Source organism: Thioclava sp. DLFJ5-1, assembly GCF_002020115.1.
Classification (GTDB): Bacteria; Pseudomonadota; Alphaproteobacteria; order Rhodobacterales; family Rhodobacteraceae; genus Thioclava; species Thioclava sediminum.
In genome coordinates this window covers 615,181-670,373 of sequence record NZ_MPZU01000001.1, presented here as the reverse complement: position 1 = coordinate 670,373, position 55,193 = coordinate 615,181, and the positions used below count along the sequence as shown (strand labels likewise).

Below are 55,193 nucleotides of genomic sequence, written 5' to 3'. Positions count from 1 at the left end.
CGCCAAGTGCCTTCACCTGATCCATAGCCGAGGCCATCCGCGCCTCGTAATCCTCGTTCGAGCAGGGCCAGGGCAGCGGCACCTCGATCAGCGGCAGGCCCACGGCCTTCGCCTGACGGCGCAGCAACTCATTGCGCGTGCCGTGCATCGCGACCCGGTCGAAAGCCTCGTTGGTCGTCGACAGCAGCGCCACGACATCCGCGTGACCTTCGGTCCGGCAGGCATGAAGCGCCATCGCGCAATCCTTGCCCGAGGACCACGACAGAACCGCCTTCGGTGCCATCAGGGTTTCCAGCCGAGGAAATTCGCGATCAGCCGCAGACCGGTGGCCTGAGATTTCTCCGGGTGGAACTGGGTGCCCACGATATTGTCGCGCCCCACGATCGCGGTGATCTCGGCGCCATATTCGGCATAGGCCAGACGGTGCTGCGGCTCGGCCACCTTGAAGTGGTAGCTATGCACGAAATAGGCGTGATCGCCGGTCGAAATCCCGTCGAGCACGGCGTGATCGTTGTCGATCACCAGATCGTTCCAGCCCATATGCGGGACCTTCATCGACGGATCGGCGGGCTCGATCTTCACCACCTCGCCGGGGATCCAGCCGAAACCCTCGGTCTCGCGGAACTCGAGCCCGCGCGTCGCCAGCATCTGCATGCCGATGCAGATCCCGAGGAAGGGGCGGCCTTTCACGATCACCGCCTCCTCGATTGCCTGCGCCAGCCCCTCGAAGCGATAGAGCGCCGCGCTGCAGGACGGAAACGCCCCGTCGCCCGGCAGCACGATCCGGTCGGCGCGCGCGACGACGTCGGGCTCCGAGGTCACGACGATCGTGCCGTGCCCGGTCTCGTTCGCCATGCGCTGAAACGCCTTCTCGGCCGAGTGCAGGTTGCCCGAATCGTAATCGACCAGTGCCGTGAGCATCAAAGCGCCCCTTTGGTCGAAGGCAGCACGCCACCCATGCGCGGATCGGTCTCGACCGCCATGCGCAGCGCGCGGGCGACCGATTTGAACGCGGCCTCGGCGATGTGGTGGCTGTTGAAGCCATGCACGCGGTCGATATGCAGCGTGATCCCGCCATGGGTGGCGAGCGCCTGGAAGAACTCGCGCACCAGTTCGGTGTCGAACGTGCCGATCTTGTCGGTGGGCATGTCGCAGTTCCACACGAAGAAGGGACGCGCGGACAGGTCCAGCGCGCATTGCACCTGCGTGTCATCCATCGCCAGTGCGAAATGGCCGTAACGGCGGATGCCGCGCTTGTCGCCAAGCGCCTGCACCAGCGCCTGACCCAGCGCGATGCCGGTATCCTCGACCGTGTGGTGATCGTCGATATGCAGATCGCCCTTCGCGCGCACGGTCATGTCGATCAGCGAATGCCGTGCGAGCTGATCGAGCATGTGGTCGAAGAAGCCCACGCCCGTCTTGTTGTCATACTGACCGGTGCCATCGAGATCGATCTTGACGCTGATCTCGGTCTCGGCGGTCTTGCGGCTGATCGTGGCTTTGCGCATTGGGCGCCTCCTTGAAACTCACCGCCTTATAGGCCGGGGCAGGGGGCGCGCTCAAGCGGGGGCATGTCGATTGACGGGCAGTGGGGCGGAAAAACAAAAGCCTCCCCGAAGGGAGGCTTTTTTGTATTGGAGCGGGCGAGGCGATTCGAACGCCCGACCCTAACCTTGGCAAGGTTATGCTCTACCCCTGAGCTACGCCCGCATCCTTGGGTATTTGACCGAACTGGAGCGGGCGAGGCGATTCGAACGCCCGACCCTAACCTTGGCAAGGTTATGCTCTACCCCTGAGCTACGCCCGCGCCGGTTCGGTGGAGGCGGATTTAGGGGATAGCGGCGTAGGCTGCAAGAGGAAATTTTGCGCAAAGGGGAAAATTCCTGCCTGACGTTTCGGCAGGCGGCGCCGAGCCGCGTTGCAAGCATCTGGTGAGGCAAGAGGAGAGCGAGCCGGCAGGCTCAGGATGCGCCAATCGAGGGGGCTCTGCCCCCGCTGGCTGCGCCAGCCCCCCGGGATATTTGAGCCAAGCCGAAAACGAAAAATGCCCGACTCGATCCGCAGAAGGGCGGGCGAGCCGGGCCGTTTCGTCTTGGGCGGTCATCGGCGTCCCCGCCTGTTCCGCGATTCCTTGTTAACGCAGCTGTCGTTAAGACTTCGTTGCGCGCCTTCGGCTTGGCGGAAATATCCCGGGGGGCGCGCGGAACGCGAGCGGGGGCAGAGCCCCCTCCACCCCTTAGGTCAGCTCAGCGCCCGCCAGCCGATATCGCGGCGACAGAAGCCTTCGGGCCAGTCGATCGCGTCGACCATTTCATAGGCGCGGTCGCGCGCTTCCTGCAGGCTCTCGCCGCGGGCTGTGACGTTGAGCACACGTCCGCCGCTCGCGACGACGTGGCCGTCTTTCTCGGAGGTGCCGGCGTGGAAGACCATGCGCGAGCCGTCTTCGGGCAGCGCGTCGAGCCCGCCGATCACCGAGCCTTTCTCATAAGCGCCGGGATAGCCCTGCGCGGCCATGACCACCGTCATCGCGTGATCGGGCGCCCATTGCGCCTGCACCTCGCCCAAGCGCCCTTCCGCGCAGGCGAGCAGCAGGTCGAGCGCCTGCGCGCCCAGCCGCAGCATCAGCACCTGACATTCGGGATCGCCGAAGCGCACGTTGTATTCCACGAGCCGCGGCTGGCCATCCTTGATCATCAGCCCGGCATAGAGCACGCCCTGGAACGGGGTGCCGCGCTTGGCCATCTCGGCCACGGTGGGGCGGACGATCTCGTCCATCGCCTTCGCCTCGATCTCGGGGCTCAGGATCGGGGCGGGGGAATAGGCGCCCATGCCGCCGGTGTTCGGGCCGGTATCGCCTTCGCCGACACGCTTGTGGTCCTGCGCGCCGCCCACGGCCAGCACGTTCTCGCCATCGCACAGCACGAAGAGCGAGGCTTCCTCGCCCTCCATGAATTCCTCGATCACGACTTCCGCGCCTGCGCTTCCGAAAGCGCCGCCGAAAATTTCGTCGATGCCGTTGAAGGCCTCGTCAAGCGTCATCGCGACGATCACGCCCTTTCCGGCGGCGAGACCGTCGGCCTTCACTACGATCGGCGCGCCCTGTTCGCGGACATAGCCCTTCGCGCCTTCCGCGCTTGTGAAGCGGGCATAGGCTGCAGTGGGCGCGTTGCAGGCGTCGCAAATCTCTTTCGTGAAGGCTTTCGAGGCTTCCAGCTTCGCGGCCTCCGCCGAGGGGCCGAAGGTCAGGATGTTCTGCGCGCGCAGCGCATCGGCCACGCCCGCTGCCAGCGGCGCTTCCGGCCCGATCACGACGAAATCGACCGCATTGGCCTCGCAGAGTTCCAGCACCGCCGCCGCATCGTTCGGATCGATCGCCGCGCAATCGGCGATCTGCGCGATCCCGGCATTGCCCGGGGCCACGATCAGCCGGTCGCATTTCGGATTTTGCTTGATCGCCCAAGCCAGCGCATGTTCGCGCCCGCCGCCGCCCAGAACCAGAATGTTCATCGCTCGCCCCCTTGGCCTTCGCTTTCCCGCCTTCTAAGCTGCGCGAAACTCTGAGGCAAGGCGCCCCGGACCAACGCTCAAGCAGGCAGGCATATGGACCTTCTCGACGACGAAAGCGGCTCGAACGCGCATGACTACACCGTCTCCGAGATATCGGGGGCGGTGAAGCGGGTGATCGAGGGGGAATTCGGCCGCGTCCGGGTGCGCGGCGAAGTTGGCCGTGTGTCGATGCCGCGCTCGGGGCATATGTATTTCGACCTCAAGGACGACCGCTCGGTGATCGCCGCCGTCAGCTGGAAGGGGCAGGTGGCGAAAATGCAGGTCCGCCCCGAGGAGGGGATGGAGGTCTTCGCCACGGGCCGGATGACGACCTTCGCGGGCCAGTCGAAATACCAACTGATCGTCGACAATGTCGAACCGGCGGGCGCGGGTGCGCTGATGGCGATGCTGGAGGCGCGCCGCAAGGCGCTGGCCGCCGAGGGGCTGTTCGACGCGGGCCGCAAGAAGCCCATTCCGTGGCTGCCGCAGGTGATCGGCGTGGTGACCTCGCCCTCGGGCGCGGTGATCCGCGACATCCTGCACAGGCTCGCCGACCGCTTCCCGCGCCATGTGCTGATCTGGCCGGTGGCGGTGCAGGGACAGGCCTGCGCTCCGGAAGTGGCGCGCGCGGTGCGGGGCTTCAATGCGCTGGCGCCGGGCGGGGAGATCCCGCGCCCCGATCTGATCATCGTCGCGCGCGGCGGCGGCTCGATCGAAGACCTATGGGGCTTCAACGAAGAAGCCGTGGTCCGCGCCGTCGCCGAAAGCGACATCCCGGTGATCTCGGCCGTGGGTCACGAGACCGATACGACGCTGGTCGATCACGCAGCCGACCGGCGCGCCCCCACGCCCACGGCGGCTGCGGAAATGGCGGTGCCGGTGCGCGCCGAACTGGCCGCTTGGCTGTCGGAGGCACAGACGCGGATGATGCGGGCGGCGCGTGGGCGGCTCGATCAGCGCGGCCAGCGGCTGCGCGATCTGGCGCGCGGGCTGGGCCGTCCCGAGGCGCTGACGCAACCGGCGCGGCAAAGCTTCGATCTCTGGGCCGAGCGGCTGGGCCCTGCGCTGCGCACGCTGGTCCTGCGCAAGAATACCCGCTTCGCGCCGCTGGCTGCGCAAATCTCGCCGAACCTGCTGCGGCGCTTCATCCGCGATCGCTCGCGCGAGATCGAGGGGCTCTCGGCGCGGTTGGCGCCGGCACCGGCGGCCCGGATGCGACGCGCGACCCAGGATCACACGCAGCTTGCGCGGCGGCTGGATGCGGCGCGGGTGCGGATGATCGGCGATGCGCAAAGGCGCAACCGCGATGGCGCCGAGCGGCTGGCGGGGCTGGAAGCCCGGCTTGAGCGCTCCTTGTCCGCGCGGCTCGAGGCACAGCGTGAACGGCTCGAGAGGCTCGACCGGATGCGCCAGACGCTGGGCTATACCGAGACGCTCAAGCGCGGCTATGCGGTGGTGCGCGGGCCTGACGGCGTGGTGACCTCGCAGGGTGTGGCAGAGAAGCAGCCCGGCCTCGAGATCGAGTTCGCCGACGGCAAGCTCGCGGTCATCCCGGGCGGGGGCGGCAGTGCGACCGCGCCGAAGCCGAAGAAGAAAAAGCCCGAACCGGGCCCGTCTCAGGGCAGTCTGTTCTGAGGCTTAGACGCCCACATCCGGTCCCTGACAGATCAGCGGGTCCTGGCTTTCCGACAGGCTCACCAGCGGTTCCTGCGAGGGATCGCCCTTGAACTGTGCGAGCAGCCCCTGCGCCGTATCGTAGAAGGTCCAGCATTGCAGCGGCGCATATTCGCCGTAATCGAAGCAGATATACTGCCCGTCCTGATACCAGTCGCCTTCCTTGCACTCGCTTTCGGTGAAGGCCCAGATCACCTTGTGGCCGGGCTTGTATTGCTCGGACCCGTAGGGTTGGCCGAAGACCGAATAGGTGATGGTGCGCCCGACGGTGCGCTGATCGAATTGCTCCGCATTGAGCGGTGGGCCGAGCGGGTCGGCCGCCGCCGCCAGCGTCGGTATCAGGGCCAAGGCCGCGAGGGACAATGTCAGGATCGGGATCGGGCGCATGGGGGCTCCGGCAAGGTCTTTCACCCAACCTGCCAGATCGCGGCCCGCTTGCCTAGCGCGCGCTGGGCGCGTCGGCGTCGAGGGGCTGCGCTTTGCCCAAGGCCTTCACGCGCTTGTCCATGACCCGACGCCACAGCGGCGGGAATAGCGCCAGCGCCGCCATCGCGGGCAGGCTACGCGGCAGAACGGGCCGCCGCGGCTCGGCCAGATCGCCAAGCCGCAGCGCCGGATATTCTCGGGCCGGATGTGCGTGGTGATCCGAATGGCGCGGCGCGTTGAGCATCCACAGCGAGGTGATCGGCGCGGGCGCGTCCCAGCTGTGATGCGCATCGACCGGATCGAAACTGCCATCACCCCTACGTTTGCGTGACAACCCGTAGTGCTGGACGTAATCGGCGAGCAGGATCTGCACCTGCGCATAGGCGCAGAGCATTAGGTAAGCCACCACGCCCTCGGCCCCGAAAAGCATCCCGAACAGCACCGCGAACCACAGCCCGCCCAGCAGATAGGACGGGTAGGGACCGAGCCGTGCGATCCTCGCCTTGATCCGCGCGCTCAGCGGCGCTTTCGGATCGATCGCAGGCAGACGGGCGAAGCGGTTGCGCTCCATCTCGTAGCCGCCGATGAAGCTGCCGATCCAGGCCCGCGGCGCAAACGACCAGAACCCCTCGCCAAGCTGCGCGGAATTCGGATCGTCCGGCGTCGCGACGAAGCGATGATGGACAAGCCGATGCGCCGAAGTGTGATGCCCGAAAAGCAGCGAGATATAGACCCATTTCCCCAGCAGAAACAGCCGCTTGTCCGAGCGGTGGATCAGCTCATGCGCGTTGGAATTCGACACCTGCCCGAAGAACAGCCCAAAGGCCAGCCAGACCGCGATCCAGCTCGGCCCCTCCAGCAACGTATGCCCCGACATCGCCGCCACGCCGAGCACGAGCAGCACGAAATGCACCACCGCCAGCGTCGTCGACAGCGCGTCCGCTGCGGGGAATTCCGAGCCTTCCGGCGCATCGGGAGAGGGATGCTTCAGCGCCTCATCCAGGATGAACATGCACAGCCCGATCCAGACCAGTGCCGCCCAGGCCGCGATCCCGCCGAAGACGCCCGCCACCAGCAGAAGCGGCACCGGCAGAAGCGTCACGACAGCGAAACTGTCGACCCTGGGGATCTCGCGCGACCGCCGCAGCAGATTGGCAATTGCTCCGCTCAGGCGGCGCTTGCGTGAAGGGTCGTTGCCTTGGGTCACGTGCTGCGGGTCCGCTTCGCTCACTCTCAATAGTGCAATGGTTTTGCGCTATTCTTTCGCCAATTTCGACCCTTTTATGACCCCGCTTGCGGCGGCCGGGCTTTTCTGCGCGAGATGTGGCCATGATGTCCGCAGCCCCGATCAGTCTCCTTATCGCCGCCGTCTTCGCGCTGATTTACCTCGCGCGTCATGCAGGCGCGGGGGAAAGCGGTGCGAAAACCCTTGTGAAGACCGCCTCCGTCGTGGCGCTGATTCCGATGGCGGCGGCCATGGGCGCGCCGCTTGCGATCCTCGCAGGTCTCGCGCTCGGGGCGGCGGGCGATTTCGCCCTGTCGCGCCCCGGTCAGCGGGCCTTCCTGATCGGCATGGCGGCCTTCGCGGCGGGGCATCTGGCCTATCTTCTGGGGTTCCTCGACATGGGCGCGCAGCCCACTGCCTGGACGATCCCGCTCATCGCCCTGGGACTCTCGGCGGAGTTCTGGCTGCTGCCGCGCACGGGCGGGCTGTGCTGGCCGGTGCGGATCTATATCTGGATCATCGTGGCGATGGCGGCGGTGGCGATGGGCCTGCCCGCGGGCTATCTGATGGTGATCGCGGGCAGCCTTGCCTTCGTCCTCTCCGACCTGATCCTCGCGCTGGAGATGTTCGTGCTGCGCGACGCAGGCCGCAAACAGCTGGCGGCGCGCGCGCTCTGGGTGCTCTACTGGGGCGGTCAGGCCTTGATCGGCTGGGGCGCGGGATCGGGTTTTGCCGGGGGATAAGCCTTCCATCCGGGCCTGCGATGAACTAGGTGGAGCGTAAGGAAAGGCCTGATCCATGTCGTTTTTCAAAAAGCTCAAATCGCGTCTGACGCGTTCCTCCTCAAAGCTCGAGCAGGGCCTCGAGGATATCGTCGCCGAGAATGCGGCCAGTGAAGACGAGGTCGCGGAGACGCCGGAGCCTTCCGCGCCCGCGACGCCGGCAGAGACCTCCCCCGAGGCCGCGCCGCAGACCCGCGTCCAACCCGCGCCGGAACCGGAGCCCGAGGCAGAGCCTGAGCCCGAACCCGAGCCGCAGCATAACGAGACGATCAACCTTCCCGATCCGACGCCGCCCGCGCCCGGCTACGTGCCCGCGCCGGTGACCGAACCGGTCGAGGAGGAACACGCGCAGATCGCCAAGGCGCCGCTCGACGTCGAGCCCGCGCCCGAACGTCCCAGCCCCGAGCCGAAGAAGCCCGGCCTTCTGGGGCGCATCTTCGGCGGCGGCGAGGCGAAACCCGCCGAGCCGCGCCGCGTCCTCGATGACGAGATGCTCGAAAGCCTCGAAGAGCTGCTGATCGCCTCCGACATGGGCGTGGACACCGCGCTGCGCGTCTCGGCAAACCTCGCCGAGGGGCGGATGGGCCGCAAGCTCTCGGTCTCCGAGATCAAGGGGCTGCTGGCCCAAGAGGTCGCCCGGATCATGGAGCCGGTCGCGAAACCGCTGCCGCTTTACCCGAAGAAGCCTCAGGTCGTTCTGGTGGTGGGCGTCAACGGCTCGGGCAAGACCACGACGATCGGCAAGCTCGCCTCGCAATTCCGCGCCGCCGGCAAACAGGTCGTGATCGCGGCGGGCGACACGTTCCGCGCAGCCGCAGTCGAACAGCTGCAGGTCTGGGGCAATCGCGCCGGCGTGCCGGTCCTGACCGCGCCCGAAGGCTCGGACCCGGCCTCGCTCGCCTATGATGCGATGAAGAAGGCCGAGGCCGAGGGCGCGGATCTTCTGATGATCGACACGGCAGGCCGCCTGCAGAACCGCGCCGATCTGATGGAGGAGCTGGCCAAGATCGTCCGCGTGATCCGCAAGGTCGATGAGAGCGCGCCGCATAACACGCTTCTCGTGCTCGATGCGACGACGGGGCAGAACGCGCTGCAGCAGGTCGATGTCTTCCGCAAGATCTCGAACGTTTCGGGGCTGGTGATGACCAAGCTCGACGGCACCGCGAAGGGCGGGGTTCTGGTGGCGCTGGCCGACAAGTTCGGCCTGCCGATCCACGCGATCGGGGTGGGCGAACAGCTCGACGATCTCGCGCCCTTCGACCCGGAGGAATTCGCGCAGGCCCTCGTCGGTCTCGAAGACTGACACCGCGGAGGGGGGCGCCGCCCCCCGCGCGTGCGCGCTCCCCCCGGGGATATTTGTGCAAGAGCGAAGAGAGGGATGCGCCTTTCCTCTTCCCCTTGGTCGAAATATCCCGGGGGTGAATGGCCCTAAGGCCAGAGGGGGCAGCGCCCCCCAGCCCCCGAGATCACGAAGGACTTCCCCTTGAGCGACTGGATCATCTCCGTTTCGGGCACCGAGACCGGCAAGCACCTCGCGCTGGGCCTCGCGCTGCTCGCGGCCTTTCTTCACGCGCTGTTCGGGGCGCTGCAGAAAGGACGTCACGATCCGTGGCTCAGCCGCGCCGCGATCGATGCGAGCTACGGGATCATCGCAGCCCCCTTCGCGCTTTTCGTCGTGCCGTGGCCCGAGCCTTTCATGTGGCCGATCTTCGTGGGCGTCTTCTTCATCCATGTCGCCTACAAGCTGCTGCAGGCGGCCTGCTACCAGCGCGGGGCCTATACGGTGGTCTATCCGGTGGTGCGCGGCACCGGGCCGCTTTTCGCGGTCATCGGGGCGGGGTTCATCTTCGGTGAGCATTTCACGATCGGCCAATGGGCCGGGGTGGCGACGCTTCTGGCAGGCATCTACGGGCTTGCGCTCTACAATCTGCGCAACGTGACGGTCGATCGCGAGACGATGGTGCCGGCCCTGATGCTGGCCGTGGCGACAGGGGCGTTCGTTGCGCTTTACACCACCTATGACGCCTATGGCATCCGCGCGACCGCCGATCCGTTCACCTTCCTTGCGTGGTTCTTCTTCATCGACGGCTGGTTCATGCCGATCTTCACCGCGCGGCGCTGGACGAAACTGCCGAGTTCGGAAATGGTGCCGCTCATCAAGAGGGGTGTTATCGGCGCGATTGTTGCTTATTTCTCCTTTGGCTCGATCATGTTGGCGACACGGCTCGACAAGGTGGGCGAGGCGGCGGTGCTGCGCGAGACGTCTACGGTCTTCGCAGCGCTCATCGGCTGGCTCGTGCTGGGCGAGAAAGTGGGGCCGCGGCGCACGGCTCTGATGGCGCTGATCGCGGCAGGGGCTGTGATCGTTGAGATAGCAGGCAGGTAAAGGCAGATGGCAGAGAAAAAGATTTCCCCCTGGGTGAAAGCGGCGCTCGACTGGGGGCCGCTCATCGTGTTCTTCGTCGCCTTCAACCGGCTGAAGGACGGCACCTACACGATCCTCGGCACCGACTATTCGGGCTTCGTCGTGGCCACCGCGCTGTTCATCCCGCTGATCGCGGCGACGACGCTGGTTCTGTGGCTGCTGACCGGCAAGCTCTCGGCGATGCAGATCGCGACGCTCGTGCTGGTGGCGATCTTCGGTGGGCTGTCGGTCTGGCTCAATGATCCGACCTTCTTCAAGATGAAGCCCACCATCATCTACCTGCTGTTCGCGGGCATCCTCGGAGCCGGATTGCTGCGCGGCAAGGCGTGGCTGCAACTGGTGATGAACGAGGCGATGCCGATGGCGCATGAGGGCTGGATGATCCTGACCAAGCGCTTCGTCTGGCTGTTTCTGGGCCTTGCCGTGGCCAATGAGATCGTCTGGCGCACGATGTCGGACGCGCATTGGGTCGATTTCAAGACCTTCGGTCTGCCGATCATCATGATCGCTTTCATCATGTCGCAAGCGAAGCTGTTCGAGCGTCACGGGATCGATACGGAGGAAAGCGAAGAGGGCTAACTCCGCCCTGTCCGCGCCCGCCGCGATCCGTTACACCTTTCGCGACTGCCAAACCCGGAGCCGCTCATGAAAATCGCCACCTTCAACATCAACGGCATCAAGGCGCGCCATCAGGCGCTGGTCGATTGGCTGAAGGAGGCCGAGCCCGACGTGGCTTTGCTGCAGGAGATCAAGTCGGTTGACGAGGGTTTCCCGCGCGAGCTCTTCGAAGAGCTGGGCTATTCCGTCGAGACGCATGGCCAGAAAAGCTTCAACGGCGTCGCGATCCTCTCGAAGCTGCCTTTGGAGGATGTGACGCGCGGCCTGCCCGGGGACGAGGGCGACGAACAGGCGCGCTGGATCGAGGCCACCGTGGTCGGCGACAAGGGCGCGGTGCGGCTCTGTGGGCTCTACCTGCCCAATGGCAACCCGGTGGAGCTGGACGATGCAGGCCAGCCCGTCGAGGGCGGCAAATACGCCTACAAGCTGTCATGGATGGAGCGGATGAAGGCGCGGGCGGAAGAACTGCTCGCGCTGGAAGAGCCCTTCGTGATGGCGGGTGATTACAACATCATCCCGCAGGACGAGGATGCCGCGAAACCCGATGCGTGGCGCGGTGATGCGCTGGCGCTGCCGCAAAGCCGCGAAGCCTTCCGCCGTATCCTCAATCTCGGCTTTACCGAGGCGTTCCGCGCCCGCGTGCAAGGGCCGGGACATTACTCGTTCTGGGACTATCAGGCGGGCGCCTGGCAGAAGAATAACGGCATCCGGATCGACCATCTGCTGTTGTCGCCGCAAGCGGCGGATCTGTTGCGCGATGTCGGCATCGACAAGGAAATCCGCGGCCGCGACAAGCCTTCGGATCACGTGCCGGTCTGGATCACGCTCGACCTCTGAGCGCGATTGCCGCAACGTCATTTCCTCGGCCCCGTCGCAGCTGTGCATAGTGGCGGCGGAGAAGAGGAGACCCCACATGCAAGACAAGATCAGCCGGCATCCGGTGCCGAAACTCGCAGATATGCCCGAGGATATCCGCACGCGGATCGAGGCGGTTCAGGAGAAGGCCGGGTTCATCCCGAACATCTTCCTCGCGCTGGCGCATCGGCCCGACGAGTGTCGCGCCTTCTTCGCCTATCATGACGCGCTGATGGAGAAGCCCGGCAACCTGACCATTGCCGAGCGCGAGATGATCGTGGTGGCGACCTCGGCGGCCAATGAGTGCCAATATTGCGTGATCGCGCACGGCGCGATCCTGCGTATCCGCGCCAAGAACCCGCTGATCGCCGATCAGGTCGCGGTGAATTACCGCAAGTCCGAGATCACGCCGCGCCAGCGCGCGATGCTCGATTTCGCAATGAAGGTGAGCCTGCGCGCGCAGGAGGTCGAGGAGGCCGATTACGAAGCGCTGCGCGCCCATGGCTTCACCGATGACGATATCTGGGATATCGGCGCAATCACCGCGTTTTTCGGCCTGTCGAACCGCTTGGTGAACATGGCCGCGATCCCGCCGAACCCCGAGTTCTACGCGATGGGGCGCTGAGCGCCTCTGGTCTTCGCCCATCCGCGCGGTCTAGGCTCTGGCGAAACCAGCCAGTAGGAGCGCGCGATGGGCGATATCTTGATCCGGTGCGCCGAGGTGATCGTCACGATGGACGGCACCCGGCGCGAGCTGAAGGGCGCGGATCTGCTGCTGCGCGACGGGCAGATCGCCGCCGTCGGGCCGGGGCTGGAAAGCACGGGCGAGGTGGTCGAGGCCAAGGGCTGTGTCGTCACGCCGGGGCTCGTGAATACCCATCACCATCTTTACCAGACGCTGACGCGCGCGGTGCCGGGGGGCCAAGATGCGCTGCTATTTGGCTGGCTGCAGACGCTCTATCCGATCTGGGCGAAGATGGGGCCCGAGGAAATCCGCGTCTCGGCGCAGGTGGGGCTCGCGGAGCTGGCGCTGACCGGCTGCACCACCAGTTCCGATCATCTGTATATGTATCCGAATGGCGCGCGGCTGGAGGACACGATCCACGCCGCCGCCGAGCTGGGCCTGCGCTTCCATCCCACGCGCGGCGCGATGAGCATCGGCGAGAGCGATGGCGGCCTGCCGCCCGATAGTCTGGTCGAGCGCGAGGACGCTATCCTGAACGACTGCATCCGGGTCGTCGATGCGTTCCACGATGCGGGCGAGGGCTCGATGTGCCGGGTGGGCATAGCGCCCTGTTCGCCGTTTTCGGTCTCGCGCGAACTGATGCGCGACGCGGCGCTGCTGGCGCGCGACAAGGGCGTGATGCTGCACACCCATCTGGCCGAGAATGACGAGGATATTTCCTACAGCTTGGAGCAGTTCGGCTGCCGTCCGGGGCAATATGCGGAAGATCTCGGCTGGACCGGCGAGGATGTCTGGCACGCGCATTGCGTGAAGCTGGATGCGGGCGAGATCGACCTGTTCGCGCGCACCAAGACGGGGGTTGCGCATTGCCCCTGCTCGAATTGCCGTCTGGGCTCGGGCATCGCGCCGGTGCGGCAGATGCGCGATGCGGGGGTTAAGGTCGCGCTTGGCGTCGATGGCTCGGCCTCGAACGATGCAGGGAGCCTCATCGGCGAGGCGCGCATGGCGATGCTGCTGCAGCGGGTGCAAAACGGCGCCGACGCGATGGCCGCGCGCGAGGCGCTGGAGATCGCGACTTTGGGCGGGGCGCAGGTGCTGGGCCGTCCCGATTGCGGCGTGCTCGCGCCCGGAAAGCGCGCGGATGTGGCGATCTGGGATGTCTCGGGGCTGGAGGCGGCGGGGGCTTGGGATCCGGTCGCGGCGTTGGTGCTGTGCGGGCCGCCGAAGGTGAAACATCTCTTCGTCGAGGGCCGTCAGGTGGTGCGCGACGGGCAGGTGGTCACGATCGACCTGCCGCGCGTGATCGAGACGCAGAACCGTCTCGCGGCACGGCTTATGGGCTGAACTTTTCGCGCCGCACGGCCCCGGCGGCGCTCGCGATCCGCAGCAGGCGGCGTCGGTCGCCTGCAAGGGCAGCCTCCATCAGCCCTGACAACCCGCCGCGCGCCTTCAGATGCGGCCCGAGGTCGGAATGGCCGAGATCGGGGAAGATCAGGTGGTCGACGTTTTCTGCGCGCGGGAATGGCATCGCCTGATCCAGATCGTCATGCGCGCCGTGGAACAGGATCGCCCAGCAGGGCGCGGGCGGGAGCGGCGTGGTCTCGCGGGCGAAATGGTCGATCCGAGAGGTCCACTCGCTCCAGCGCGTCTCGCCCGGCACGACGCCGGGTTTGACTGAAGCCTGCGGCGACAGCGCGAGCACCACATCGACCGGGATCACCTCAGCCGCGACCAGCGCCGAGACCGCGCCCATCGAAAGTCCAATGGCGGCGATGCGGGTGACGGGGCGGCGGCGCGTCACCTCTGCCAAGGCGGCGCGCAGGGCAGCGGCGAAACCCGGGTCATTCGCCCAACTGCGGCTTTCGTCGCTGATGAACAATGCCCGGCGTGGGAAGCCGGGCGTGCCGCGCCCCGTGGCAGTGGCGACGAATTCCGGTGCGGGCGGGCGGCTTGGCTCATGGCCGATTGAGGCGAAGGAGATCACCAGATCATTGCCCCCGCCTTCGAGAAAATCGATGGTGAAGGGCGCGCGGGCGTAAATCCTCTCGAAGGCCGGATCGCTCAATGCAGCCGCTTGCCCGCGACCCATGTGCCCGCGATCGCGCGGTCGTCGCCCATCATGATCGTGGGGAAGATCGCTTCCCAGATGTCATTCGCACGGTCGGCACGCTGCGAAATGGCAAGCGTCGAGGCGAGGTCGACGGCGATGAAATCCGCCTCCATCCCGGGCGCAATCGCTCCGATCTTGTCGCCCATCCGCATCGACTGGGCCGAGCCCTGCGTGGCCAGCCACCAAAGCTGCGCGGGGTGCAGCGGCTGATGCGTCAGCTGCCCGATCTCATAGGCGGCGGCCATCGTGCGCAGCATCGAAAAGCTCGACCCGCCGCCGGTATCGGTGGCCAGCCCGATCCGCTGCCCCTCGGCCAGACGCGTCGGCCAGTCGAAGAGCCCCGACCCGATGAACGTGTTCGAGGTCGGGCAATGGATCAGCGCCGCGCCGACCTCCTTGATCCGGTCGGCCTCGCGCGGTTCCAGATGGATCGCGTGGCCGTAAAGCGCGTTCTCGCCCAGCAAGCCATAGGTCTCGTAGGTGTCGAGATAGTCGCGCGCCGTGGGATATAGCTCGCGCACCCAGGCGATCTCGTCCACCTGCTCGCTCAGATGGGTCTGCATCAGGCAATCGGGATGCTCCGCCCAGAGCGCGCCCAGAGCGCAAAGCTGATCCGCCGACGAGGTGGGCGAGAAGCGCGGCGTGATGACATAGCTCAGCCGGCCAGTCCCGTGCCACTTCTGCAAGAGGATGCGGCTGTCGTCATAGGCCGATTGAGGGGTGTCGCGCAAAGCCTCGGGGGCGTGGCGATCCATGCAGGTCTTGCCCGCCGCGGCGCGCATCCCGCGGGCCTTGGCGGCGATGAAGAAGGCTTCGACGCTGGCGGGATGGATCGTGCAATAACTGCACATCGACGTCGTGCCGTTCATCAGCGCCAGATCGAGATAGCGGGTCGCGATCTCTTCCGCATGGGCGGGATCGGCGAAGGAAATCTCTTCGGGGAAAGTGTAGGTGTTGAGCCAATCGATCAGCCGCTTGCCCCAGCTCGCGACGATCGCGGTCTGCGGGTAATGCACATGCGCATCGACGAACCCGGGCGACAGGAGATGATCGCCATGATCGACGATGTCGGCCTGCGGATGGGCGTCGCGCAGATCGTCGGCCTCGCCCACGGCGGCGATCAGACCGCCGTCGATCAGCATGCCGCCGCGGCGCCGGTGCGTGACCGCCTCCGGCCCTTCGACAAGCGCGTCGCCACGGTATTCCAGAACCTGCCCAAGGTGCAGCTCAGCCATCATTCTCTCCTGTCCGACGCGTCATGCTAGGGCGGGGCGGGGCGAAGGTAAATCTCTGCCGTCGCGGCGCTTCTTTTTCGCCCTCGCCCCCCTGTCCATCTGCGAGAAAACAGCTATGTTTCACGCGCGATCGGAATGGGGGCGACATGGCCGAAGCACTTGCCGAAGAGACAGAGCGCGAGGAAGAGGATTATCGGCTGAGCGGAGAGCTGGTCGAGGAAATTCTCGATGCCGTCGAGCAGGAAGATGCAGATCGCCTGAGCGAACTGCTCGAGCCCTTGCACGCCGCCGATATCGCCGACCTTATCGAACAGGTCTCCGGCCATGAACGGCGCGAAATCCTTCGCCTCTGGGGCCGCCAGATCGACGGCGAGATCCTGACCGAGATCGACGAGGGTATCCGCGAGGAGGTTCTCGCGAGCCTGCCGCCTGAAGTTCTGGCCGATGCGGTCCGCGAGCTCGATTCCGATGACGTCGTCGACCTGATCGAGGACCTCGAAGAGCCGCAGCAGGAAGCGATCCTCGGCGCGCTCGACGAGACCGACCGGGCCGCGGTCGAGAAATCGCTGGGCTATCCCGAATATTCCGCCGGTCGTTTGATGCAGCGCGAGGTTGTGACCGCGCCCGAGCATTGGACGGTGGGCGAGACGATCGACTTCCTGCGCAAAGCCAAATGGCTGCCCGACCAGTTCTATCACGTGACCCTCGTCGATCCGGGCCACCACCCGGTCGGCAATGTCACTCTGGGACGCATCCTGTCCGCCCCGCGCGCCTCGAAGCTGATCGAGATTTGTGAGGAAGAGTTCCGCAAGATCTCGGCCTATCAGGACGAGGGCGACGTGGCCTATGCGTTCAACCAGTATCACCTGATCTCGGCCCCGGTCGTGGATGAAGACGACCGCTTGGTCGGCGTCATCACCATCGACGACGCGATGTCGGTGCTCGACGAGGAACACGAGGAAGACATCCTTCGCCTCGCCGGTGTGGGCGACGAATCCGCAATCTCGGATACCGTTCTGGAAACCGTGCGTCAGCGCCTGCCGTGGCTCTTCGTGAACCTGCTGACGGCGATCCTCGCCTCGGCGGTTATCTCGATCTTCGAGGGTACGATCCAGCAACTTGTGGCGCTGGCTGTGCTGATGCCGATCGTGGCCTCGATGGGCGGCAATGCGGGCACGCAGACCCTGACCGTGGCGGTGCGCGCACTCGCCACGCGCGACCTGACCGACAGCAACGTCTGGCGGGTCGTGCGACGGGAAGCCATCGTGGGGCTGCTGAACGGTCTCGCCTTCGCAGTCGTGATGGGCGCGGTGGCCGCCTTCTGGTTCTCGGGCGCACAGCTTGGCATCGTGATCGGGCTGGCGATGGTGATCAACCTCGTGGTGGCTGCCTTGTCGGGCATCCTGATCCCGCTGGCGCTTGAGAAGCTCGGCGCGGACCCGGCCTTGGCCTCGGGCACCTTCGTCACGACGATGACCGATGTGGTGGGCTTCTTCGCCTTCCTCGGGCTGGCTTCTGTGGTTCTGCTATGAGCAAGGATCTCGCGCGCAAGGACGCTTTCGCGGCGCGCAAGGCCGCCCATGCTGCCGATGACGGCGCTGCGACCCGTGCGCTGACGGCGGCGCTAGAGCCTTTCGCGGGCAAGGTGCTGGCGGGCTATTGGCCGATCCGCACCGAGCCCGATCCGCGCCCGGCGATGGTGGCCCATGGCGGGCCGCTCTGTCTGCCGGTGGTGGTCGCGGAAGCGCTGCCTTTGGTCTTTCACCGCTGGACGCCCGAGACCGAGATGATCGCGGGCGCTTTCGGGGCGCATATCCCGGCGGAGGGCGAAGAGGTCACGCCCGAGGTGCTGATCGTTCCGCTGCTGGCTTTCGACGCGAAGGGCTATCGGCTGGGCTATGGCGGCGGCTTTTACGACCGCACGCTGGAGGGGCTGCGCGCCCGCGGCCCCGTCACGGCGATCGGCTTTGCCTTTGCGGCGCAGGAAGTGCCGGAAGTGCCCACCGAGCCGACCGATCAGCCGCTCGACATGATCGTGACCGAGGCGGGCATCCTACACCTTTGATCAGCCCATCCGCTCGGAGGCGTAGGCGCCGGGCGAGGCCGGGAAGACGACCGTCTTGTTGTCGTTCAGGAACACCCGGTGCTGCACATGGGCGTGGATCGCGCGCGACAGCACCTGCGCCTCGACATCGCGGCCCAGCGAGACGTAATCCGACGGGCTCTGCGCATGGGTGATGCGCACGGTGTCCTGCTCGATGATCGGACCTTCGTCGAGATCGGCGGTCACGTAATGCGAGGTCGCCCCGATCAGCTTCACACCACGCTCGTAAGCCTGCTTGTAGGGGTTCGCACCCTTGAAGCTCGGCAGGAAGGAGTGGTGGATGTTGATGATCCGGCCCGACATCTTCTGGCACAGCGCGTCCGACAGGATCTGCATGTAGCGCGCCAGCACGATCAGCTCCGCGCCGGACTCGTCGACCACGTCGAGCAGACGCTGTTCGGCCTCGGGCTTGTTCTCCTTCGTCACCTTGATGTGGTGGAAGGGCAGGTCATGGTTCACGACGACCTTCTGATAGGTCATGTGGTTCGACACCACGCCCACGATCTCGATCGGCAGCGCACCGATGCGCCAGCGGTAGAGAAGATCGTTCAGGCAGTGGCCGAAATTCGACACCATCACCAGAACCTTCATCTTCTCGCGCGAGCTGCGCACCGTCCAGTCCATCTCGAAATCGGTGGCGACCGGCTCGAAAGCGGCGCGGATCGCCTCGGCATCCTTGCCCTTCTCGGAGACGAAGCTGACGCGCATGAAGAACTGGCCCGTCTTCGGGTCGTCATATTGATGCGAGTCGGTGATGTTGCAGCCCTGATCGGCCAACACGTTCGCGATCCCCGCGACGATCCCCCGCGTCGAGGGGCAGGCAACGGTGAGAACGTAAGCGTCGGCAGTCTGGGTCATGTCGCATCCCTTTTGATCTTTCGCCCGGTTTCCTAGCGCGCCGGGGGTGGGGACACAATCACCCCGACTCCGGGGAGGAGCGCGGGAGAAAGCGACGGCGTTGCGGTGAAAAGCGGCATCGCGTCGGGGGCGCGGCGCGCGGCCTCAGGCCGCCGCGTTTTCGGGCTGCGTGCCGCGCAGGGATTCGATTTCGAGGAAAACGCTCGAAACCTCCGGGTGGGCCTCGTGGATTTTCTTCTGCACCGCCTCCACCGCGTGGAAGATCGCCTCGGGCGAGAGACCTGTGCGCATCTTCAGCTCGATATTCACCAGCACCTGATCGGGCGCGAAATGCATCGTTAGGAGGCGTTTGACCTCTGCGACCTCGTCGAACCCGGTCGCGATCTCGCGGATCGATTTGCGCACGTCGCGGTCTGCGGCCTCGCCCATGATCAGCGCGCGGGTCTCGTAGACGAGGATGATGGCGACGACGATCAGGATCGCCCCGATCACGATGGAGGCCGCGCCGTCGAAGAACGGGTTCTCGAACGTCACCGAGAGATAGACGCCAAGCGCCGCGGCGAGGATACCCAGAAGCGCCGCGCTGTCTTCGGCGACGACGACGAAGATCGACGGATCCTTGGAGCGGCGGAAGGCCTTGAAATAGCCTTCGCCCGGTTTGCGCTGCTTCAGAAGCTGACGGATCGCGATCACCCAGGACGTGCCTTCGGCGAGGAAAGCCACGAGCAGCACGCCGTAATTCCAGATCGGCTTTTCGATCGGCTCGGGGTTCTGGATATGGACGATGCCCTCATAGATCGAGAGCCCGCCGCCGATCGCAAACAGCAGCATCGCGACGACGAGCGACCAGAAATACAGCTCCTTGCCATAGCCGAACGGGTGTTTCTCGTCTGGTTCCTTCTTGCTGCGCTTGTGGCCCAGAAGCAGCAACCCCTCATTGCCGGTATCGACCACCGAGTGAAACGCCTCCGCCAGCATGGACGAACTGCCGGTGAAGGCCGCCGCCACGAATTTCGCGATGGCGATCAGGAGGTTCGCGGCGAGCGCGCCATAGACGGCAATCGGCTTTTCTTCGGAGGCTTGGGCTTCGGCCATGGCTGGGATCCTGCATCGGGGCGCGCGACGGGGAGGAACGACCGCGTGCCGGTGTCGTGATGCAGGAGTAACAAGGGCGAGGGTAGGGCGGTTCCCGAGGCCGGTGCGGCAGGGTTTAGCTGTTGCAGTTCAGCGCTTTCGCGAAGCCCGCAGGCGAGGTGTCGCGGCCAAGGCGCGTCCAGTTCACGGCGTTTGCGGACGTGACCGAGAGGGCAAGCAGTTCCGACCAGTCGAAACTGGCGACGATCATCTCGGGACCAGAGCCGCAATCGCGCACCCCGCCCAGGATCGTGTCAGAGCCGAAACGGTGATTGGTGAACTTGCCTCCCGCGAAGGTCGGGTGCAAAGCGCCGTTGCGATACTCGAAGAGGCGCAGCACGCCCAACCGATGCGGCGCGTCGATCAGCGCGATGTCGCGATGCCCGTTGCCATCGAAATCCGCGACGCCGATGGGCGCGAGCCAGTGGTTCGGCTCACCCACGAAATCGGTCGCGGCGAGGAATTCCGGCTTTCCCGATTTCACCGTGAGCACCAGAAGCCGCGAGCCGAACTTCAGATGCGATTGCACCACGATCACCTCGGCGATGCCATCGCCGTCGAGATCGCTCAGGCGCGGGCTCGTGTCCTCATAGACCATGTCAGGGTCGAGGCGCAGGTCATAGGTCAGGGTGCTGTGGCCCGAGAATAGCCCCTTGGGGCTGCCCGCCTTGCGGGTCACGTCGATCTGGAGATTTGCGAATTCATGATCGGGGCCGAGCGCGCCGTGACCATAGCGGTCCGTCGGCTCGGTGAACCGCGCGGCGACCGACATCTCGGCCCGCGCGGGCAGGGCGGCAGCGGTGACCAGCGCGAAAGCGAGGGCCAACGCGCGGCGCATCAGATCTGCTTTTCGGGAAGGTTGACGATCAAGCCGTCGAGCTCGTCCGTGACCTTGATCTGGCAGGTCAGGCGCGAGGTGACGGGATCGGGCTCGTACGCGAAATCGAGCATGTCCTCTTCCATCGGATCGCGCGGAGGCAGTTTCTCGATCCAGTCCTTGTCGACATAGACATGGCAGGTCGAACAGGCGCAGGCACCGCCGCAATCGGCGTCGATGCCGGGCACGCCATTGTCGCGCGCACCTTCCATCACGGTCATGCCGGGCTTCACGTCGATCTCGTGACGGGTGCCGTTGAATTCGACATAGGTGATTTTCGCCATAGCTCGGGGCCTCTTGTTCGTAATCAAAACGCGCTTGCCGGCGGGGCCGGTCGCAAGTGATCTAAGCTGCTTTCGGCGATTTGGCCAGAGGTGGGCTGTCACGGGCAAGGGATTGCCGCAGCGTAGATATCGGCTAGTGTGCCGGCCAAGGCAGGCGGAGACGAGAATGCGGCAGATCGCTGAAAACTTCGGCACGGCGCGGGCGGTGCTGGTGGCGCTGGGTGTGACGATGGGGCTGGCGGGCTGTCAGCCCTCAGCGCAGGGTTCGGACGCCGCGCCAAAAGATCCGCCCGCCAAGACGCTCGCCCATGTGCTGCAAAGCCGCCCGCCCGCCGACGACGCGCAGGGATGTTTCACCCAACTCAAAGGCCCGGCCAAGGTCGAGACCGTGACCGGGCAGGTGCAGGTCCTCCCCGAACAGCGCGATCCGAAGACCGGCAAGGTCACGCAGCCCGCGATCTATCGCGAATTGAGCGGTCAGAAGCTCGTCGACAGCGGCAAGCCGCGCTATTTCGAATCCGTCTGCTCGGAGGATCTGACGCCCGCTTTCGTTGCCATGACCCAGCGCGCGCTGGCGCTGCGCGGGCTTTATTCCGGCCCCGTCGACGGCAAGCTCGACCCGGCGACGGGCCGCGCGATCGCGGCCTATCAGGCACCGCGTGGCCTCGACAGCCCGACGCTTTCGGTGCGCGCCGCGCAGGAACTGGGCCTCTATATCTGGTCGAACTGAGGCCGTCCGCGCCCGCCATCGCATCGCCGCACACCCCTTTGCGCAGGCGGCGGGGTTGTGCCTTTGGGAGGAACGGTCTCTAACCGGGGGCCAAGGGATCAGGGGGCATCATGCAAAAGCTTTTCGGCAGCAACCTGCGCTTCATGCGCGACAATGCCCGCTGGCTCGGCGCGGGGTTTCTGCTGACGCTGTTCTCATCCTTCGGTCAGACCTTCTTCATCGGCCTGTCAGGCAATGACATCCGGGCGACGTTCGGCCTGTCGGGCGGCACCTTCGGCGCGCTCTACATGGTGGCGACGTTGGCCTCGGCCTCGACGTTGCCCTTCCTCGGGCGCACGCTCGACCTGATGCCCGGCTGGAAGGTCGTGCGTTTCACCATCCCACTGCTGGCGCTGGCCTGCATCGGGATCACGCTCGCGCCGAACCTGATCTTCCTGACGCTCGCGATCTACATGCTGCGGCTCTTCGGGCAGGGTATGATGACCGAGATCGCCTTCACCGAGATCGGCCGCTGGTTCGTCGCGAGCCGCGGCAAGGCGATGTCGCTGATCGTGCCGGGCCAACCCTTCGGCTCTGCGGTGCTGCCGGTTCTGGTCGTGCTGATCGCGCAGGTGAGCGGCAATTGGCATCTCGCGTGGTGGCTCTCGGCCGGGGTGCTGGTCTTGATCGCCTGGCCGCTCCTGATGCGGCTGATGCAGGTCGAGCGGGTGCCCAATGCGACCGAGGTGCAATCGAGCGCCTCGGGCACCGCGCGCGACTGGACCCGTACGGAGGTGATCCGCGATCCGGTCCTCTACATGCTGCTGACGGGACTGCTCGCGCCGCCCTTCATCGGCACGGTGATCTTCTTCCACCAAGGCTACCTGACCGAGCTGCGTGGCTACTCCCCGCTTGCCTTCGCGGCGGCCTTCCCGGTGATGTCGATCGCGACGGTGGGCTTCGGCTTCGTCTGCGGCGGGCTGATCGACCGGTTTGGGGCGCTGCGCCTGCTACCCTTCGTGCTGGCCCCGCTGACGCTTGCCTCGCTGACGGTCGCCTTGGTCACGCCGGTCTGGGGCGTCTATGCCTTCATGGCGCTGCTTGGCATGTCGAACGGGTTTTCGGGGACGCTGATGGGCGCGCTCTGGCCCGAGGTCTACGGGGTGAAGAACCTCGGGGGCATCCGCGCGATCATCGTGGCCTCGATGGTGCTCTCGACCGCCGTGGGGCCGGGGATCACGGGCGTGCTGATCGATATGGGAGTGGAGTTGCCGACGCAGATGCTGGGCATGGCGGTCTGGTGCGTGATCGCAGCCGGGAGCCTGACGATCGCCTCGCGCCGGGTGCGGGCGCGCGAAGCGGCACAATGAAAAAGGCGCCCCGCGGGGCGCCTTTTCTATCGTTTTGAACGGTGCGGATCACTCCACGGGGAGGGCCACGAAACGCGGCTCGCCAGCGCGGCGGATCAACAGCAGGATCGACTTGCGCCCCGCATCCTTCGCCGCCTGCACGCGCTCTTCGAAGTCATCGACCGCGGAGACCGGCTTCTGGCCGACCTCGGTGATCAGATCGCCGACGCGGAGACCCTTCTCATAGGCCGAGGAGGTCTCGTCGATCTGCTTGATGACAAGGCCGTTCGCCTCTTTCGTCAGGCCCATCTCGGTGCGCAGGTCATCCGTCAGCGGCGTCACGGTCAGGCCGAGCATGTCCTTCTCGACCTCCTGCGGGGCCTGCACGGCTTTCGGGGGCTGTTCGCCCTCAGCGGCTTCGCGGCGGCCCAGCGTCACCAGAAGCGTCTTGGCCTCGCCATCGCGCATCACGGTCACGCGGACCTTCTCGCCCACCGGCGCATCGGCCACGCGACGCACCAGATCGCGGGTGCTCTTGACCTCGCCGCCATCGAAGGAGGTGATCACGTCGCCCGCCTCGATCCCGGCTTCCTTGGCGGGGCCATCGGGCACCTCAGATACAAGCGCGCCTTCGGGGGCCTCGAGCCCCATCGCTTCGGCCATGTCGGCGGTGACGTCCTGGATTTTCACACCCAGCCAGCCGCGCCGCGTCTCGCCGTATTCCTTGAGCTGATCGACCACTTTCGCGACCACGTTCGAGGCCATCGAGAAGCCGATCCCGATCGAGCCGCCATTGGGCGACAGGATCGCGGTGTTCACGCCGACGACCTCGCCTTCCATGTCGAAGAGCGGACCGCCCGAGTTGCCGCGGTTGATCGCGGCATCGGTCTGCAGGTAGTCGTCATAGCTGCCGGACAGCTCGCGGTTGCGCGCCGAGATGATCCCGGCCGAGGCGGAGAAGCCCTGACCCAGCGGGTTGCCCATCGCCATCACCCAGTCGCCGACGCGCACGGCGTCGCTGTCGCCGAAGGCGACGAAGGGCAGGGGGGAATCGCTCTCGACCTTCAGAAGGGCGATATCGGTTTTCGGATCGGTGCCCACCAGTTTCGCGTCGAGCCGCTTGCCCGAGAAGAATTCGATCTCGATCTCGTCGGCATCTTCGATGACGTGGTTATTGGTGACGATATAGCCGTCTTCCGAGATCACGAAGCCGGAGCCGAGCGCGTTCGAGCGACGCGGCGCACCCCGCCCGTTCGGACCATTGGGGGCGTTCGGGTTCGGCAGGCCGAAATCGCGGAACAGATCCTCGAAGGGCGAGCCGGGCGGGAAGTTCGGCATGTCGCCGGTCGGCGCGGCCACCGTGGTCGAGGTGGTGATGTTCACCACCGAATTGGACACCTGATCGACGAGTTCGGCAAAGCTTTCCGGGGCGGCGCGGGCATAGGCGGGCCCGGCCAGAGGGGCGCAGGCGAGCGCCACGGCAAGCGTGGCGGCGCTCAATCCGGCGCGCAGCATGGATCCGGGTCCGGTGAGGATTGTCATATGGCTCTCCCTTGCTTCGCCGGTGCGGAAGACCGGCGCGATGCTCTCTTTGATTTGAAATGTAGGAGCAGGGAGGGGCGAAGGGAAGTTATTCGCCAAAATTCAAGACAGGAAATTGCGTCGCAGGGGGCTGAAGGCGCGCTCTCTTGCGTTTGAGGCGCGGGCGCGGGGGCGATTATCCGAACTGCCGCAGCGCCCAGAGGATCGCCACGCCCGTCGCCAGAGCCGCAAGGCCAAGGGCGCAACGTTGGCCCGCCGACATGGCGCGCAGCATGTCCAGCGCCTCCTCGATACGCGAAGGGGCCAGCGCAAGCGCCAGCCCCTCGATCACAAGGACCAGTCCCAGACCGGTCAAAAGCATCGCCATCACTGGCCGACCTGGCTCGCAGATGCGCTGCCCCGGCCTGCACCGGTTTCCGGCCCCGGGTTCTCCCCGATCGAGCGCAGGAAGCGCCCGTAATCGAAGTAGAGGCTGTCGGGCTGCGTCACCAGCGACGAAGTCTGCGTCTTCATCGATTGCGCGTAGAATTGCAGCGCGCGCACGAAGGCGAAGAACTGGCGATCCTTGCCGTAGGCATCCGCATAGACCTTGTTGGCCTGCGCATCGGCTTCACCGCGCACGATCTCGGCCTGTTTCTTGGCCTCGGACGTGACCTCGACCGCGGTACGGTCGGCGGTTGCGCGGATGCGCTGTGCGGCCTCGGCGCCGCGGGCGCGCTCGTCGGCGGCCTCGCGTTCACGCTCTGCCCGCATCCGGCCATAGGTGGAGGCGAGGTTTTGCTCGGGCAGATCGGTGCGCGTCAGACGCACATCGATCACGTCCACGCCCAGCGACAGCGCCTCGCGCCGTGCCAGATCACGGATGCGGTTCATCAGCGGCGTCCGGTCATCCGACAGCACAGCCGTCGAAGGGACCGAGCCCAGAACTTCGCGGATCGCGTTGTTCAGGATGCCGTCGATGCGGCTCTTTGCGGTCGTCTCACCACCCGCGCCAACGGCTTCGCGGAATTTCACCGCGTCGACGATGCGCCAGCGCGCGAAGGCGTCGACCACGAGACGGCGGTCATCCTCGGGCGTGACTTCGAGCGGCTGCGTGGTCAGGCTCAGGATGCGGTCATCGTATTTCACGATGGTGTCCACGACGGGGATCTTGAACCCGAGACCGGGTTCGGTCTTCACCTGCTGCACCTCACCGAAGCGCAGCACGAGGGCCTTTTCACGCTCGTCCACCACGAAGACCGAATTCAGTCCGAGGAAGATGAGAACAACGAGAACGGCAATTGCGATAGGTCCGCGCATCAGTTGCTTCCTCCCGTGTTAGCGGTCGAGTTGGTGTTGGACGTCGAGCTGGAGTTCTTGCGCAGCTGATCCAGCGGCAGATAGGGCACGACGCCGCCATTGCCGTCCTTGGTGTCCACGACGACCTTGTCGACGTTCTGGAGCAGCTTGCCCATGGTCTCGTAGAACATCCGGCGCTTGGTCACTTCGGGCGCTTTTTCGTATTCCGTGAGGATCGAGTTGAAGCGCGCGGCGTCACCTTCGGCGGCGTTCACGATCTGCGCACGGTAGCCCTCGGCTTCTTCCTTGACCTGAGCGGCCTCACCGCGAGCACCTGCCGTCACCTTGTTGGCATAGGCGTCGGCTTCCTTCTCGAGACGGTCACGTTCCTGCTGGGCGGCTTGCACCTCGCGGAAGCTGTCGATCACCTCGCGCGGCGGGTCGGCGCGGTTGAAGTTCACACGGACGATGTTGATGCCCGCATCATAGCTGTCGAGCGTGTTCTGCACCGCCGAGCGCAGATCGCCCGCGATCTCGCCACGTGCGGTCGACAGGATCGGCGCGAGGTTCGAACGTGCGATGATGTCGCGCATCGCGGATTCCGACACTGCGCGGATCGTGTCCTGCGGATCGCCGAGGTTGAACAGGTATTTCGCCGGATCGCTGATGTTCCAGACCACCTGGAATTCGAGATCGACGATGTTCTGGTCACCCGTCAGCATCAGGCCGGTATCGTTCGTGCCTGCGCGGCCCGAGCCGATATCGACGGTCTGTTCGCGCGTCACCGGAACCTTGGAATAGGTGATGAAGGGCCACGGCGCGAGGTTCAGGCCGGGGCCTTTGGTCGCGTAGTAGCGCCCGAACATCAGCTCCACCGAGCGTTCTTCCGGGTTCACCTTGTAGAGCGAGGAGCCGAGCCAGATCGCAACCAGAGCCACAAGGCCGATGACGACAGCGGTCTTGGCCGGGAATGGGCTCTTGCCGCCGCCTCCGCCGCCATTGGGACGGTTGGGACGATTGCCGCCCCCCTTGCCGCCCATCAGCACCTTGAGCTGCTCGGAGCCCTTGCGCATGAATTCCTCAATTTCCGGGATCTGTCCGCCCTCGCCGGGACGTCGCTGACCGGGACGCTTGTCTTCGCGGTCGTCGTCGCGGTCATCGCCGCCACCGCCTCCGCCGCCCCAGGGGCCTCCGTTGCTCATATGCTCCTCACCTTTCCGTTATCTTGTCGGACAGTTGGGTATCTTTTCCGTGATTTCAATAATGTCTTACAGGGTTCCGCATGGTCACGAGCTCTTCGCCCATGGTCGGGTGGACCGCGCAAGTCGCGTCGAACTGTTCCTTGGTTGCCCCCATTTTGACGGCGATACCGACCATTTGGATCAATTCGCCCGCTTCGGGGGCCACGATATGGCAGCCCAGCACGCAGCGCGTCTCGCGGCAAACGATCAATTTCATCAGCACCCGCGCGTCGGAGCCCGCAAAGCTCGAGCGCATCGGCCGGAAGCTCGAGACGTAGACCTCGGCATTGCCGCGTTCCTCTGCCTCTTCCTCGGTGATGCCGACGGTGCCGAATTCGGGCTGGGTGAAGACGGCCGAGGCCACCAGCTCGTGATCCGAGGCGCGGGCATTGGCGCCGAAGACGGTGTCGGCGAAAGCGTGGCCCTCGCGGATCGCGACCGGGGTCAGGTTGATGCGGTCGGTGACATCGCCCACCGCGAAGATCGAGGGCACGTTGGTCTGCGACCATTCGTCGACCATGACCTCGCCGCGCTCGCCCAGCTCCACGCCCGCGGTCTCGAGGCCGAGCCCTTCGGTATTCGGCGTGCGGCCCGTCGCGTAGAGCACCGCGTCGAACTCGTCCTCGCGCCCGTCGCCGCAGGTCACTTTCAGGCAGTTCTCGGTCTTCTCGATCTCGGTGATCACGACATGGGTGTGAATGTCGATGCCGCTCGCCTGCATCTGATCCACGATCAGATCGCGCGCCTCGCCATCGAAGCCGCGCAGCAGCGGCGAGCGGTTGTATTGCGTGACCTGCACGCCCAATCCGTTGAGGATGCAGGCGAATTCGCAGGCGATATAGCCGCCGCCGACGATCAGGATGCGCTTGGGCAGGGTGTCGAGCTTGAAGATGTCGTTCGAGGTCATCACCAGTTCGCAGCCCGGGAATTCGGGCACGAAGGGCCGTCCGCCGACCGCGACGAGGATATGCTTGGTGGTGATCTTCGTGCCATCGGCCAGCGTGACCTCATGCGGGCCAGACACGGTGGCGCGCTGGTCGAAGACCTTCACGCCCGCGTTTTCCTGGCCTTTGCGATAGATCGCTTCGAGCCGGTCAAGCTCCGCATCGAGCTTGCCACGGAAGCCGGGCCAGTCGAACTGACCTGCATCCGCGCTCCAGCCATACGCGCGGGCTTCTTCGATGGCCGCCGGTGCGGTGGAGGCGAAGACCATCAATTTCTTCGGGACGCAGCCGCGGATCACGCAGGTGCCGCCCATCCGGTATTCCTCGGCCAATGCGACGCGCGCGCCATGGCCCGAGGCAATCCGGGCGGCGCGCACCCCGCCCGAGCCACCGCCGATGACGAAAAGGTCGTAGTCGAAGCTCATGGGGGCGCCTTCCTTCCTGATATTCCTTGCGTCTTGGCTTAGCGGTCCATGCGCTCAGGAGCAAGGCGGGGACGGAAAGACGCGCGCAAGGCGGGGATGCGTCACAGCGTTGCATCCCCGAGGCGCGCGTCCGGCGCCAAGATCAGTCCATATCGCGGAAGATATTCTCGTCCTCGGCGAACTCGATGGTCTCGTTGGCCACCGTGCCCTCATTGATGTCGCGGATCTCGACCTTGCCGTCGGTGCCGCCGATGATGACCTTGTCGCAGATGTCGATGAACAGGCCATTCTCGACCACGCCGGGAATCTGATTTAGCACCAGCGCCAGCTGACGCGGGTTGCCGATGCGGTTGAGATGCAGATCGACGATGTAATTGCCCTCATCGGTCACGAAGGGCTGCTGACCGTTCAGGCGCAGCGAGGTCTGGCGACCCATCACATCCATCGAGTCGAGCAGTTCCTCGATCAGCGCGCGGGTAACCTGCCAGCCAAAGGGGACGACCTCGACGGGCAGGGGGAAGGCGCCCAGATGGTTCACTTCCTTGGAGGCGTCGGTGATGACGACCATCTGATCGGACGCGGTGGCCACGATCTTTTCCTGCAGCAGCGCGCCGCCGCCGCCTTTCACGAGGTTCAGGTCAGGGTCGAATTCGTCTGCCCCGTCGATCGTGATATCGAGCCATTTCGCTTCGTCGAGCGCCACGACCTTGATGCCGACCTGACGGGCGAGATCGGCGGTGCGCGTCGAGGTGGGCACCCCGATCAGCTGCAGCCCTTCGTCGCGGATGCGCTCGCCAAGGCAGCGCACCATCCATGCGGCGGTCGAGCCGGTGCCGAGGCCCACACGCATCCCGTCCTCAACGAGGTCAACGGCACGGCGGGCGGCGGCGAATTTCGCCTTGTCGATCGGGGAAAGGTCGGCAGCCATTTGGCACTCCATTCATGGGCAGTCTGAGTTGCCGATGCTTATAGGCAATCACAGGCGCTCAGGCGAGGGCTTTGTCGGCCTGTCTTCAGCGCAGGAGGAATTGTCGCATCCCGCCTGCCTGCTTGGCGTGGCGTTGCGCCTGCCCCGGCGGCAGGATCGGGCGCGCGGGCTGGGTGAGAAGCGGGTTCTCCGCCATCAGCGCACGCAGCCGCGCGGCCTCTCGCGGGCCAACCCCGTGCAGCGCCATCGGGCCAGGCAGAAGGCTTTCCACTGCCGCCCCGTCTGCGAAGACGATCTCATGCGCCTCGAACAGCAGATGCAGCCATTCGATGCGCGGACGCGGCGCCCGTGCGATCCCCGGCAGATCGAGCAACCCCTTGGCCGGGATCAGAAGCTCCCGCCCGCCAAGGATTCCCGCGCGGCTGCGAACCAGCAGCCGGTGCTGGGCCGAGACCTCAAAAGCGCGGTCATTGCCAAGCACGCCTTTCGCAATGCGGATCGGCGCGTTCTCGTCGCGCCCCGTCATCCGCCAACGGCCCGTCCAGATCAATTCGCGATAGCCGTTATCGGCGGTTTGCACTCTCATGCCCGGGCGCAGGTCTTCGACTGCGACTGGGCCGAGTTTCGTCGCGATCCGGGTGCCGCGTGCGAAACAGACCGCGAGGTCGGTATAAGGAATGACCGGATCGTTGCTGTCGATTGCGACGATGTCGTAGGTTTGCCCCGCGAAAAGGCGCTGGGATGAGGCGATGCCGTGCACGTCGCCCTCGAATTCGAGCACGAAGATCGTGATGTTGTCGGCCGGATCGGCGGAGCCCGCCGGACGAATGACATAGCTGTATTCAATCTCGACATCGCCTGCCGCCCCCGCGCCCCAGGCGATGCCATCGAATGTCATCGGGGCGGTGAGTTCCTGCGAGCCGTCCGCATCCTCGAGATTGGCGTCGTCATCGGTCAGATCGATCATCTGTACAGCAGCGGAGGCATCGATCGTGAAGCTGGTCGCACCCACCGCATCGGCATTCGCCAACGCGTTCGACCCGAACGGGTCCGGGCCCGATACGATCAGGTCCGAAAATTGCCATGCACCGAAAATCGGCATCGTGCCCACCACAGCCTTTCGCCGCTCAGGCTGCGCGATAATCCTGAATATCGCGTCAACGATGTTGCTTTTGCGCGTGGCGGGGTCGTTTTGGGGCTGTTGATCCGGGGGCGAACACGGCAGTCTGGGCCCAAATCAGGGCAGGGAGGTCGCATGTTTCTGAGCGTCTTCGATATCTTCAAGATCGGCGTCGGGCCGTCCTCGTCGCACACGATGGGGCCGATGGTGGCCGGCGCGCGGTTTCTCGACGCGCTCCGGGCCTCGCCCTTCACCGCGCATGGGGTGCGGGTGCGCCTGCACGGCTCGCTTGCCTTCACCGGCAAGGGCCATGCGACGGACCGCGCCGCGATCCTCGGGCTCGCGGGCGTGGTGCCCGAGAGCTACGACAATGATCTGGCCGAGAAATTGCTGGCCGCGAATGCCCGCGACCACCTATTGAAGCCTGACGGATTGCCGCCCTTGGCCTTCGACCCCGAGGCCGATCTGATCTTCGATTACGACACGTCGCTGCCCGGCCATGCGAATGGCATGGTGATCGAGGCGCGCGACGCGCAGGGCGACGTGTTGATGCACGAGGTCTATTACTCGATCGGTGGCGGCTTCGTGCGCACCGAGGCCGAATTGGCCGCGGTCGACGATGCCGCCCGCGACGCGCCGAGCCCGGTGCCGTTCCCCTTCAAGACCGCCGAGGAGATGCTGGCGATGGCCCATGCCTCGGGGCAGAGCATCGCGCAGATGAAGCGGCGCAACGAGGCGCGTTTCCGCGGCCCGAAGGAGATCGACGAGGGTCTCTCGAAAATCTGGATCACGATGCGCGACTGTATGGAGCGCGGGTTGACCAGCGAGGGCGAGTTGCCCGGCGGCCTGCGGGTGAAGCGCCGCGCCAAGGCGATCCACGAGAGCCTGAAGGCGGATTGGGGCCAGAACCTCGCACCGCCGCATCAGATCAATGACTGGATCTCGGCCTATGCAATGGCGGTGAACGAGGAAAATGCGGCCGGTGGGCAGGTCGTCACCGCGCCCACGAACGGGGCAGCGGGCGTCATGCCTTCGGTGATCCGTTACTGGCTCGATCATGTGCCTTCCGCGTCTTCCGCGAAAATCCCCGATTTCCTGCTGACGGCGGCGGCCGTCGGCGGGCTGATCAAGACCAACGCCTCGATCTCGGGGGCGGAATGCGGCTGTCAGGCCGAGGTCGGATCGGCGGCGGCGATGGCAGCTGCCGGGCTGGCGGCTGTGCTGGGCGGCACGCCCGAGCAGATCGAGAACGCGGCCGAAATCGCGCTGGAGCATCACCTCGGGATGACCTGCGATCCGGTGAAGGGGCTGGTGCAGGTGCCCTGTATCGAGCGCAACGGTCTGGGCGCGATCAAGGCGGTGTCGGCGGCCTCGCTGGCGCTGCGCGGGGATGGCACGCATTTCGTGCCGCTGGACGCGGCGATCGAGACGATGCGGCAAACGGGGCGCGACATGCACGAGCATTACAAGGAGACGAGCCTCGGCGGGCTGGCGGTGAACGTGCCGAACTGCTGAGGGAGAGACGCCGCGCGAAGATGGGCCCCGCCCGGGGCGACCAGCCCCGGGCAGCGCCCATTCGTCGGGCTTACGCCGCGCCACTGGCGCGACGGTCCCACCTCGAGGGCGCTTTGACACTGTCATCGCGCGCACGGGCGTCGGTCGGATGTGGCTCGATAAAGCGCAAACCACTTATCGTGCTCTTGCGCCCACCCGAGGTCGGGCGCTGCCCTCGCGGCGCTATACGCACTCTCAAAAACCGCTCCCCCTTGACTTTTCGCGCCATCACGTGCATTTACCCCCAATCGCCGCGCTGCCGCGTGAGCAAGCCGCGCCCGAGAGAGGCGCATCGGCGATACCTCCCGAGTTCCCATTCACGCAGGGTTCTGACACGCAAGACCGGACCACGCGGGACTAGCCCGCCTGTCCCGAGGTCTGCGTCAACCTGCGCTCCGGACAATCCCGTCCGGGCTGATCGCCGTGCGCATCCCCGTGTCGGGAGCCTCGGCCATAAAGGATAGGCATTGTCCGATTTCTCTTCGCTGGGGCTCTCCCCGGCCATTCTCAAGTCGCTCGCACGCGCAAAGTTCACCCAGCCGACCCCGATTCAGGAAAAGGCGATCCCGCTGGTTCTTGCGGGTCATGACGTGCTGGGCCTCGCCCAGACCGGCACCGGCAAGACGCTGGCCTTCGGCCTGCCGCTCATCGACAAGCTGATGGCGCAGCCGGGCAAACCCTCGCCCAAGACCTGCAAGGCACTGATCCTCGCGCCGACCCGCGAGCTGGTGAACCAGATCGCCGACAACCTCGCGGGGCTCGTTCAGGGCACCAAGATGAACGTCGCGACCGTTGTCGGCGGCCAGTCGATCAACCGTCAGATCACCATGATGCATCGCGGCAACGACATTCTCGTCGCCACCCCGGGCCGACTGATCGACCTGATGGATCGCGGCGCGGTCGACCTGCGCTACACCCGCCATCTGGTGCTCGACGAGGCCGACCAGATGCTCGACCTCGGTTTCATCCACGCGCTGCGCAAGATCGCGTCGCGCCTTGGCACGCCGCGCCAGACCCTGCTGTTCTCGGCCACGATGCCGAAGCAGATGGAGGAAATCTCGCAGGCCTACCTCACCGATCCCAAGCGCGTGCAGGTCTCGCCCCCCGGCAAGGCCGCCGACAAGATCACCCAATCGGTGCACTTCCTCGACTCCAAGGCCGAGAAAGCCCGCAAGCTGCGCGATATCCTCTCGGCCGATATGGGTGCGCTGACGCTTGTCTTCGCCCGCACCAAGCATGGCGCGGAAAAGCTGATGAAGAGCCTGCGCGCCGATGGCTACAACGCGGAATCGATCCACGGCAACAAATCGCAGGGCCAGCGTGATCGCGCGATCAAGGGCTTCCGCGATGGCAAGGTCAACGTGCTGGTCGCGACCGACGTGGCCGCGCGTGGGATCGACATTCCGGGCGTGTCCTATGTCGTGAACTTCGACCTGCCGGACGTGCCGGACGCTTATGTCCACCGCATCGGGCGCACCGCGCGTGCCGGGCGCGAGGGCGAGGCGATTGCCTTCTGCTCGCCGGATGAGGCCGATAACTTCCTGCAGATCGAAAAGCTGATGAAGATCGAGATCCCGACCGCGAGCGGCGAACGCCCGTCTGCGGCCGTGCGCCCCTCGGCGCGTGCAGCTCGAGGCCGCGGTCGTGGCGGTCCGCGCTCTGGTGGCAACAAGGGTCGCGGCGGCAAGCCTCAGGGCAAACCGCAGGGGCAGGGTCAGCCGCAAGGTCAAGCTCAGGCCCAGGCGCGCTCGAAACCCCGCGCCGAAGCCAAGCCCAAGGTCGATGCCGGTGGCAACGCCTCGCCGAAGCGTCGTCGCCCGCGTCGGCGCAATGCAGGCGCTGCATGAAATTGACACCGGGCCGCATCGCAAGATGCGGCCCGTTTCAGTTTGGCCGTCCGGTCCATTTGAGACGCGTCCGAACGATCCAATCGAAACGCATCCACAGCCTTCATCTGCATCGCTTCAATGTCATGTCCAACGCGGCGGCGAAGCCTTTTGCAGAGAAGTCGAAGACGCCCACTTTCGGAATGGAGACGGTGAAATTCGCGTTCCCGCCTGCCGCCTCAACTTGTTTTAGCGCGTTGATCGCAAGCTTGTCGGTGCGTTGATCCAGCCAGGCATATTGCCCTGTCGAACGCAGGCGGAATTTTCTCTGCCCGATTGTGATGGTCATTCCGCCAGAGCGGGGCAGCCGTCGGTCGGCATAGACAGACAGCTCCGGTTGCCGGCCCGAGTGCTTCGTCACCGCGACATAGAGAAGCGAGCCATTCAGCAAAATCCGCCGATCATTCGCGGTCGCTGTCCAGCAGGTCTTCATGGTGCCGCTTCTCTCTTCGAAGACGCTCCACTTCCCGACATTGCCGATGCTATCGGCGGCATAGGTTGGCGAGAGCGCACCGAGGGAGATCAGGGCGGCGCAGATAGTTACTCTGAGAAGTCGGCTCATGCGCGTTCCTCCGACCAACGCAATTTCCCTCGCCCACTGGGGGCGAGGTGAAAATAGAATAATTTTCGTCAGTTGGACTGAATTATGCGTCGGGGTGCCTAAGACAGAACCAAGGCGATCTCGCGGTTTGGCGGGTCACCCGACCTCCGCAAACACCTTTTTCAACGCCGTTTCCAGCTTCTCGAACATCTCGTCCATCTGCGGCTCGGTCAGGATGAAGGGCGGGCAGAGCACCACCGATTGCCCGAGCGGGCGGCAGATCAGCCCCTGATCGGTGCAGGCATTGGCGATGCGTTCCGAAACCGAGAGCGACCCGTCGAAGGGCGTCTTGCTCTCGCGGTCCTTCACCGCTTCCAGCGCCCACATATAGCCCACGCCGCGCAGCTCGCCGATATTGGGGTTTTGCGCGATCTGGGCGAGGCCGGCTTCGAGCCGCGGGCTCAGGCGGCGGACATTCTCGGCCAGCCCCTCGTTCATCACCACGTCGATCGCCTTCAGCGCAATCGCGCAGCCGACAGGGTGGCCCGAGGCGGTGAAGCCATGGGGGAACTCCTCGATCGCTTCGGAAGCCGCTTGCAGGCGGTCCGACAATTCCGGCCCGAGGATCACCGCACCCATCGGGAAGAAGCCGGCAGTGAGGTTCTTCGACGAGATGATCGCGTCGGGCTGGAAGTCATAGGTCTCGCAGCCCCATGTGTTGCCGGTGCGCCCGAAGCCGCAGATCACCTCGTCGGAGATCAGCGGGATGTCGTATTTTTTGAGGATCTTCGCGACCGCCTGGAAATAGCCCTTCGGCGGCGTGATCACCCCGCCCGCGCCCATCACCGGCTCGGCGAAGAACCCCGCTATCGTGTCCGCGCCTTCCTTGATGATCGTCGCTTCCAGCTCATTCGCGAGGCGCTGGGTGAACTGCTCTTCCGTCTCGCCCGGCTGCCCTTCGCGCCAGTAATGCGGGCATGTGAGGTGCAGGAACCCCGGCAGCGGCAGACCGAAGACCGAGTTATAGGGCTTGCCCGTCATCGAAGCCGAAACCGCCGTGACACCGTGATAGGCGTTCTTGCGGGTCAGGATCTTGCGCTTCTGCGGCTTGCCTTCGGCTCCGTGCAGGAACCACAGCATCTTGACCATCGTGTCATTCGCCTCGGAGCCGGAGTTGGTGTAGAACACCTTGCCGTCCTCGAAAGGCGAGACCTCGATCAGCTTCTCGGACAGCATCACCGTCTGATCCGACATCCGACCGAAGAAGGCGTGATAACCGGGGAAGCGCGCATATTGCGCCTGCGCGGCCTCGATCAGCCCGGGGTGGTCGAACCCCGCGACCATGTTCCAGAGCCCAGAATTCGCGTCGAGATATTTCCGCCCCTCGGTGTCGAAGATGTACGGCCCCTCGCCATGGGTCACAACGACCGCGCCGCGGTCATGGATCGTGGGCAGATCGGTAAAACCGTAGAAGCTATGCGCATCGGCGCGGGCCTGCCAGCTTTGGTCTTTCATCTCGCGACTCCTCCGGGATGGGCGATGGATGAAAGCGAGGCTATCCGCGGCGCGGTCGGCGTCAATGGTCCGCGATGTCTCAGGATGCCGCATGGCTTGCGTGCCGGGGCGGGGCAGGGCAGTCTGCGCCTCAAACCTTACCGCCTCCCCATCACGGAGCCTCCCATGCCCGCCCCCAATCCCCGCATCAGCCTCTGGGCGGTCGAGGTCTTCGTGGCCACGGCGGAGGAAGGCGCGACCACCGCCGCCGCGCGCCGTCTGGGCGTCTCGGCCTCGGCGGTCAGCCAGCAGCTTGCGGGTCTGGAGGGCGCTTTGGGTGCGGAGCTTGTGGACCGCTCGGCGCGGCCTTTCGCTTTGACGGCAGCGGGGCGGGCCTTTCTGCCTCATGCCGAGGCGATGCTGGACGAATTGGCCCGCGGTCGCGCCGGGGTGGGTCAGGCCGATCCGGCTGGGCTCACGAGTTTCCGGCTGGGCATGATCGAGGATTTCGAGGCCGAGGTGACGCCGCTCCTGCTGGCAGGCATGGCCGACGAGCTCAGCACCTGCCGCTTCGAGCTGGAAACCGGGCCGAGCCACCGGCTGCTGTCGAAGCTCGAAGCGCGGGGCTTGGATGTCGCCGTCGCCGCCGAGCCGCAGGGCGCGGCGCTCGACGGGATCGAGCTGCATCCGCTTCTGACCGAGCCGTTCCTCGCCATCCATCCCGCCGATGCACCTGCGAAAAGCGATCCGCCGCTGCCGCTGATCCACTATTCCCAGCGCACGCTGATGGGCCGCCAGATCGCCGCGCATCTGGCACAGACGGGCAAGGCGCCGCCGCATCAGCTGGAGCTCGACAGTTATCCTGCGATCCTCGCACTGGTCGCGGCCGGGCGAGGTTGGACGATCCTGACGCCGTCGGCGGTGCGCCATGCACCACGTGCGGGGCTTGCGCTCTCGCCGCTCGACGGGCCGCCTCTGACCCGGCGCATCGTGCTGGCGGCACGCGACGGGATGATGGCGGATTGGCCCGCGAAAGTGGCCGCCCGGTTGCGGGCACTGCTGCAAGAACGCGTGGTCGAACCGGCTCTGGCGGAAGCGCCGTGGCTGGAGGAGACGTTGCGGGTCGAGGCAGGTTAGCGCCTCAGCCGATCCCCAGACCTGTCAGGGCGGCGGCCAATTCCTCGCGCGGCAGCATCATCAGGGCTGGCCCCTCCAGCATGATCCGCACAGGCCCCGTCGCCCGGTTCGACGTGCCGACCCGTTCGGCGGGCGTGAAGCCGATCCCGTCCAGCGGCCATTGCAGCCCTTCCGAGCGCGCCTTTACCTCGCCGAATGGAAACAAAGAGACCCGCGTGCCTTCCGTCACATCCAGCGAGAGGGACGGCGGGCAGCGGAAGATCACCTCTTCCTCGGCCAGCATCACGACCCGGTGCGGCGTGCGGATCAGGTCGGTCATCGCGGCCAGCGTGTGATCCAGCCGCATCCCGGTAAAGCCGAGCGCCAGGATGAACGGCGCCTTGATCCGTTGCAGGCATTTCGCGAAATCGGTGCTGTCCTGCTCGGCCACCGGATGCACGCGCGGGCCAAGTGTGGCGCGCGCCGCATCCGACAGGGAATCGAGATCGCCGATCACCGCTTCGGGCTCGAGACCCATCGACAAGGCCCGATCTCCACCGCCATCGGCGGCCACGAGACAGGGGGCGATTGTCAACGCTTCGTCAACATCCGCATGGTTAACTGCGCCGGCGCCGAGAAGCGAAACCCCGGTTGACGAATGGACAATACTGCTAATCATGGGCTGATTGATGACGATTGTGGCAAAGAAAGACAATCGAGACCGGTAAAAAACCTTTCAAATGCCTTCTTTCGTCCACGCGAAAGAACCAGTTGGACAGGAATGTCGACGCATTGAGGTCCAATAGAAAGCGAGTGGTCCATGGTTGGTGCGAGCAAGATCCTGACCGTATCCTACGGCACCTTTTCGTGCACCTTGGAAGGATTTGATGAGCCTTTCAACACGATGAAGGCGATTGCGGAGTATTTCCGCGATCTGGCTGCCGACGACCGGTATTTCGGTGCAGAGCCGCCCCAGCCCGATGCGGAGATGCTTCACCGTATCGCAGAGCGCGAAATTCAGCGCCGGGTCGAAGCGAAAATTCAAGAAAACGGCGTTGTTCTGCGCCAGCAAGACACGCTTCTGGGTGGCGAGGCTGCAGCGGACGAAGCGCCTGCACCCGCTCAGGAAGAGCCGTTGGTGACGTCGGAGGTGCCGCAAGAAGCCGCGCCTTCCGCCGAAGCGCCCGCGCAGCCAGAGGTCGCCGAGACGCCCGAGCCGGCAGCCGCGCCCGAACCAGTCGCAGAGCGGCCCGAGCCCGAGATTGAAACCCAGCCCGCCGAACCCGAAGCAGGCTTCGCGCAGCCGGAAACCGTCGCCGCCAAGCTGCAGCGCATCCGCGAAGCCGTGGCCCGCGCCCGCGTGGTTCAGGCCGACAGCTTCTCCGAGGAAGACGAGCCCGTTTCCGTCCCCGAGGCGCTTCTGAACCGCTTCGAGACCGAGCCGTCGAGCGAAGCCGAAGATTTCGGCTATGACCTCGACATTTCCGGCCCGCTGAGCGCCGAGGAAATCGAACCCGAAGCCTCCGAACCCACGCAGCCCGAGGCCGAGATGCCCGAGGCGGAGGTGGCAGCAGAAGCCTCGGCAGACGCCGCACTCGAGCAGATTGCGGAAGAAAACGAAGAAGTGGCGGAAGTTGCTCGCGAAGACGAAGAGGTCGTCACCGAGGAAGAGCCCGTCGCCGAAGCGGATGAGACTGAAGCCGAAGACATCGCAGCAGCCGAAGCCGTTGCCTCGGAAGAGGACGCTGTCGACGAAGCCGAAGCCGCGTTTGGCCCCACCGACGATCACATGCAGCGCCGTCAGGCAAGCCGCCGCGCGCGCCGTTCGGCCAAGCGTGCCAAGCGCATCGCAGCGCTCAAGGCCGCAGCCGAAGAACTCGGTGCGACCGAAGAGGAAACGGTTGAGCAGGCCGAGGACCAAACCGAAGAGACCTCGGCTGATACCACCGTTGAGGCCGACGCGCCGCGGATGCGCGCGCGTGTGATCAAGGTGCGCCGCCGCGAAACGATCGAAGCCGCGACTGCGGAGGTTGCTGCGGACGCTTCGGAAGAGCTTCCGGAGCAGGCCGACGACGTGGCCACGCCAGACAGTGCAGAGGATCAGGCGATCCCGGCTGCCGAGCAGATCGAGGGCGACGGCGCGCAACAGGCACCCGAAGTGGCTGCCGAAGCCGAGCAAGACGTCGAAGCCGAGGCCGAGCTGGAGGCAGAGGCCGAGGAGGACGACCTCGCCGCACGTCTGGCCGCCGAATTGAGCGAAACGACGGAGGAGGCCAGCCCTGCTCCGGTCGCGCCGCAGGCAGAGCAGCCGCAGGACGAAGGTGATCGCGACAGCCGGATGCCGGGGCGCCTCTCGCCCGAGGCCGAAGCCGATCTCATGCGCGAACTCGCCGCGCTGCAGATGGAGAACCTCTTCACCGGCGCCGAAATCGAGACGGCTGACGAAACCCCGGAAGAGGCGGTTGCGCAGGCAGATGTCTACGAAGACCTCGAGCTGCCCGATATCGACCTGTCCGATCTGGAAGACGAGTCGGTCGACGCGCCGCTGGTTCTGACGCAAGACGAGGCCGCCGCGCCCGAAGCGGAAGAGCCCGAAGCAGCCACCAAAACCGCATCGCTCGACGCGCAAAACGTTCTGGTTCTGGGCAACGCGATCATCGCCGAAGAGGCCGAAGGCGAGACGTCGGAAGACGACACCGTGGCCGAAGCTGAGGCCGAGGATGAGGATATCTCCGCCGACGTGTTCGCACCGGAATTTGACGCCGAGGCCGCAGACGAGACCGAAGCCGAGGACGCGGAGGCAGAGGCCGAAACCGTCGAGACCGCCGACGCGGAAGACATGAAAGAGGCGGAAGCCCCGACCGAGGTTGCCGCACGCGAGGCCGCGTCGCTCTCCGAAGAAGAGACCGACCGCGAAGCCGAGGTGGATCGCCTTCTGGCCGAGGCCGACAAGCAGGCCGAAGTGGTCGAAACCCGCCGCCGCTTCTCCGCGATCGCGCATCTCAAGGCCGCCGTCGCCGCCACTGTCGCGGATCGTCTGGCCAAGGGGCAGGACACCGCGAAAGGGGGCGTCGAGGACGAGGACGGGTCCGAGCCTTACCGCGCCGATTTGACCCAGGCCGTGCGTCCGCGCCGCCCGGTCAGCTCGGGCGAGACGGCATCGCGCCGTCCCGATCCGTTGCGCCCCGCGCCGCTGGTGCTGGTTTCCGAACAGCGCGTCGACGCCGATGAAGCCTCGGATGTCGAGGAGGTCGAGCAGCCGGCTGCTCAGCCCGCCGCCGCGATCCGTCCGCGCCGTGTCTCGGCAGGTCAGTTCGCCGCTGCCCAAGGCGACGAATCCGAAGCCACGCCGATGAACCCCGAGCAGGCGACCAGCTTCGCCGAATTCGCGGAAAGCCTCGGCACGCAGGGCCTCTCCGATTTGTTGGAAGCCGCCGCCGCCTATACGTCGGCCGTGGAAGGGCGCCCGCATTTCTCGCCGCCGCAGATCATGCGCAAACTGTCCGTCATGGACGATGCGGCTGACGTGCCGCGCGAAGAGCGGATGCGCGTCTTCGGCCGCCTGCTGCGTCAGGGCAAGATCACCAAGGTGAAGCGCGGCCAATACGCGATCACCGAAGCCTCGCGCTACTGGGACGAGGCGAAGATGGCCTCGGGGCAGTAAGCCCGGCGACAGATCAGAAGGGGCGGTCCTGCGGGGCCGCCCTTTCTCATTGGATCAGTACAGCCGCGCGCGCAGGCACTGGATCAGGACGCGCGCGCCGGGGCCGATCAGCGCGTCGGGGAAATCGTAATCGGGGTTGTGCAGGGCCGGGCGGTTGCCCGCGCCCAGAAGCGCCATCGCGGCGGGACCGTGATCGGCGAAACGCCCGAAATCCTCGGAGGCGCGCATCGGCAGATCGGTCTCGGTGGTCTCGATCCCCTCGGCCTGCAGCGCCGCGCGCAGAATTTCGGTCGCTTCGGGAGTATTTTCGCAATGGCGAAAGACGTCGTGATAGGTGATCTCGCGCTCCAGCCCGAGCGCATCGGCAGCCTCATGCACCATCGCCTCGGCTTTCTCCACGAGCCCCGCCATCCCCGTATCGCGCTGGGTGCGCAGGGTCGCCCACAGCTCCGCCGCGCCGGGCGCGACACCGAAGGCGGGTTCGCCGAGCCGCGCATGGGTGATCGTCACGCGCGCGAAATCGGGATCGCTCTGGTGCAGATCGTTGCCGAGCGCCGTCAGGTCGGTCAGCAGCCGGGCCAGCGCCGAGGCGGGGGAACGACCGCTTTCAGGCAGCGAGGCATGGGCGGTCCACCCCGTGAGCGTGATTTTCATACCGCGCGAGGCGCAATTCATCACCCCGTCCTGCAGCGCCGCCGCCCCGAAGGGCACGCCGGGCATATTGTGCAGCGCGAAGGAGAGATCGGGCGCGATCTCGGCAAAGCGCGGATCGGCGATCACGGCCGCAGCCCCCGCGCCGGTCTCTTCAGCGGGTTGGAACAGCAAGATCGCGCGGCCACGCACAGGTCGGTTGCGCGACAGCCAGCGCGCCACGCCCGCGAGAATCGCCATGTGGCCGTCATGGCCGCACAGATGCCCCTTGCCGGGAAAGTTCGACCGGTAAGGCGGCGTGCCGGTCTCGTGGATCGGCAGCGCGTCCAATTCGCAGCGCAGGAGAATCGTCGGGCCGGGCTCCGCTCCCTCGTAGATCGCGGCGACACCGTGGCCGCCAAGCTCGGTCAGCGTCCGGTCCGGTGCGGTCGGCAGCAGCATCGCGACGACCCGCGCGGCGGTGTCGCGTTCCTCGCCGGACAACTCGGGATCCTGATGCAGGCGGTGTCGCCACGCGGTCAGTTCCGCGATGTCGGAATTGGTCAGACTGTCGGGCGGGAGGGGGCAGGGCGCGCTTGTCATCGGGCTAATTTGCCCGTTTTTCGGCGCGCCCGCCAGAGGGTGTCACGGCTGCGACGGATCGTCGGGATCGTCCTTGCCGACGCCTTTGAAGATCGGCTTGAGCGGCGCGATCCACAGCAAGCCAAGCACGACATAGACGCCGAACTCGGCCCAGATCGGCAGCCGCCCCCAGCGCGCACCCGCCCAGTTCACCACCGTCACAGCGACGACGATATAGGCGGGCAGCCCCACGACGAGGGCCAGCAGCGAGAGGCGTCGTCGGGCCTTGTAGCTCAGCGCCATCGGATCAATCCGCGAAGGGGTCGGTCACGAGGATCGTGTCGTCGCGCTCGGGCGAGGTCGAAAGCATCGCGACCGGGCAGTCGATCAGCTCCTCGATCCGGCGGACATATTTGATCGCCGCTGCCGGAAGGTCGGCCCAGCTGCGCGCGCCTTCGGTCGATTCGGCCCAGCCTTCGATCTCTTCATAGACCGGCACGCAGCGCTTTTGCTCTTCGGCGGCGGTCGGCAGATAGTCGAGCGTCTCGCCGTCGAGCTCATAGCCGGTGCAGATCTTGATCGTCTCGAACCCGTCGAGCACGTCGAGCTTGGTCAGCGCGATGCCGTTCACGCCCGAGATCGCGCAGGTCTGGCGCACCAGCGCCGCGTCGAACCAGCCACAGCGGCGCTTGCGGCCCGTGACGGTGCCGAATTCATGGCCGCGCGTGCCGAGGCGGTTGCCGTCCTCGTCGTCCAGCTCGGTCGGGAAGGGGCCTTCGCCAACGCGGGTGGTGTAGGCTTTGACGATGCCGAGGACGAAATCGATCGCGCCCGGGCCCATACCGGTGCCCGCTGCGGCCTGACCTGCGACCACGTTCGACGAGGTCACGAAGGGGTAGGTGCCGAAATCGATATCCAGCAGCGAGCCCTGCGCGCCTTCGAACAGGATGCGCTTGCCCTGCTTGCGCTTCTCGTTGAGCACTTTCCAGACCGGGGCTGCGTATTTCAGGATCTCCGGCGCGACTTCCTTGAGCTTTGCGATCAGCGCGTCGCGGTCGATCGCCTCGATGCCGAGACCCTTGCGCAGCGGATCGTGGTGCTGCAGCGCGCGGTCGACGCGGGCTTCAAGCGTCGCGTCATCGGCAAGGTCCGCCACGCGGACCGAACGGCGACCCACCTTATCTTCATAGGCCGGGCCGATGCCGCGACCGGTGGTGCCGATCTTGGTGCCCTTCGAGGCCGCTTCCTCGCGGGCGCGGTCGAGCTCACCGTGAATCGGCAGGATCAGCGGGGTGTTTTCCGCGATCATCAGCGTCTCGGGGGTGATCTCGACGCCCTGATCGCGGATCTTCTCGATCTCTGCGAGCAGGTGGAACGGGTCGAGCACGACCCCGTTGCCGATCACCGAAAGTTTGCCGCCCCGCACCACGCCCGAAGGCAGCGCGTTGAGCTTGTAGACCTTGCCGTCGATCACGAGCGTATGGCCCGCGTTATGACCGCCCTGAAACCGCGCGATCACATCCGCGCGCTCGCTGAGCCAGTCCACGATCTTGCCTTTCCCCTCGTCACCCCATTGGGCGCCGACGACGACGACATTGGCCATTGCTCTCTCCTTGGCAGGTGTAAAACCGCGCGAGGTATAGCGGCTGAGCGCGCGGTGCGAAAGCCCGCATTTGCGAGAGGTGGTTCACTCTATTCACGTGTGACGCGCGCGCGAGGAGGCAGGCGCCTCCGGCGGGATATTTGGACCAAAACGAAGGGGAGGGCGCAGGTGGGCCGCGCGGGTGTGCCGATTTGACCCCGCGAAAGCCGAAAATCCACCTCTGCGGCCTTGCACCCTCAGTCTCATCCGCCTAGATAGGCGCGTCGCAAGAAAGAAGGCCCGACCCGTTCATGGAAAACGTCGTTCTCTCGATCCATCTGATCCTCGCACTGCTGCTGATTGGCGTGGTGCTGCTGCAACGCTCCGAAGGGGGTGGCCTCGGTATGGGGTCGTCCAACAGCTCTGGCGGCGGTGTCGGCGGGCTGATGACCGGTCGGCAGGCGGCCAATGCGCTGACTCGCGTGACCTGGGTTCTGGCCGCTGGCTTCTTCGCGACCTCGGTGACGCTGACGGTTCTGGCCGCGCAGAAAGCGGGCAGCAGCTCGGTGCTCGATAGCGCCGCGCCCGAGCAGAGTGCACCGGCAGAGACCGCGCCGGCCAATGACACGACCGGCTCGACGCCGTCGCTCGATGTGGTGATGCCGCCGCCGGCAAGCGGGTCGGATGCCTCGACCGGCGGAAACGCGGGCGAAACCACGACGGATACGCAAAGCGGTCCGGTTACGCCGCCCGCCGCCAACTAAGCCGTTACTTCAGCCTGAAAACCGGTTCGCACCCACAAAACGTTGCGGGTGCGTCCTATCCAAACTCAATAGCTTGCGGTCTGGTTGCGGGCAGGCCGCGAATCGTGTAAGCATTAAATCCCGTGATCCTGACCCTCTTTGGGGCAGGGAAACCATTCGAATTTCGCAGATCACGGGGGTCTTCATGGCACGTTATGTCTTCATTACCGGCGGCGTTGTCTCGTCGCTCGGCAAGGGTTTGGCATCCGCCGCCCTGGGGGCATTGCTGCAAGCACGCGGCTTTTCGGTTCGGCTGCGCAAGCTCGACCCGTATCTCAACGTCGATCCGGGCACGATGAGCCCGTTCGAGCATGGCGAGGTCTTCGTCACCGATGACGGGGCCGAAACCGATCTCGACCTCGGCCATTACGAACGCTTCACCGGGGTTTCGGCCCGCAAGACCGACTCGATTTCCTCCGGGCGCATCTACACCAACGTGCTCGAGAAGGAGCGCCGCGGCGAATATCTGGGCAAAACGATTCAGGTGATCCCGCACGTCACCAACGAGATCAAGGACTTCCTCGATGTCGGCGATGACGAGGTCGATTTCATGCTCTGCGAGATCGGCGGCACGGTCGGCGATATCGAAGGCCTGCCTTTCTTCGAAGCGATCCGCCAGTTCAGCCAGGACCGCCCGCGCGGCCAATGTATCTTCATGCACCTCACGCTGCTGCCTTATCTGGCGGCGTCGGGTGAGCTGAAGACCAAGCCGACACAGCACTCGGTGAAGGAACTGCGCTCGATCGGCCTGCAGCCCGACGTGCTGGTTTGCCGCTCGGAGCAGCCGATTCCGGAGAAAGAGCGCGGCAAGATCGCGCTGTTCTGCAACGTGCGCCCCGAGGCGGTGATCCCCGCCTATGATCTGAAGTCGATCTACGAGGCGCCGCTGGCGTATCACCGCATGGGCCTCGATCAGGCCGTGCTGGACGCGTTCGGCATCTCGCCCGCGCCGAAGCCCGAACTGAGCCGCTGGGAAGACGTGATGGACCGTCTCGACCATGCCGAGGGCGAAGTGCGTGTCGCGATCGTGGGCAAATATGTCCAGCTGGAGGACGCCTACAAGTCGATCGCCGAGGCGCTGACCCATGGCGGCATGGCGAACCGCGTGCGCGTGAAGGCGGAATGGATCGACGCGGAGATTTTCGAGAACGAAGACCCCGCGCCCTATCTGGAAAACTACCACGCCATCCTCGTGCCCGGCGGCTTCGGCGAGCGCGGCACGGAAGGCAAGATCCGGGCGGCCCAATTCGCGCGTGAAAAGGGCGTGCCCTATCTGGGCATCTGTCTGGGGATGCAGATGGCCGTCATCGAGGCCGCGCGGAACCTCGCGGGCGTCAGCGATGCGGGCTCGGAAGAGTTCGACCACGAGGCGGGCAAGAAACGCTTCACCCCGGTCGTCTATCACCTCAAGGAATGGGTGCAGGGCAACCACCGGGTCGAGCGCAAGGTGACCGACGACAAGGGCGGCACGATGCGTCTGGGTGCCTATTCGGCCGCGCTGAAAGAGGGCTCGAAGGTCGCCGAGGTCTACGGCTCGACCGATATCGAAGAGCGCCACCGCCACCGCTACGAGGTCGACATCAAGTATCGCGAGCCGCTGGAGAAATGCGGCATGACCTTCTCGGGCATGTCGCCCGATGGCCGCCTGCCCGAGATCGTCGAGCACAAGGACCATCCGTGGTTCATCGGCGTGCAGTTCCACCCCGAGCTGAAATCCAAGCCCTTCGCGCCGCATCCGCTGTTCGCGGGCTTCATCAAGGCCGCGCGGGATCAGAGCCGGTTGGTGTAATTGAGGCTGACTGCCTAATGACAAAGTTCTGAGGTTACAGAGTAATGGGACGAAGACAGATCCGGCGCTGGCTCCAGTATCGTAGGTACGCGAGAGATGCTTCGGGTCTGATCGGAAAGGATGAGACCGCGCTTCGTGAATATTTCTCTGGGAAGTTCCGCAAGAGATCACATTCCGATAAAGTATTCTGTATCGGTTTCAATAAAACCGGAACGACGTCGCTAGAGAGAATACTCAAGGAACTCGGGTTGAGAATGCCGCATCAGGGCCTTCAGGAGAACTTGCTGGCTCACGTTTTCTCATCAGGGCGATACGATATTCTCAAGCGGTTTGTTTCAGACTTCGATGCGTTCCAAGATGTACCTTTTTCACAAGACTCTCTTTACGTTGCGCTAGATGCGCTCTTCCCGAACAGTAAGTTCATATTAACTGTTCGGGACGCTGACGCGTGGTACGAAAGTCTAACCCGATTCCATCAAAAAGTATTTGGTTTCAAGTCTGTCGACGAAGCGGGCCCAGATTTTTGGAAGGGTATACGGAACAATTATTTCTACGAACAGAATAAGCAATTTGTGACAGTGGTTGAGAACGGAAAGCCCCGCGAGGATTGGAGTCTCTTGTATGATCGCGATTTCTGCATCTCAAAATACTTGAAGCGGAATGACGAAATCATTCGATACTTTCTTCATCGACCGAATGATTTTCTCTGTGTCGATCTAAGCAAAAGCAAAGATACACGCGAGATTTGTCAGTTTCTCGATGTCGGTGACGATAAAATCGGGCCAATTCCTCACTTGAATTCGAGCGCGGTGCCTAAGTCCCGATAATCTTCTTCTTGGTGCCGGGCTAAAAAACCGCACTCAACCCTGAGCGGCTTTTTTCTTTTTCTTCTTGGAGGTCTTGGGCGCGGGCTTTTCCGCTTTGCCACCGCCGCGCGCCGGGTCGATGTGACGGGCAAGCTCGGCGGGGTCGAGGCGGATCAGCGCCTGGATGTAGCCCGAGGCCGCGTCGAGCAGCTCGCACAGGGCCGCCGCGCGCGGATCGGCGCTGCGGGCTTCCAGTGCGGACAGGTGGTCACGCGCGGGGCCGATGACGCGGCGCTCGCGCTCGGCCAGCATCAGGCGCGCCAGTTCCCACGGCTCGGTGGGCGCCACGAAGAAATCCTTGCGCGAGCCGGGCGAGCGTGCGGCCTGCACGAGACCCGCATCGCGCAATTCCTTCAGAGCGGTCGAGACATTGGAGCGCGACAGCCCAAGCTGCGTTACCAGATCGTCGGCCGAGGGCGCTTGCGCCGCGCGCCAGATCGCGCCGAGGCAGCGGCCAGCGGGGCGGGAAAATCCGAAACGGGGGGCGAGTTCGGCGAAGGCTTCGGGCAGTTCGGTTTCACTCATGCATCCATCCTCTGCCGCCTATTTTCGCCGCTCGGTTACGCGCCGGGTCGGCGCGCGGCGGACAGCCCCGCGATCAGCGCGGCCTCCCCGTCGCCCAAAGTGACCTGCGCGCCCTGCGCTTGCAAGCCGCGGGCGCAAATTTCCGACCAGCCGGGGGCGGAGGCGGAGGACAGCGCCAGCACGGTTTGCCCGAGCCACCACGGTTTCGCTGCGGCGAGTTCCGCGCCGAGCACGGCGCCAGTGGCGCGCGGGGCGGGACGTCCGAGGCTGAGGGGCGCCAATTCGCGGGCGAGGCGTTCGGGGCGCGAGAGCGTATCGGCGAGGGCTGCGTCGAACCCGTCGCCTGCCTCCAGCGGTGCGCCAAGGGCGGCCAGCATCGCGGCGGAGCCTGCGCGCATCGCGCTGACCACTTCGCCCGCCGAGATATGCGCCCAGATCGCGCTTGCGCCGCAGATCCAGATCACGCCGTCGAATTGCGGGAGGCCGGCGAGGATGCCGGCGATCCGGGCCGCCTCGGGGGCGGTGATCTCGGTGCCGTCGCTGTCTTGGATCAGGCCGGGCAGGGCGGGATAGCTTTGCCCGCCGATTTCGGTCAGCGGCAGCGCGCCTTCTGGGCGCGGCGTGCAGGGCAGGGCGCGCGGGGCAGGGCCTGCAGCGGAGGCCGCCACGATCGCAGCGGCCCCGTCGGGCAAGAGCGGGCGCGCGGCGGGCCCGGATTTGCGGTCGCTCACCGCCCCGTCCGAGACATGGGCGGCGCGCCAGCGCCCGAATTCTTCCGTGAGTGCGATCCAATCAGCCATGGCGCATCAGATCGCACGGCGGTCTTGCGGGATCAACCCTGCGACAGGCAGGCGGTGATCGTGTCCGCCATTCCCTGCATCAGGTCGTTGTACAGGCCGGGGCCATAGGTCAGCGCGGTGCCGGACGGATCGAGCGGCTTGCCGAGCGTCACCGGCGTGCCATCGACGAGGATTTCGACCATTTTCGGGTCGTGGTTCGCTTCCGGGAAGGCGCAGACGGCATCCTTCGCCGAGGCTTCGTCGCGCAAGCTCACCAGATGGGCCGCGCCGGGGGTCGAAGCGTCGCTGGGCGAGAGCGCACCCATGATGGTTAGCCCGTAATGATCGGCCAGATAGCCGTAAGCTGCGTGATAGACGAGGAAGGGCTTGTCCGCGACGGGGGCGAATTCGGCCTTGAGCTTGGCGTCGAGCGTCTCGATCCGGGCCTGCGCGGCTTCGGCATTGGCCGCGTAGGTGTCGGCATGTTCGGGATCGGCCTTGGAGAGGTCTTCGGCGATCAGGCCGAGCCAGAGCTTCGCATTGTCGGGGTCGAGCCACGCATGGGGATCGGTCATCTGATCGACCTCGGCGTGATCGTCGTGCCCCGCCTCGGCGTGACCCTCATCCTCGTCGAGATCGGCGCTGTGGTCATGCGGGTCCTGCGCAGAGAAGCTACGCTGCGTCGTTCCGGGTGCGTGAAGCAGCTCGACCGATTGGCCCTTCACGCCGACGCCTTCGATCGCGCGTTCCAGCCACGGCGTCAGGCGCGGGCCGACCCAGAAGACGAGATCGGCATCCTGCAGATCGCGCGCTTGGCTCGGCTTCAGCTGATAGTGATGCGCGTCCGAATTCTGACCGAGCAGCACTTCGGGCTTGCCCAGATCGCCCATCACCTGCGCGACGAGCGACTGCACCGGCGGCACATCGGTGACGACGCTGGGCACCTCGGCTTGGGCGAGGGCGGGCAGTGCGGCAAGCGCGCTCACGAGAACGGGAAGGGTGGGGCGCATCGGATGTCTCCTGTCCAACTTGATCTGAGGAGCGGAACATGTATGTTATAAAATCACTCGTCAAGAAGAAATGTGATAAGGTAACGCTCTCGTGGGATCTTCGACCTCTTCCGCCAAGGCTTTCACGCCTCATGACCACAGCCGATGCGCCGGCACGACGCTGGCGCGCGCCGAGGCTGTCGCCGCCGAAAAGGGCGCGCGTCTGACCCCGGTGCGCAAGCGCGCGCTGGAAATTCTGCTGGAAGAACATCGGGCTATGGGGGCCTACGAGGTGCTCGACCGGCTCGCGGAGGATGGGTTCGGCAAGCAGCCGCCCGTGGCCTATCGCGCGCTGGAATTCCTTGTCGAGCACGGTCTTGCGCATCGCGTGCGCCGCTTGAATGCCTTCGCCGCCTGCATGAGTCCGGGCGAGGAACATGCGCCGCTCTTCCTGATCTGCCGTAACTGTGGCGAGGTCGCCGAGGCCGGGCCCGAAGAGGGGGCCGAAGAAGTGCGCCGCGCGCTGCAGGGCGCGGCCGAGCGGCTGAATTTCCATGTAGAGCGGGCGACCGTCGAGGCGCTGGGGCTGTGCCCGAACTGCGCCGCTGAGGAGGCGCAATGAGCGAGTTGATCACGGCGCAGGGCCTGAGCGTGCGTCATGGCGAGGTCGAAGTGCTTCACGGCGTCGACTTCACGATTTCCCCGGGCGAGATCGTCACCGTCGTCGGGCCCAACGGCTCGGGCAAATCGACGCTGATCCGCGCGCTGATCGGGCTGGAACGCGCCGCGCGCGGCAAGGTGAACCGTCAGGCGGGGCTGCGGATCGGTTATGTCCCGCAAAAGCTGCATGTCGATGCGAGCCTGCCGTTGACGGTGCGCCGCTTCCTGTCGCTGCCCAAGCGCGTTTCCAACGCGCGGGCCGAGGCCGCCCTGGAGCGCACCGGCGTGCCGCATCTGGGCGGGCGGCAGATTTCGCGGCTTTCGGGCGGGCAGTTTCAACGTGTGCTTCTGGCGCGCGCCTTGCTGTCCGAGCCGCAGATCCTGATCCTCGACGAGCCGACGCAGGGGCTCGACCAGCCCGGCACGGCGGGGTTCTACAAGCTGATCGAGGAGGTCCGTCAGGAAACCGGCTGCGCGGTGCTGATGGTCAGTCACGATCTGCACGTCGTGATGTCGGCCTCGGATCGGGTGATCTGCCTCAACGGCCATGTCTGCTGTCAGGGCACGCCGAAGGTGGTGGCCGAGGCACCGGAATATCGCGCGCTGTTCGGGATGGGCACGCAAGGGGCTTTCGCGCTCTATCAGCACAGCCATGATCATGGCGAACACGCGGATCACGCGACCTGCGGCCACGATCACGACCACGCCCATGACGAGGCACAAGACAGCACTCAAACCCACGGGCAGGCGCATGTTTGACGATTTTCTTTTCCGTGCGGCGCTGGCCGGGATAGGCCTGACCTTCGCGACCGGCCCCTTGGGCTCTTTCGTGGTGTGGCGGCGGATGGCCTATTTCGGCGATGCGACCGCCCATGCGGCGATCCTCGGCGTGGCGCTGAGCTTCGCCTTCGGCATCTCGGTCTATCTGGGCACGCTCGGCGTGGCGCTGGCGATGGCGCTCACGGTGGCGCGGCTGTCCGGGCGCGGCCATGCGATGGACACGCTTCTGGGCGTGCTCGCCCATTCTGCGCTCGCTTTCGGCCTCGTCGCGGCGTCGCTGCAATCGGGGCTGCGGGTCGATCTGTCGGCCTGGCTGTTCGGCGATATTCTCGCCGTGTCGCGCAGCGATCTGGCCGTGGTCTGGGGGGGCTCGGCTGTGGTCGTGGCGCTGCTGGCATGGCGCTGGCAGGGGCTGCTGACCGCAACGATCAATGACGAGCTGGCGATGTCCTCGGGGCTCGATCCGCGGCGCGAGCAGATGGCGCTAACCATCGCGCTTGCGCTGACGGTGGCCGTGGCGATCAAGATTGTCGGCGCGCTGCTGATCGCGGCGCTGCTGATCATCCCGGCGGCCACGGCGCGGCAATTCGCGCGCGGGCCGGAGGGCATGGCGGCGGGCGCGACCGGGGTGGGGATCGCCTCGGTGCTGCTGGGGCTCTGGGGGTCGTTGCAGTTCGACACTCCTGCCGGTCCGTCGATCGTGGCGGCCTCGACCGTGCTCTTCGTGCTGTCCTTGCCGCTGCGTCGCGCGCGCTAAGCCGCGCTGCCGCTTGCCATTTCCCCTCCCGCGCGGTGAGATGCGCGGCAAAGGAGCCCCGATGGATCACCGCAGTTTCAAGACCCCGGCGCAGGCGTTCGTCGACCTTGCCGCAGGCAATCCGCAGCGCCGCATGGCTTTCGATCCCGCGCAGCGGCGCGCGGCGCTGCAGGCGCTCTCGCGCGCGATCCACGATTGCGAGGCGGAGATCCTCGCGGCGCTGGCCGAGGATTTCGCCAAGCCCGAGGCCGAGATCCGCCTGACCGAGATCCTACCCGTTCAGGCCGAGATTTCGCACGCGCTGCGCAATCTGAAGACGTGGACGAAGGTCCGCCGGGTGCGCCCGACCCGCGCGATGCTGGGCACCCGCGCGCGGATCGTGCCCGAGCCGAAGGGCACCGCGCTGATCATCGCGCCGTGGAATTACCCGCTGGCGCTGTCGCTCGGGCCGCTGGTCTCGGCCATCGCGGCGGGCTGTGCCGCCATCGTAAAGCCGTCTGAGCTGGCCCCGGCCAGCGCCGCCGTGATCGCGCAGATCGTGGAGGAGGCGCTGCCCGCCGATCTGGTGCGCGTGGTGCAAGGCGGGGTCGAGGTCAGTCAGGAACTGCTCGACCAGCCCTTCGATCATATCTTCTTCACCGGCTCGCCGCGGGTGGGCAAGATCGTGATGGCGGCGGCGGCGAAGCATCTGACGTCGGTGACGCTGGAACTGGGCGGGAAATCCCCGGTCATCGTCGGCCCCGGCGCCGACCTTAAGAAGGCCGCGCGGATGATCGCCTGGGGCAAGTTCGCGAATGCCGGTCAGACCTGCATCGCCCCCGATCACGTCTATGTCGCCAAGCAGATCGAAGCCCCATTTCTGGCCGAGCTGAAAGCCGCGATCGCGCGGATGTATGGTAAGACGGAAGAGGCGCAGGCGGCCTCGCGTGACCTCGCGCGGATCATCAACCCGGATCATTTCGCCCGCCTGATGGGCATGATCGAGAGCGCGCAATCCGCTGGCGCAAAGGCCCTGACCGGCGCCACGAGCGAGGCCGAGAGCCGCTATATCGCGCCGACCGTTCTTATGGGCACCGACCCGTCTATGCGCGTCGAGCAGGAGGAGATTTTCGGCCCCGTTCTGCCGGTCATCCCCTTCGACGATGCGGCCGATGTGGTGGCGCGGATCGAGGCCGGGCCGAAGCCGCTCGCCCTTTACATCTTCGAGCGTGACCGCGGGTTGATCGACCGGCTGCGCCGCGCGACCAGTTCGGGCGCGGTGGGCGTCAATGTCGCGCTGGTCCATTATCTGCACCAGAACCTGCCCTTCGGCGGGATCGGGAATTCGGGTGTCGGGGCCGCGCATGGCCATTGGGGCTTCGAGGCTTTCACCCATCTTAAGCCTGTGCTCGAGAACCGGTTCGCGCCGCTTGCGATGCTGATGCCGCCCTATCGCAGCGGACGCATGGCGAAGCTTGCCCAGAAATTCCTGCGCTAAGTCCGACTGCAGATTTCACGCGTGATCGCGTTCCGCCACAAGCACGTGTAATCGCTCCGGTTGGCGAAATCGCGCCCTAGTTGAACCCTTGTGATTAATAAGAAACAGGGGATTAACCAATGGCATCAACAGAAACGATGGCCGGAGGAGGCAAACTGCGGCGTGACGCCGGGGTCATCGGGCTGCTCTTTGCCTCCACCACCTCCATGATCGGCTCGGGCTGGTTGTTCGGCGCCTATCACGCCTCGAAAATCGCAGGGCCGCTCTCGGTCTGGTCCTGGGTGATCGGGGCGGCGATCATCATGCTGATCGCGCTGTGCTTTGCCGAGCTCTCCACGATGTTCTCCAAATCCGGCGCGCTCGTCCATATGAGCCATGCGAGCCACGGCGCGACGCTGGGACGGCTCTGGGGCTGGATGCTGTTTCTCAGCTATGCGCCGGTGCCCGCGGTCGAGGCCGAGGGGATTGTCACTTATGCCAATAACTACTTGCCCTATTTCCTGCGCGGAGACGGGTCGGGCACGCTGACGCTGGTGGGCTTCATCACCTCCGCGCTGCTCCTAAGCGTGCTGGCGCTGCTGAACCTGCTCGCGATTAAGGCGCTGCTGAAGGTGAACAACACCGTCACGTGGTGGAAGATCGCCGTGCCGCTGATCACCGTGGTCGGGCTGATCGCGGCCTCGTCCCATTGGGGCGTCTGGCATGCGGCACCGGGCACCTACAAGGCGCAGGGCATGTTCACCGCCATTCCCGCCGCGGGGATCGTGTTCTCCTTCCTTGGCTTCCGCACCGCGATCGACTTGGGCGGTGAGAGCGCCAACCCCGGCCGGAATATCCCGATGGCGGTCATCGGGTCGGTCATTCTCGCCGCGATCGTTTATATCCTGCTGCAGGTGGCCTTCATCATGGCGCTCTCGCAGGGCGATCTGGCGAATGGCTGGTCGTCGTTGAGCTTCAAAGGCTCTGCTGGTCCCTTCGCCGGTCTCGCGGCGACGCTGGGCATGGGATGGCTGGCGCTGCTCCTTTACGTCGATGCCTATGTCTCTCCCGGCGGGACGGGGCTGATCTACGTCACCGGCGGCTCGCGTATCCTCTATGCGGTGGGCGACACCGAGAGCGGGCCGAGCGCGCTGACCCACACGACCCGTCACGGCGTGCCGTGGCTGGCGGTCGCGGTGATGTGGGCCGTGGGCGTGTTCTTCCTGCTGCCCTTCCCGGCATGGCAGCTGCTGGTGGGCTATATCAGCTCGATCACGGTTCTGACCTACGGCCTCGGTCCGATCGTCCTGATGGTGCTGCGCCGCAGCCAACCCGATGCCGAGCGCGCCTTCCGCTTGAAAGGGGCGGAGTTCCTTGCGCCGCTGGCCTTCATCGCGTCGAACCTCGTGATCTACTGGACGGGTTTCTACACCGACTCGATCCTGTTCGGGATGCTGCTCGGGGGTTTCGCGGTCTATGCGGTCGTCTTCCACGTCGTGCAGAAGAAATCCGCCTCCGAGTTCGGCTGGGGGCATATCGGCTGGCTGGCGCTGTGGTTCGGCGGGCTTTGGGTGATCACCGGACTCGGCACCTCGGAACACGCGCTCAATGTGCTGAACTTCTGGAGCGGGATGGGCCTCGTCGCGGTGTGGTCGCTGGTGGTGATCTGGTTCGCGCTGCGCGCGGCTCTGCCCGCCGAGGAGACCGGCGCGCTGATGGAGCGTATCCAGCGCGGCAACTGAGCCTTTGCGAGATGACGCAAGGGCGCGCGGGGAAACTCGCGCGCCTTTCTTATTTGCGCTTCACCTTCCAGCGGCGATGAATCCAGAGCCATTGCTCCATGTGCTTGAGGATCATCTCCTCCAGCCCGTCATTGAGCGTCTGCGTCATCGCCTCGGGGGTGCTGTGCGGGACGGGCTTGTCGGCATAGATCTTGAAACTGAGCCCGTCCGGCTGGCGGATCGCGTAGATCGGCACCAGATCGGCTTTCATCTTCAGCGCCATTTCCGCCGCCGACAGCGGCGTGCGCGCGGGTAGGCCGAAGAAGCTCAGTTCCGCGCCCTTGTTGAAATGCTGGTCGAAGCCGAAGGCGACCATTCCGCCGTCGCGCAGGAATTTCATCATGTCGCCCAGCCCCCGGCGCGAGCGCGAGAACAGCGGCTCTGCGATGGCCGAGATGGTCGAGACATATTGCTCGTTGAAGAGCGGGTTGTTCATCGGGCGGTAGATCGCGCCGACCCGGTAGCCGCGCCCGGCCAGCGCCGCGCGCCACGCGTCGTAATTGCCGAAATGGCCTGCCGCGAGGACGACGGGGCGACTCTCGCGATGGGCGGCCTCCAGCGTCTCGGCGCCGGGGCCCTCGATCG

General features: G+C 65.5%; 53 protein-coding genes and 2 tRNA genes (2 of these 55 only partly in view). 24 read left to right on the top strand and 31 right to left on the bottom strand.

Features of this window, described 5'->3' with window-relative positions:
* The 6 genes from BMI86_RS03210 to purD form a co-directional block, all read right to left on the bottom strand.
* A protein-coding gene (locus BMI86_RS03210; protein WP_078539727.1) for an ATP-binding protein crosses the window boundary here: on the bottom strand, positions 1-283 show its start. 383 nt of this gene lie to the left of the window's left edge; the window shows 283 of its 666 coding nt (coding positions 1-283); its start codon is at positions 281-283; its stop codon lies off the left edge, out of view.
* Complete coding sequence (hisH, locus tag BMI86_RS03205; protein ID WP_078519660.1) at positions 283-921, bottom strand: imidazole glycerol phosphate synthase subunit HisH; 639 nt, start codon at positions 919-921, stop codon at positions 283-285. The genes BMI86_RS03210 and hisH overlap by 1 nt, the downstream gene beginning before the upstream one ends.
* The gene (gene hisB, locus BMI86_RS03200) at positions 921-1,508 is read right to left on the bottom strand and encodes an imidazoleglycerol-phosphate dehydratase HisB (protein WP_078539726.1); all 588 of its coding nucleotides are present in this window, start codon (positions 1,506-1,508) and stop codon (positions 921-923) included. The genes hisH and hisB overlap by 1 nt, the downstream gene beginning before the upstream one ends.
* Before the next feature lie 127 nt (positions 1,509-1,635).
* Positions 1,636-1,710, bottom strand: a tRNA-Gly gene (locus BMI86_RS03195).
* Between the two features lie 22 nt (positions 1,711-1,732).
* A tRNA-Gly gene (locus BMI86_RS03190) sits at positions 1,733-1,807 on the bottom strand.
* Between the two features lie 434 nt (positions 1,808-2,241).
* Positions 2,242-3,507, bottom strand: a complete 1,266-nt coding sequence (gene purD, locus BMI86_RS03185; protein ID WP_078539725.1) for a phosphoribosylamine--glycine ligase — start codon at positions 3,505-3,507, stop codon at positions 2,242-2,244.
* A gap of 93 nt (positions 3,508-3,600) precedes the next feature.
* On the opposite strand from purD, the gene xseA reads away from it, so the two are divergent.
* A complete protein-coding gene (gene xseA, locus BMI86_RS03180) occupies positions 3,601-5,181 on the top strand; it encodes an exodeoxyribonuclease VII large subunit (protein ID WP_078539724.1) in 1,581 nt (526 codons plus the stop codon).
* A gap of 3 nt (positions 5,182-5,184) precedes the next feature.
* Here xseA and BMI86_RS03175 read toward each other — a convergent pair whose 3' ends face one another.
* Both BMI86_RS03175 and BMI86_RS03170 read right to left on the bottom strand, forming a co-directional pair.
* Entirely contained in the window at positions 5,185-5,607 is a 423-nt protein-coding gene (locus BMI86_RS03175) for a hypothetical protein (RefSeq protein ID WP_078539723.1), read from the bottom strand.
* A 52-nt stretch (positions 5,608-5,659) separates the two neighbouring features.
* The gene (locus BMI86_RS03170; protein ID WP_246831614.1) at positions 5,660-6,877 is read right to left on the bottom strand and encodes an alkane 1-monooxygenase; all 1,218 of its coding nucleotides are present in this window, start codon (positions 6,875-6,877) and stop codon (positions 5,660-5,662) included.
* Between the two features lie 98 nt (positions 6,878-6,975).
* Here BMI86_RS03170 and BMI86_RS03165 point away from each other — a divergent pair, with 98 nt between their 5' ends.
* The 7 genes from BMI86_RS03165 to BMI86_RS03135 all read left to right on the top strand — a co-directional run bounded on the left by BMI86_RS03165 (position 6,976) and on the right by BMI86_RS03135 (position 13,580).
* On the top strand, positions 6,976-7,614 hold the full coding sequence (locus tag BMI86_RS03165; protein WP_078539722.1) for a lysoplasmalogenase family protein: 639 nt from the start codon (positions 6,976-6,978) through the stop codon (positions 7,612-7,614).
* A gap of 55 nt (positions 7,615-7,669) precedes the next feature.
* A complete protein-coding gene (gene ftsY, locus BMI86_RS03160) occupies positions 7,670-8,956 on the top strand; it encodes a signal recognition particle-docking protein FtsY (protein WP_078539721.1) in 1,287 nt (428 codons plus the stop codon).
* 180 nt (positions 8,957-9,136) lie between these two features.
* Positions 9,137-10,039 carry an EamA family transporter gene (locus BMI86_RS03155; RefSeq protein WP_078539720.1) on the top strand — a complete coding sequence of 301 codons (903 nt, stop codon included), beginning with the start codon at positions 9,137-9,139 and terminating at the stop codon, positions 10,037-10,039.
* A 6-nt stretch (positions 10,040-10,045) separates the two neighbouring features.
* Complete coding sequence (locus BMI86_RS03150) at positions 10,046-10,657, top strand: inner membrane-spanning protein YciB (RefSeq protein ID WP_078539719.1); 612 nt, start codon at positions 10,046-10,048, stop codon at positions 10,655-10,657.
* Between the two features lie 66 nt (positions 10,658-10,723).
* Entirely contained in the window at positions 10,724-11,533 is an 810-nt protein-coding gene (gene xth / locus BMI86_RS03145) for an exodeoxyribonuclease III (protein ID WP_078539718.1), read from the top strand.
* 76 nt (positions 11,534-11,609) lie between these two features.
* Entirely contained in the window at positions 11,610-12,176 is a 567-nt protein-coding gene (locus BMI86_RS03140; protein WP_078539717.1) for a peroxidase-related enzyme, read from the top strand.
* A gap of 66 nt (positions 12,177-12,242) precedes the next feature.
* A complete protein-coding gene (locus BMI86_RS03135; RefSeq protein ID WP_078539716.1) occupies positions 12,243-13,580 on the top strand; it encodes an 8-oxoguanine deaminase in 1,338 nt (445 codons plus the stop codon).
* Here the strand turns inward: BMI86_RS03135 and BMI86_RS03130 are convergent.
* Both BMI86_RS03130 and guaD read right to left on the bottom strand, forming a co-directional pair.
* Positions 13,570-14,301, bottom strand: coding sequence for a hypothetical protein (locus BMI86_RS03130; RefSeq protein ID WP_078539715.1), 732 nt, complete (start codon positions 14,299-14,301; stop codon positions 13,570-13,572). The two genes, BMI86_RS03135 and BMI86_RS03130, sit on opposite strands and share 11 nt — an antisense overlap.
* A complete protein-coding gene (gene guaD / locus BMI86_RS03125) occupies positions 14,298-15,581 on the bottom strand; it encodes a guanine deaminase (protein WP_078540414.1) in 1,284 nt (427 codons plus the stop codon). The genes BMI86_RS03130 and guaD overlap by 4 nt, the downstream gene beginning before the upstream one ends.
* Before the next feature lie 146 nt (positions 15,582-15,727).
* On the opposite strand from guaD, the gene mgtE reads away from it, so the two are divergent.
* Complete coding sequence (mgtE, locus tag BMI86_RS03120) at positions 15,728-17,113, top strand: magnesium transporter (RefSeq protein WP_078539714.1); 1,386 nt, start codon at positions 15,728-15,730, stop codon at positions 17,111-17,113.
* A complete protein-coding gene (locus BMI86_RS03115) occupies positions 17,110-17,646 on the top strand; it encodes a 5-formyltetrahydrofolate cyclo-ligase (protein WP_078539713.1) in 537 nt (178 codons plus the stop codon). Before mgtE ends, BMI86_RS03115 begins: the two co-directional genes overlap by 4 nt.
* Here BMI86_RS03115 and purU read toward each other — a convergent pair whose 3' ends face one another.
* The 4 genes from purU to BMI86_RS03095 form a co-directional block, all read right to left on the bottom strand.
* Positions 17,647-18,543, bottom strand: coding sequence for a formyltetrahydrofolate deformylase (gene purU / locus BMI86_RS03110; protein ID WP_078539712.1), 897 nt, complete (start codon positions 18,541-18,543; stop codon positions 17,647-17,649).
* Between the two features lie 144 nt (positions 18,544-18,687).
* Entirely contained in the window at positions 18,688-19,638 is a 951-nt protein-coding gene (locus BMI86_RS03105; RefSeq protein ID WP_078539711.1) for a cation diffusion facilitator family transporter, read from the bottom strand.
* Positions 19,639-19,753: 115 nt separating this feature from the next.
* Positions 19,754-20,515: a VCBS repeat-containing protein gene (locus tag BMI86_RS03100; protein WP_078539710.1), complete on the bottom strand. Its 762-nt coding sequence runs from the start codon at positions 20,513-20,515 to the stop codon at positions 19,754-19,756.
* Entirely contained in the window at positions 20,515-20,838 is a 324-nt protein-coding gene (locus BMI86_RS03095) for a 2Fe-2S iron-sulfur cluster-binding protein (RefSeq protein ID WP_075776110.1), read from the bottom strand. Before BMI86_RS03095 ends, BMI86_RS03100 begins: the two co-directional genes overlap by 1 nt.
* Before the next feature lie 166 nt (positions 20,839-21,004).
* Between BMI86_RS03095 and BMI86_RS03090 the strand changes: the two genes are divergently transcribed.
* A complete protein-coding gene (locus BMI86_RS03090) occupies positions 21,005-21,568 on the top strand; it encodes a peptidoglycan-binding domain-containing protein (RefSeq protein WP_078539709.1) in 564 nt (187 codons plus the stop codon).
* A 110-nt stretch (positions 21,569-21,678) separates the two neighbouring features.
* Positions 21,679-22,917, top strand: a complete 1,239-nt coding sequence (locus BMI86_RS03085) for an MFS transporter (protein ID WP_078539708.1) — start codon at positions 21,679-21,681, stop codon at positions 22,915-22,917.
* 48 nt (positions 22,918-22,965) lie between these two features.
* On the opposite strand, the gene BMI86_RS03080 is transcribed toward BMI86_RS03085, so the two are convergent.
* The 7 genes from BMI86_RS03080 to BMI86_RS03055 all read right to left on the bottom strand — a co-directional run bounded on the left by BMI86_RS03080 (position 22,966) and on the right by BMI86_RS03055 (position 30,356).
* Entirely contained in the window at positions 22,966-24,438 is a 1,473-nt protein-coding gene (locus tag BMI86_RS03080; RefSeq protein WP_078539707.1) for a DegQ family serine endoprotease, read from the bottom strand.
* A gap of 175 nt (positions 24,439-24,613) precedes the next feature.
* Complete coding sequence (locus tag BMI86_RS20845; protein ID WP_143594669.1) at positions 24,614-24,805, bottom strand: DUF2065 family protein; 192 nt, start codon at positions 24,803-24,805, stop codon at positions 24,614-24,616.
* Complete coding sequence (locus BMI86_RS03075; protein ID WP_083079136.1) at positions 24,805-25,737, bottom strand: protease modulator HflC; 933 nt, start codon at positions 25,735-25,737, stop codon at positions 24,805-24,807. Before BMI86_RS03075 ends, BMI86_RS20845 begins: the two co-directional genes overlap by 1 nt.
* The gene (gene hflK / locus BMI86_RS03070; protein WP_078539706.1) at positions 25,737-26,918 is read right to left on the bottom strand and encodes an FtsH protease activity modulator HflK; all 1,182 of its coding nucleotides are present in this window, start codon (positions 26,916-26,918) and stop codon (positions 25,737-25,739) included. Before hflK ends, BMI86_RS03075 begins: the two co-directional genes overlap by 1 nt.
* Before the next feature lie 55 nt (positions 26,919-26,973).
* Positions 26,974-28,326, bottom strand: coding sequence for a glutathione-disulfide reductase (gor, locus tag BMI86_RS03065; protein WP_078539705.1), 1,353 nt, complete (start codon positions 28,324-28,326; stop codon positions 26,974-26,976).
* A 142-nt stretch (positions 28,327-28,468) separates the two neighbouring features.
* Positions 28,469-29,254 carry a ribose-5-phosphate isomerase RpiA gene (rpiA, locus tag BMI86_RS03060; protein WP_078519635.1) on the bottom strand — a complete coding sequence of 262 codons (786 nt, stop codon included), beginning with the start codon at positions 29,252-29,254 and terminating at the stop codon, positions 28,469-28,471.
* 85 nt (positions 29,255-29,339) lie between these two features.
* The gene (locus BMI86_RS03055) at positions 29,340-30,356 is read right to left on the bottom strand and encodes a Hint domain-containing protein (protein ID WP_143594668.1); all 1,017 of its coding nucleotides are present in this window, start codon (positions 30,354-30,356) and stop codon (positions 29,340-29,342) included.
* Between the two features lie 153 nt (positions 30,357-30,509).
* Here BMI86_RS03055 and BMI86_RS03050 point away from each other — a divergent pair, with 153 nt between their 5' ends.
* Together BMI86_RS03050 and BMI86_RS03045 are read left to right on the top strand one after the other, a co-directional pair.
* Complete coding sequence (locus tag BMI86_RS03050; RefSeq protein ID WP_078539703.1) at positions 30,510-31,889, top strand: L-serine ammonia-lyase; 1,380 nt, start codon at positions 30,510-30,512, stop codon at positions 31,887-31,889.
* A gap of 506 nt (positions 31,890-32,395) precedes the next feature.
* Entirely contained in the window at positions 32,396-33,775 is a 1,380-nt protein-coding gene (locus BMI86_RS03045) for a DEAD/DEAH box helicase (RefSeq protein WP_078539702.1), read from the top strand.
* Positions 33,776-33,878: 103 nt separating this feature from the next.
* Here BMI86_RS03045 and BMI86_RS03040 read toward each other — a convergent pair whose 3' ends face one another.
* Complete coding sequence (locus tag BMI86_RS03040) at positions 33,879-34,376, bottom strand: hypothetical protein (protein WP_078539701.1); 498 nt, start codon at positions 34,374-34,376, stop codon at positions 33,879-33,881.
* A gap of 135 nt (positions 34,377-34,511) precedes the next feature.
* Positions 34,512-35,870, bottom strand: coding sequence for an aminotransferase (locus tag BMI86_RS03035; protein ID WP_078539700.1), 1,359 nt, complete (start codon positions 35,868-35,870; stop codon positions 34,512-34,514).
* A 165-nt stretch (positions 35,871-36,035) separates the two neighbouring features.
* On the opposite strand from BMI86_RS03035, the gene BMI86_RS03030 reads away from it, so the two are divergent.
* Entirely contained in the window at positions 36,036-36,986 is a 951-nt protein-coding gene (locus BMI86_RS03030; RefSeq protein ID WP_078539699.1) for a LysR family transcriptional regulator, read from the top strand.
* 4 nt (positions 36,987-36,990) lie between these two features.
* Here the strand turns inward: BMI86_RS03030 and BMI86_RS03025 are convergent, their stop codons facing one another.
* Positions 36,991-37,644: a thiamine diphosphokinase gene (locus BMI86_RS03025; RefSeq protein ID WP_078540413.1), complete on the bottom strand. Its 654-nt coding sequence runs from the start codon at positions 37,642-37,644 to the stop codon at positions 36,991-36,993.
* A 141-nt stretch (positions 37,645-37,785) separates the two neighbouring features.
* Here BMI86_RS03025 and BMI86_RS03020 point away from each other — a divergent pair, with 141 nt between their 5' ends.
* Positions 37,786-40,629: a hypothetical protein gene (locus tag BMI86_RS03020; protein ID WP_078539698.1), complete on the top strand. Its 2,844-nt coding sequence runs from the start codon at positions 37,786-37,788 to the stop codon at positions 40,627-40,629.
* A gap of 54 nt (positions 40,630-40,683) precedes the next feature.
* Here the strand turns inward: BMI86_RS03020 and BMI86_RS03015 are convergent, their stop codons facing one another.
* From BMI86_RS03015 to BMI86_RS03005, 3 genes are read right to left on the bottom strand one after another with little or no spacing between them, the layout of a single operon-like run.
* Entirely contained in the window at positions 40,684-41,862 is a 1,179-nt protein-coding gene (locus BMI86_RS03015; protein ID WP_078539697.1) for an amidohydrolase, read from the bottom strand.
* Between the two features lie 42 nt (positions 41,863-41,904).
* Positions 41,905-42,144, bottom strand: a complete 240-nt coding sequence (locus tag BMI86_RS03010; RefSeq protein ID WP_078539696.1) for a DUF2842 domain-containing protein — start codon at positions 42,142-42,144, stop codon at positions 41,905-41,907.
* A 4-nt stretch (positions 42,145-42,148) separates the two neighbouring features.
* A complete protein-coding gene (locus tag BMI86_RS03005; protein WP_078539695.1) occupies positions 42,149-43,444 on the bottom strand; it encodes an adenylosuccinate synthase in 1,296 nt (431 codons plus the stop codon).
* A gap of 290 nt (positions 43,445-43,734) precedes the next feature.
* Between BMI86_RS03005 and secG the strand changes: the two genes are divergently transcribed.
* From secG to BMI86_RS21165, 3 genes are all read left to right on the top strand, one after another.
* Positions 43,735-44,187: a preprotein translocase subunit SecG gene (gene secG, locus BMI86_RS03000; RefSeq protein ID WP_078539694.1), complete on the top strand. Its 453-nt coding sequence runs from the start codon at positions 43,735-43,737 to the stop codon at positions 44,185-44,187.
* Positions 44,188-44,371: 184 nt separating this feature from the next.
* The gene (locus tag BMI86_RS02995; RefSeq protein WP_078519623.1) at positions 44,372-46,015 is read left to right on the top strand and encodes a CTP synthase; all 1,644 of its coding nucleotides are present in this window, start codon (positions 44,372-44,374) and stop codon (positions 46,013-46,015) included.
* A 44-nt stretch (positions 46,016-46,059) separates the two neighbouring features.
* Entirely contained in the window at positions 46,060-46,842 is a 783-nt protein-coding gene (locus BMI86_RS21165) for a sulfotransferase (protein WP_168173770.1), read from the top strand.
* Positions 46,843-46,875: 33 nt separating this feature from the next.
* Here the strand turns inward: BMI86_RS21165 and BMI86_RS02985 are convergent, their stop codons facing one another.
* The 3 genes from BMI86_RS02985 to BMI86_RS02975 are packed head-to-tail and all read right to left on the bottom strand — an operon-like array spanning position 46,876 to position 49,195.
* The gene (locus BMI86_RS02985; protein WP_078539692.1) at positions 46,876-47,406 is read right to left on the bottom strand and encodes a MarR family transcriptional regulator; all 531 of its coding nucleotides are present in this window, start codon (positions 47,404-47,406) and stop codon (positions 46,876-46,878) included.
* A 35-nt stretch (positions 47,407-47,441) separates the two neighbouring features.
* The gene (locus tag BMI86_RS02980) at positions 47,442-48,206 is read right to left on the bottom strand and encodes a 2-dehydro-3-deoxygalactonokinase (protein ID WP_078539691.1); all 765 of its coding nucleotides are present in this window, start codon (positions 48,204-48,206) and stop codon (positions 47,442-47,444) included.
* Between the two features lie 32 nt (positions 48,207-48,238).
* The gene (locus BMI86_RS02975) at positions 48,239-49,195 is read right to left on the bottom strand and encodes a zinc ABC transporter substrate-binding protein (protein ID WP_078539690.1); all 957 of its coding nucleotides are present in this window, start codon (positions 49,193-49,195) and stop codon (positions 48,239-48,241) included.
* 91 nt (positions 49,196-49,286) lie between these two features.
* On the opposite strand from BMI86_RS02975, the gene BMI86_RS02970 reads away from it, so the two are divergent.
* The 5 genes from BMI86_RS02970 to BMI86_RS02950 all read left to right on the top strand — a co-directional run bounded on the left by BMI86_RS02970 (position 49,287) and on the right by BMI86_RS02950 (position 54,569).
* A complete protein-coding gene (locus tag BMI86_RS02970) occupies positions 49,287-49,796 on the top strand; it encodes a Fur family transcriptional regulator (protein WP_078539689.1) in 510 nt (169 codons plus the stop codon).
* Positions 49,793-50,593 (top strand): metal ABC transporter ATP-binding protein, encoded by an 801-nt coding sequence (locus BMI86_RS02965; RefSeq protein WP_078539688.1) that lies wholly within the window; start codon positions 49,793-49,795, stop codon positions 50,591-50,593. The genes BMI86_RS02970 and BMI86_RS02965 overlap by 4 nt, the downstream gene beginning before the upstream one ends.
* A complete protein-coding gene (locus tag BMI86_RS02960) occupies positions 50,586-51,371 on the top strand; it encodes a metal ABC transporter permease (RefSeq protein WP_078539687.1) in 786 nt (261 codons plus the stop codon). The genes BMI86_RS02965 and BMI86_RS02960 overlap by 8 nt, the downstream gene beginning before the upstream one ends.
* 61 nt (positions 51,372-51,432) lie before the next feature.
* Positions 51,433-52,848 carry an aldehyde dehydrogenase family protein gene (locus BMI86_RS02955; RefSeq protein ID WP_078539686.1) on the top strand — a complete coding sequence of 472 codons (1,416 nt, stop codon included), beginning with the start codon at positions 51,433-51,435 and terminating at the stop codon, positions 52,846-52,848.
* A 119-nt stretch (positions 52,849-52,967) separates the two neighbouring features.
* A complete protein-coding gene (locus BMI86_RS02950) occupies positions 52,968-54,569 on the top strand; it encodes an APC family permease (protein ID WP_078539685.1) in 1,602 nt (533 codons plus the stop codon).
* A gap of 49 nt (positions 54,570-54,618) precedes the next feature.
* Here the strand turns inward: BMI86_RS02950 and BMI86_RS02945 are convergent, their stop codons facing one another.
* On the bottom strand, positions 54,619-55,193 hold the 3' portion of the coding sequence (locus tag BMI86_RS02945; RefSeq protein ID WP_078539684.1) for a lysophospholipid acyltransferase family protein. It continues 301 nt past the right edge of the window; the window shows 575 of its 876 coding nt (coding positions 302-876); its start codon lies beyond the right edge, outside the window — the gene reads right to left on this strand; it ends in the stop codon at positions 54,619-54,621.

Bases quoted from the DNA above. Each gene is read 5' to 3' on its own strand.
- hisH (WP_078519660.1), bottom strand. From the start codon at position 921: ATGCTCACGGCACTGGTCGATTACGATTCGGGCAACCTGCACTCGGCC.
- hisB (WP_078539726.1), bottom strand. From the start codon at position 1,508: ATGCGCAAAGCCACGATCAGCCGCAAGACCGCCGAGACCGAGATCAGC.
- purD (WP_078539725.1), bottom strand. From the start codon at position 3,507: ATGAACATTCTGGTTCTGGGCGGCGGCGGGCGCGAACATGCGCTGGCT.
- xseA (WP_078539724.1), top strand. From the start codon at position 3,601: ATGGACCTTCTCGACGACGAAAGCGGCTCGAACGCGCATGACTACACC.
- BMI86_RS03175 (WP_078539723.1), bottom strand. From the start codon at position 5,607: ATGCGCCCGATCCCGATCCTGACATTGTCCCTCGCGGCCTTGGCCCTG.
- BMI86_RS03165 (WP_078539722.1), top strand. From the start codon at position 6,976: ATGATGTCCGCAGCCCCGATCAGTCTCCTTATCGCCGCCGTCTTCGCG.
- ftsY (WP_078539721.1), top strand. From the start codon at position 7,670: ATGTCGTTTTTCAAAAAGCTCAAATCGCGTCTGACGCGTTCCTCCTCA.
- BMI86_RS03150 (WP_078539719.1), top strand. From the start codon at position 10,046: ATGGCAGAGAAAAAGATTTCCCCCTGGGTGAAAGCGGCGCTCGACTGG.
- xth (WP_078539718.1), top strand. From the start codon at position 10,724: ATGAAAATCGCCACCTTCAACATCAACGGCATCAAGGCGCGCCATCAG.
- BMI86_RS03140 (WP_078539717.1), top strand. From the start codon at position 11,610: ATGCAAGACAAGATCAGCCGGCATCCGGTGCCGAAACTCGCAGATATG.
- BMI86_RS03135 (WP_078539716.1), top strand. From the start codon at position 12,243: ATGGGCGATATCTTGATCCGGTGCGCCGAGGTGATCGTCACGATGGAC.
- guaD (WP_078540414.1), bottom strand. From the start codon at position 15,581: ATGGCTGAGCTGCACCTTGGGCAGGTTCTGGAATACCGTGGCGACGCG.
- mgtE (WP_078539714.1), top strand. From the start codon at position 15,728: ATGGCCGAAGCACTTGCCGAAGAGACAGAGCGCGAGGAAGAGGATTAT.
- BMI86_RS03115 (WP_078539713.1), top strand. From the start codon at position 17,110: ATGAGCAAGGATCTCGCGCGCAAGGACGCTTTCGCGGCGCGCAAGGCC.
- purU (WP_078539712.1), bottom strand. From the start codon at position 18,543: ATGACCCAGACTGCCGACGCTTACGTTCTCACCGTTGCCTGCCCCTCG.
- BMI86_RS03105 (WP_078539711.1), bottom strand. From the start codon at position 19,638: ATGGCCGAAGCCCAAGCCTCCGAAGAAAAGCCGATTGCCGTCTATGGC.
- BMI86_RS03100 (WP_078539710.1), bottom strand. From the start codon at position 20,515: ATGCGCCGCGCGTTGGCCCTCGCTTTCGCGCTGGTCACCGCTGCCGCC.
- BMI86_RS03095 (WP_075776110.1), bottom strand. From the start codon at position 20,838: ATGGCGAAAATCACCTATGTCGAATTCAACGGCACCCGTCACGAGATC.
- BMI86_RS03090 (WP_078539709.1), top strand. From the start codon at position 21,005: ATGCGGCAGATCGCTGAAAACTTCGGCACGGCGCGGGCGGTGCTGGTG.
- BMI86_RS03085 (WP_078539708.1), top strand. From the start codon at position 21,679: ATGCAAAAGCTTTTCGGCAGCAACCTGCGCTTCATGCGCGACAATGCC.
- BMI86_RS03080 (WP_078539707.1), bottom strand. From the start codon at position 24,438: ATGACAATCCTCACCGGACCCGGATCCATGCTGCGCGCCGGATTGAGC.
- BMI86_RS20845 (WP_143594669.1), bottom strand. From the start codon at position 24,805: ATGGCGATGCTTTTGACCGGTCTGGGACTGGTCCTTGTGATCGAGGGG.
- BMI86_RS03075 (WP_083079136.1), bottom strand. From the start codon at position 25,737: ATGCGCGGACCTATCGCAATTGCCGTTCTCGTTGTTCTCATCTTCCTC.
- hflK (WP_078539706.1), bottom strand. From the start codon at position 26,918: ATGAGCAACGGAGGCCCCTGGGGCGGCGGAGGCGGTGGCGGCGATGAC.
- gor (WP_078539705.1), bottom strand. From the start codon at position 28,326: ATGAGCTTCGACTACGACCTTTTCGTCATCGGCGGTGGCTCGGGCGGG.
- rpiA (WP_078519635.1), bottom strand. From the start codon at position 29,254: ATGGCTGCCGACCTTTCCCCGATCGACAAGGCGAAATTCGCCGCCGCC.
- BMI86_RS03055 (WP_143594668.1), bottom strand. From the start codon at position 30,356: ATGCCGATTTTCGGTGCATGGCAATTTTCGGACCTGATCGTATCGGGC.
- BMI86_RS03050 (WP_078539703.1), top strand. From the start codon at position 30,510: ATGTTTCTGAGCGTCTTCGATATCTTCAAGATCGGCGTCGGGCCGTCC.
- BMI86_RS03040 (WP_078539701.1), bottom strand. From the start codon at position 34,376: ATGAGCCGACTTCTCAGAGTAACTATCTGCGCCGCCCTGATCTCCCTC.
- BMI86_RS03035 (WP_078539700.1), bottom strand. From the start codon at position 35,870: ATGAAAGACCAAAGCTGGCAGGCCCGCGCCGATGCGCATAGCTTCTAC.
- BMI86_RS03030 (WP_078539699.1), top strand. From the start codon at position 36,036: ATGCCCGCCCCCAATCCCCGCATCAGCCTCTGGGCGGTCGAGGTCTTC.
- BMI86_RS03025 (WP_078540413.1), bottom strand. From the start codon at position 37,644: ATGATTAGCAGTATTGTCCATTCGTCAACCGGGGTTTCGCTTCTCGGC.
- BMI86_RS03020 (WP_078539698.1), top strand. From the start codon at position 37,786: ATGGTTGGTGCGAGCAAGATCCTGACCGTATCCTACGGCACCTTTTCG.
- BMI86_RS03015 (WP_078539697.1), bottom strand. From the start codon at position 41,862: ATGACAAGCGCGCCCTGCCCCCTCCCGCCCGACAGTCTGACCAATTCC.
- BMI86_RS03010 (WP_078539696.1), bottom strand. From the start codon at position 42,144: ATGGCGCTGAGCTACAAGGCCCGACGACGCCTCTCGCTGCTGGCCCTC.
- BMI86_RS03005 (WP_078539695.1), bottom strand. From the start codon at position 43,444: ATGGCCAATGTCGTCGTCGTCGGCGCCCAATGGGGTGACGAGGGGAAA.
- secG (WP_078539694.1), top strand. From the start codon at position 43,735: ATGGAAAACGTCGTTCTCTCGATCCATCTGATCCTCGCACTGCTGCTG.
- BMI86_RS02995 (WP_078519623.1), top strand. From the start codon at position 44,372: ATGGCACGTTATGTCTTCATTACCGGCGGCGTTGTCTCGTCGCTCGGC.
- BMI86_RS21165 (WP_168173770.1), top strand. From the start codon at position 46,060: ATGGGACGAAGACAGATCCGGCGCTGGCTCCAGTATCGTAGGTACGCG.
- BMI86_RS02985 (WP_078539692.1), bottom strand. From the start codon at position 47,406: ATGAGTGAAACCGAACTGCCCGAAGCCTTCGCCGAACTCGCCCCCCGT.
- BMI86_RS02980 (WP_078539691.1), bottom strand. From the start codon at position 48,206: ATGGCTGATTGGATCGCACTCACGGAAGAATTCGGGCGCTGGCGCGCC.
- BMI86_RS02975 (WP_078539690.1), bottom strand. From the start codon at position 49,195: ATGCGCCCCACCCTTCCCGTTCTCGTGAGCGCGCTTGCCGCACTGCCC.
- BMI86_RS02965 (WP_078539688.1), top strand. From the start codon at position 49,793: ATGAGCGAGTTGATCACGGCGCAGGGCCTGAGCGTGCGTCATGGCGAG.
- BMI86_RS02960 (WP_078539687.1), top strand. From the start codon at position 50,586: ATGTTTGACGATTTTCTTTTCCGTGCGGCGCTGGCCGGGATAGGCCTG.
- BMI86_RS02955 (WP_078539686.1), top strand. From the start codon at position 51,433: ATGGATCACCGCAGTTTCAAGACCCCGGCGCAGGCGTTCGTCGACCTT.
- BMI86_RS02950 (WP_078539685.1), top strand. From the start codon at position 52,968: ATGGCATCAACAGAAACGATGGCCGGAGGAGGCAAACTGCGGCGTGAC.